This window comes from Leisingera sp. SA215, from assembly GCF_055902035.1.
In genome coordinates this window covers 55602-111808 of the sequence record NZ_JBVVXU010000009.1, presented here as the reverse complement: position 1 = coordinate 111808, position 56207 = coordinate 55602, and the positions used below count along the sequence as shown (strand labels likewise).

Sequence of the window (56207 nt, the reverse complement as noted above, 5' to 3'; positions counted from 1 at the left end):
GAGCTCGACAGTTTTGCTCATGGGGTGGGATACTACGAGGGCCTTCCACTGGAGATCCGGCTGGAGCAGCTGCAGCAATTCGTACGCCTCTGCGAGCAGCTCTACCCCCGGCTGCGGATCTATCTGTTTGATGCCAAACGGCTCTATTCCTCACCGATCACAATCTTCGGCCCGCTTCTGTGCGTGTTTTACGCAGGCACGCATTACCTCGCCTTCCGCGACAAGGAGCGGATCGCGACCTTTACCAGCCATTTCGACAATCTGGTGCGCGAGGCCGATATCACCGCACGGCAGCTGCCGGGGAGACTCAGAGCGTTGCGGGCGGCGATTTCGTAGGCAGCTCCTTACGGTATCCGCAAAACGCCGAGGGCTGCGCCCGGCCGAAAGGCCGGGGGCAGGTGTTCAGAAGATACGCCGGAAGGCGGGCTATTTGCCTGCCTTCCGGCGGCTTTAAACCTTCGGGTCCGGGTTCACCGTATGACCGTCCACCGCGATCACCTGCCCTGACACCAGCCGCGCCGCCTCCGAGCCCAGGAACACCGCCATATTGGCAATGTCGCGCGCCTCGACAAAGCAGCCCATCGAAGTGCCCGAAGCATAGCCCGCATAGACCTCGTCCCGGGTCATCCCCTTGGCCGCCGCCTCGCGCTCCAGCACGCCTTCCATCCGCGGGCCTTCCACCGCGCCGGGGCAGATTGCGTTGGCGCGGATGCCAAAGGGGCCCAGCTCCATCGCCAGCGTCTTCATCAGCCCGATGACAGCCCATTTCGCCGAACAATAGGGCGCCCGGTTCGGGTAGCCGTACTGGCCCGCAGTCGACGACGTCACGACAATCGACCCCGCCTTGGCCGCCTTCATCATCGGCGCCGCGTACTTAGCCGCCAGAAAACAGCCCTCCAGGTTGACGCTGACGCATTTGCGCCAGTCCTCCAACGCGATATCTTCGATCAGCGCGGTCGGCCCGGCGACGCCCGCATTGGCGCAGAGCACATCCAGCCCGCCCCAGTCCTCGGCGATCTCGGCAAACAGCGCCTTCATGCCTGCCTCATCGGTCGCATCCACCGCCGTTGTCCGCCAGCGGGCCGGCACATCCGCCAGCGCCACCGCGCTCACATCCGTCACCCAGACCGGATGCCCGGCGGCGGCAAAGCCTTCGGCCATCGCCCGGCCGATGCCGGAGCCGCCGGCAGTGATCAGAACCCGGCTCCCCTGTCCGGCTTTCATCTTGGCGCCCCGATCGCACGGCCCAGCCCGTCGGGCACCGGCAGCGCGGAATGCGCCTCGGCCAGCTTCAGCAGATTGGCCTCGATATGCGGCGCTGGCGGCGCCGAACGGCGGGTCTCAAGATCCACATGCAGCAGCATATGCTCCCCAGTCGCCAGCAGCCGTTCACCAGAGAACATCTCGTGCCACAGATGCATCTTCTTGCCCGCGCCCATGATCACCCGCGTCCGCACCTGGATCGGGTCGCCCGCATGCACCTCGTCGATGTGGCGGATATGGGTCTCGGCGGTGAAATAGCTGCCGCCGTTTGCGATATACTCTGCATCGCAGCCGATGATCATCATCAGCCGGTCGGTGGACTGGGCAAAGGCATCCAGGTACCGGCTCTCGGTCATGTGGCCGTTGTAGTCGGTCCAGTCCAGCGGCACGGTGCGGCTCTGGGTCAGCACCGGCTGGCTCAGGTCCGCCAGATCCGCGATCGCGCGCACCAGCCCGGCCTCGCCCTCACGGCCGTTGTCGTGGGCATTCTGCAGCGCACCGGCCCCCCAGTCATTATTGCCCAGCGCCCGCATCATGCCGACCAGGTTGTCATCCCGGATCTGCTCCATTTTTCGGATCGGCAAATGGCCGGACTGGGCATCCGACTGGCCTGCGATCAGATCAACCAGCTCGTCGTTGAATTCCGGCACATCCATCAGCTTGGTCCAGGGCCACGACAGACAGGGGCCGAACTGCGCCATGAAATGCTTCATGCCGGCCTCGCCGCCCGCCACCCGGTAGGTGTCGAACAACCCCATCTGCGCCCAGCGGATGCCAAAGCCGTAGCGGATCGCGTTGTCAATCTCCTCGGTGGTGGCAATGCCGTCCTTGACCAGCCACAGCGCCTCGCGCCAGACTGCTTCCAGGAAACGGTCCGCCACATGCGCGTCGATCTCTTTCTTCAGATGCAGCGGGTACATGCCCAGGCCCGAGATGATCTCCTTGGCCCGCTCGATTACACCTGCCGGGTTGGCCGCTGTCGTGACCAGCTCCACCAGCGGCAGCAGATAGACCGGGTTGAACGGGTGTGCCACCACGATCTGCCCTGGCGCCTCGCGCCCGTCCTGCAGCTGCGACGGCTTGAAGCCGGAGGTCGATGATCCGATCACCGCATCCGGCGCGCTATGGGCCTGCAGCTCGGCATAGACCTTCTGCTTCAGGTCCAATCGCTCCGGCACACTCTCCTGAATCCATTCGGCATCCTTCACGGCCCCGGCAATGGTGTCATGGAACGACAACTGCCCTTCTGCAGGCAGCGCCACATTGCCCAGACCGGGCAGCGAACGGCGGGCATTCGCCAGCACTTCGCCGATCTTGCGTTCGGCTTCCGGGTCCGGGTCGAACACCCGCACGTTCCAGCCGTTCAAAAGGAACCGCGCGGCCCAGCCGCCGCCGATGACCCCGCCGCCGATGATTGCTGCTGTTTTCATGATCTATCCTCTGATCGCCCTCCCTGCCACCAGCCGGTGCACAGGGGGTGTACAGGGGGTGCACCCATGGCACCCCCTGATTTCTGCTTAATGCGCCACCGGCGCACGCTTGGTCAGGCCCAGCTTCTCGCGCACTTCCTGCGGCCCGATCACCCGAGCTCCCAAGTTCTCGATGATGGCGCCGGCACGCTCCACCAGCTGCCAGTTTTCGGCCAGCTGGCCCTTTCCCAGCCACAGGTTGTCTTCCAGCCCGACCCGCACATTGCCGCCCGCCAGAACAGACGCCGCCACATAAGCCATCTGGTCCCGGCCCAGCGAGAACGCCGACCAATTCCAGTCCGACGGCACATTGTTGACCATCGCCATGAAGGTGTTCAGATCATTCGGCGCCCCCCACGGCACCCCCATGCACAGCTGCACCAACGCGTTCTGCTCCAGAATTCCCTCTTTTACCAACTGCTTGGCAAACCACAGATGGCCGGTGTCAAAGGCCTCGATCTCCGGCTTCACGCCCAGACCGGTCATCATTTGCCCCATCGCCCGCAGCATCCCCGGCGTGTTGGTCATCACGTAATCAGCCTCGGCAAAGTTCATGGTGCCGCAGTCCAGGGTGCAGATCTCAGGCAGGCATTCCGCCACATGCGCCATCCGCTCGGTCGCCCCGACCATGTCGGTGCCAGCCGGGTTCACCGGCAGCGGGTTTTCGGTATCGCCGAACACCATATCACCGCCCATGCCCGCAGTCAGGTTCAGCACCACATCGACCTCGGCGTCACGGATCCGGTCGGTGACTTCACGGTACAGCGCCAGATCGCGGCTCGGCGCGCCGGTTTCCGGATCGCGCACATGGCAATGCACCACCGCGGCGCCGGCCTTGGCCGCGGCAATGGCGCTATCGGCGATTTCCTTGGGCGAACGCGGCACATGCGGGCTGCGGTCCTGGGTGCCGCCGGAGCCGGTCACGGCACAGGTTATGAAGACGTCCCGGTTCATTTCCAGAGGCATTTTGATTTTCCCTTCAATGTACAGGGTTTTGCCTCGGGTTATCCCCAGGCTCTTCCCCAGATTCTGATTTGCGCTAAGGGCGACTCTGCCGCAGCCTTTTGCGGCACAGTTTACACCAGGCGAATCGAAGTTGATGAAATCCGCAAAAAACATCCTGCAGCCCGAGCACCAGCCGCTGAAAACCGCGGTGCTGGTGCTGGATGAATGCAACACCCTGTCCTTTGCGGCTGCGGTGGATCCGATGCGCGCCGCCAACCGGCTGGCCGGGCGGGCGGCCTTCGACTGGGATTACGTCAGCGCCACGCATGAGCCGCCGATGCTGACCAGCGGCCTCACCGTGCCCAGCGTTCCGCTGGCCCGGCTGCAGGGCTGCGAGCTGCTGATCGTCGCGGCCGGTTTCCAGCTGGCACGCCACGCCACCCCCAGCCTGCTGGCAGGCCTGCGCCGCATCGCGGCCACCGGCGCCACCATTGCAGGCATCGACGGCGGCCCCTGGCTGATGGCCGAAGCCGGGCTGCTGGACGGCCATCCGGCCACCACCCACTGGGAAGACCTGGAGAATTTCGCCGCCCGCTTCCCGGATGTGGACGCCCGCAACGACCGCTTCACGGTCTCGGAAGGCCGCCTGACCTCCGGCGGCGCAACGCCGGCGATCGAGATGCTGCTGCACATCATCAGCGCCCGCCACGGCGCCGGCTTTGCCGCCCGCGTCGCCGGGCTGTTCCTCTATGACGGCCCCGCCACCGAACCGCGCCCGCAAAGCCGCCTGGGCAGCCACAAACACAATGCGCTCACCGCCAAGGCCAACGCCCTGATGGAGGCCGCGCTGGACGAGCCGCTGCCGCTCAGCGCCATCGCCGAGACCCTGGGCACCAGCCCGCGCAGCCTGCAGCAGCAGTTCCGCCTCCGGCTCAACACCACGCCGCAGGACCACTACCTGCAACTGCGCCTGGCCGAAGCCCGCCGTCTGGTGACTGACACCGACCTGCCGCTGATGGAGGTTGCGATTGCCACCGGCTTCACCTCGCAATCCAGCTTCGCCCGCGCCTTCCGCACCGCGCACGGCACCTCTGCCCGCGACCTGCGCCAGGAACAGGCGCGGCCCACCGCGCATTAGCTGGCCGCTGAATTGGTCAGGCCAGCGGGACGCTGTTTTCCCAGATAGGATGATCCGTCATCGATCTTCCGGGGCACATTCTGGACCGCGGACCTGGAGGCAGGCCAGTAGCCGCCTCAAACTGCCGGCAACCGGGGCAGCCCGGCGGGATTTCCAGCGGCGAACACCCGGATGAAGCGGGACCGCAAGCGCCAGTATCTACGCAATTTTAGATCAGAGAGATATAGAATTCGCAGCGCTGAACTACGCGTCGGGAAACACCGGGCCGGCAAAGGTGCCAATTTTTGTTCGTGAGTGGCGGGGAGACAGGGATTCGAACCCTGGGAACGCTCTCACGTTCAACGGTTTTCAAGACCGCCGCATTCGACCACTCTGCCACCTCCCCGGTCCGTGCAGCGGTTTAGGACGCAAAACCGGGTGAGGCAAGGGGAAATCGGCCGCGCAGGAGAAAAGCCCGGGCCTGGGCCAGCCGCGCGGAATCATGCCACCTTTGCGGGTTTCCCTTGCGCCGCGGCCCGTCAGGGTTTTCATGGCCGGATGCGCAGGCTATCATGCCGCCAAATCAAGAAGACCGGTCATTCCGGCGGGGGCGCAAAAGCGCCGCGGGCACAGGCAAGGATGAGAGCATGAAAGACACCGTGTCGACAGCAAAGACAGCCCCGCGGGTTGCCGCGGCGGCCGTGGGACTGCTGTTGATGGCAGGCTGCGAAGGCGGGCCGACGCTGGCCTTTTTGCAGCCCAAAGCCGAGGCCGGCGGGGAGATTCAGGCCTCCAGCAGCACCAAGCTGGTCGAGCGCGACGTGGAAGCCCCCGAGGTGTTCCAAGTGACCGAAGCGGGGCTTTGGGACGGGCGTCCGTCGATCGGCGGGGTCTGGGTGGCGCATCCCGACACCAAGGACCCGGAGCGGGTGATCATCCGCAACAATGCGAATGGCCAGTTTGTGATCGGCGCCCTGTTCCGGCGCGAACGGGAAATTCCGGGCCCGCGGCTGCAGGTGTCCTCGGACGCCGCGGCGGCGCTGGGAATGCTGGCAGGTGCGCCGGCCGAGCTGAACGTCACCGCCCTGCGGCGTGAAGAGGTCAGCAATGAAATTCCTGCCGAAGATCAGACAGCCGAACGGCCTGCGGCGGAGGCTGAGGCTGCCCAAGTGATGGCCTCGGCGGCCGGGCAGGAAATCTCAGCAACGCCGCTGGATCCGATTGCCGGAGCTGCCGCCGCAATTGACGCCCCGGGCCCGGTCCCGGCCGCACGGGCCGTTCCGGCGCAATCAGCGCCTGCGCAGGCTGAGCCTGCGGCTGCCCCGGCAGCCAAAGCGCAGAAATCCGCGCTGGAGAAACCTTACATCCAGATCGGCATCTTCAGCGTTGAAGCCAATGCCAAGCGGACTGCCAATATGATGCGCAGCGCCGGCATGGTGCCGGTGGTGCGCGAGCAAGCCTTGAGCGGCAAGGCGTTCTGGCGGGTGCTGGTTGGCCCGGCGCAGAACAAGACTGAACGCAGCCAGTTGTTAAAAAGCGTAAAGGAAACCGGATTTGCGGATGCCTATGCTGTCACCTATTGATCCCGGCGCCACGCGCCTGGGGCGCACTCTGATCTCTTCGCTGCGGCTGGCCATGGCTGCAGGTCTGGCGGTCAGCCTGTCGGCGCTGTCTGCCGCGGCCTTTGATACCAAGGCCCGCGCCGCCTATGTGCTGGACGCAGGCACCGACACGGTGCTGCTGTCCAAGAACGCCGATGTGCCGCTGCCGCCGGCCTCGATGTCCAAGCTGATGACGCTCTATGTGGCGTTTGAGGCTTTGCGCGACGGCCGCCTGACCCTGGACGAGCGGCTGCCTGTCAGCGAGCACGCAATGAGCTACAAAGGCTCCACCATGTTCCTGGACACGCAGGACCGGGTGCGGGTCGAGGATCTGCTGCGCGGCATCATCGTGTTGTCCGGCAATGACGCCTGCGTGGTGATTGCCGAGGCGCTGAGCCCGGACGGAACCGAGGCCGGATTTGCCCGTTACATGACCAAACGCGGCCAGGATCTGGGCATGACCGCCTCGACCTTTGCCAATTCCAACGGCTGGCCTGCTGCCGGGCACCGGATGTCGCTGCATGATCTGGCGGTGCTGGCCGAGCGGTTAATCGAGGACTTCCCGGAATACTATCCTCTGTTTGCCGAAACCAAGTTCGAATTCGATGGCCGTGCGCCCTCGAACGTCCGCAACCGCAATCCGCTGCTGAAGCTGGGGATCGGCGCGGACGGGCTGAAGACCGGCCACACCGTAGAAGCGGGCTATGGGCTGGTCGGGTCGGCCCAGCAGGGTGACCGGCGGGTGATTTTCGTGGTGTCCGGCTTTGAAACAGAATCCGGCCGCGCCGAGGAGGCTGAAGCCCTGGTGAACTGGTCGTTTCGACAATTTGCCAAAAAGACCGTCGCCCAGGAAGGCGTTCCCATCGCCGAAGCCGAAATTTGGCGGGGGGCCGAGCAATCGGTAGGGCTGGTGCCCGCGGAGGATCTGGAAATCCTGCTGCCGTCGCTGGCAGGCGGCACCATCGAGGGGGAAGTTGTCTATGCCGGCCCCATCGAGGCCCCGGTCAGCAAAGGCCAGCGGCTGGCGGAACTGGTGCTGCAGCCCGATGAACTGCCGGAGGTGCGGCTGCCGCTGGTGGCGGAAAGCGATGTGCCCGCGGGCGGCTTTGCGGTGCGTGTGAAAACCGCGGCGGAAGTGCTGATCAAGCGCTTCCTGACCGGCCCCGAGGGGGCATTGTGACGGCGGGCGGAGCGCGCGGCCTGTTCATCACCTTCGAAGGCATCGACGGGTCCGGTAAATCAACGCAATGCCGCCTGCTGGCGGACGCCCTGCAGGCGGCGGGCCGTGATGCGGTGCTGACGCGGGAGCCCGGCGGCTCCCCCGGCGCCGAGGAAATCCGCCGTCTGGTGCTGGAGGGCGCTCCCGACCGCTGGTCGGCCGAGACCGAGCTGCTGTTGTTCATGGCGGCGCGGCGCGATCATTTGGAGCGCACCATCGAACCGGCCCTGGCCGCCGGCAAAGTGGTGATTTGCGACCGTTTTGCCGACAGCACACGGATGTATCAGGGGCTGTCCCGCGGCGACCTGCGCGCCGCCGTCGACCAGATGCACAAGCTGATGATCGGGCGTGAGCCGGACCTGACCCTGCTGATCGACATGGACCCGGCCACAGGTCTGGCCCGGGCCAAGGGGCGGCAGGGCCAGGAAGAACGGTTCGAGGATTTCGGCATCGGCCTGCAGGAAAAGATGCGCGCAGGCTTCCTGGCGCTGGCGCAGGAGTTTGCGGACCGCTTCCGCGTGGTCGATGGCGCCCGCCCGCTGGATGCCGTTGCCGCCGATGTGCGGCGGCTGGCGGATGAAGCCCTGGAAGGATCCAGGGCATGAGTCCTGATGACGACCTGCCGCGCGCAGACCAGGCCGAAGGCGCGCCGCATCCGCGCGAAACCCAGCGGCTGATCGGCCAGCAGGCCGCGGAACAGGATTTCCTGACCGCCTATAACTCAGACCGCCTGCACCACGGCTGGCTGCTGACCGGCCCGCAGGGCGTGGGCAAGGCAACACTGGCCTGGCGGATTGCCCGCTTTCTGCTGGCCACGCCCCCGGCGGAAGAGGGTCTTTTCGGCGCGCCGCCGCCGCCGGACACATTGGAGATCAGCCCGGAGCACCCGGTCTCGCACCGCATCCAGGCGCTGGCGGAACCCGGCCTGGCGCCGATCAGCCGCTCTTACGACGACAAGGGCAAGCTGCGCAGCCAGATTGTGGTGGACGATATCCGCAAGCTGAACCGGTTCTTTGGCCTTTCGGCCACCGATGGCGGGCGCCGCGTGGTGATCGTGGACGCCGCCGACGACATGAATATCAGCGCCGCAAATGCGCTCTTGAAAATGCTGGAAGAACCGCCTGCGCGCACCACCCTGCTGCTGCTCTCGCACCAGCCCTCGCGGCTGCTTCCGACCATCCGCTCGCGCTGCCGCACCCTGCGGCTGAGGCCGCTGTCCGCACCGGACATGGAGGCTGCATTGGCGCAATCCGGCGTGGAGCTGCCCGGCAATATGGAGAACCTTGCGGCCTTGGCGGGCGGCTCGGTCGGGGCGGCGCTGCGGCTGATCAATCTGGGCGGGCTGAAAATCTATGCCGAACTGGTGCAGATCCTCACAACGATGCCGCGGCTGGACCGCCAGCGCGCCATGGCGCTGGCCGAGGCGGCCGCCCAGCGTGGTGCCGCCGCACGGTTTGAACTGCTGCTGTCGCTGACCGAGATGGCGCTGGCCCGGCTCGCGCGCACTGGCGCAACCGGTGCCCCGCCAGCGCCGGAAGCGGCACCGCAGGAGGCCGCGATGCTGTCGCGGCTGTCGCCGGATCCGCGCAAAGCCCGCGCTTGGGCGGACCTGGCAGCAGAAGTGACCGCCCGTGCCCGCCATGGCCAGGCGGTGAACCTTGACCCCGCAGCACTTGTCCTAGATACGGTTTTCAAGATGCAGGAAACCGCGTCGCGCTGAGGCTTTTGAGGCCCCGCGGCACATCTGGCACCAGAGGATTCATGACCGAGACGACCCCCCAGATTACGGACAGCCATTGCCACCTGGACTTCCCCGATTTCGAAGGGCGGCTGGATGAGGTGATTGCCAGCGCAGCAGCGGCCGGCGTCACCCGGATGGTGACCATCTGCACCAAAATGAAGAACGAGCCGTCCGTCCGCGCGATTGCCGAGGCGCACACACCAGTGTTCTATGCCGCGGGCACCCACCCGATGAGTGCCGCGGACGAGCCGCTGGTATCTGTCGACGCACTGGTGGCGCTGGCAAAACACCCGAAGTTTGTCGGCATCGGCGAGACCGGTCTGGACTACCACTACACCGCCGGCAGCGCCGCCGTGCAGCAGGAGTCCTTGCGCATTCATATCGCTGCCGCCCGCGAGACCGGCCTGCCGCTGATCATCCATGCCCGTGCCGCCGATGACGACATGGCGCGCATCCTTGGCGAGGAGATGAAGAACGGCTCTTATACTTGCGTGATGCATTGTTTCTCCTCCTCGGCCGAGCTGGCAAGGGCCGCGCTGGACCTGGGGTTTTACCTGTCGATGTCCGGCATCGCCGCTTTTCCCAAAAGCCAGGAGCTGCGCGGTATCTTTGCCGCCGCCCCGGTGGAGCGCATTCTGGTCGAGACCGACGCCCCCTATCTGGCGCCGCCGCCCTATCGCGGCAAACGCAATGAACCGGCCTATACGGCCTTCACTGCCAAGGTGGGCGCGGAGGTGTTCGGCATCGGCTACGCCGATTTTGCCGCGCAGACACAGGCGAATTTCGACCGGCTGTTCTGGAAAGCCGCCGCATATGAGGCCGCCGCCTGATGGCTGAGATGCGCTTCACGATCCTCGGTTCGGGCTCTTCCGGCGGGGTGCCGCGGATTGGCGGCCATTGGGGCGATTGCGACCCGAAGAACCCCAGAAACCGGCGCCAGCGGTGCTCGCTGCTGGTGGAGCGCGACGGGCCTGAGGGCACCACATCGGTGCTGATCGACACCACGCCCGACATGCGCAGCCAGTTGCTGCAGGCAGAAGTCAGCCGGCTGGACGCGGTGGTTTACACCCATTCCCACGCCGATCACCTGCACGGAATCGACGATCTGCGCATGGTCTATTACAACATGCGCGAACGCATTCCGGTTTATGCAGACGGTCCAACCCAGAACGACCTGTTGAACCGCTTCGGCTATGCCTTTGCGCAGCCGGACGGCTCCCCCTATCCGCCGATCCTCGACCTGAGAACCATCAGCGGGCCTTTCACCATTGATGGCCCCGGCGGCGAAATCAGTTTCCGCCCGTTTGAAGTGAACCACGGCTCCATCGACGCGCTGGGATTCCGCATTGGCGGGCTGGCCTATCTTCCGGATGTGGCCCAAATCCCCGATGCCGCGCTGCCAGAGCTGGAAAACCTCGACATCTGGATCCTGGACGGGCTGCGCCGCACCCCGCACCCGACCCATTTCAGCTACGCCGAGGCGCTGGAATGGTTCGAGAAGATGGCGCCCAAGCGCGGCATTATCACCAACATGCATATCGACATGGATTATGCCACGATCGAGGCCGAGACCCCGGACCATATCACCCCCGCCTATGACGGTATGGTGATCCGGGTGGAACTATAGCGGAATGCACAGCTCTGCTGCAGCGCGCCCGGCTCCATTCGGCAGACCGCAGGCTTCTCCTTTGCTGACATACTCCCGCCGGAGGCATCCGCGGCCTGCGGCCGGACACTGCCCGCCGGCCGGCAGCAAGCCCCGGCCGCCAGGGACAGGCTGATGTTTCAGAGCCTGATCGACGTCATCCTGCCGGTGTTCCTGGTAGTCGGCGCGGGTTATGCCGCCACCGCGCGGGATGTGCTGACCCAGACACATATCGAAGGCGTGATGAAATTCGCGCAAGGCTTTGCCATCCCCTGCCTGCTGTTCAAGGCAATGGCGGAGCTGGACCTGTCATCCAGCTTTGACCCGCGGCTGCTGGCAAGTTTTTATACCGGCGCTTTCACCTGCTTCCTGATTGGCGTGTTCGGCGCGCGGATCCTGTTCAAGCGGGAGTGGGAGGACTGCATTGCCATCGGTTTCTGCTGCCTGTTTTCCAATTCGGTGCTGTTGGGCCTGCCCATCACCGAGCGCGCCTTTGGACCTGAGAACCTGACCGGCAACTATGCCATCATCGCCTTTCATTCGCCGTTCTGCTATGGCGTCGGCATCACCGTGATGGAGATCGTGCGCAATCGCGGCGCAGGCGGGATCAAGACCGTCTCGGCAGTGCTGAATGCGATGTTCCGAAATGTGCTGATTCTGGGCATCGCGCTGGGGTTTGCGGTGAATCTTTCAGGGCTGGCCATTCCGATGGTTGTGAGTGAAGCCCTGTCGCTGATCATCCGGGCCGCCCTGCCCTGCGCGCTGTTCGCGCTGGGCGGGGTGCTGGTAAAGTACCGCCCCGAGGGCGATCTGCGGGCGATCCTGTTTGTCTGCTTCACTTCGCTGATGATCCATCCGGCGATTGTCTGGGTGCTGGGTTCAGCCCTGGCATTGCCACAGGATCTGTTCCGCTCGGGCGTTTTGAACGCTGCGATGGCGATCGGGTTCAACGGCTATATCTTTGCCAATATGTACGGCCGGGCAAAACGGGTGGCGGCGTCTTCGGTGCTGATTGCCACCGGGGCGAGCATCTTAACCGTGTGGTTCTGGCTGCTGGTTCTGAGCTGAGCCGGGCTGAGAAAAAAGGTCAGAACTTCTGTCCAAATGTTTCGCGCGCGAAACATTTGGACAGCGATGCTGACCTTAAACTTAGGGTTTCATTAAGAAATTCCCACTGCACTCCGGCACGGCCTCACCAGCGCGGATCATCCAGCTCCAGCGGGAATCCCTTGGGCAAGAGGCCGGCCTGGAACCAGTTGATGAAAGAATAGATTGAAAACACCGGCAGGCCGGTAGCTTTGCGCACATCACGGGCATAGGGCACCATATTGGTGCATTCCAGCACGATGGCGCCAAGGTCCGGGATTTCCGCCACCATCGCCCGTGCGGCGTCGATCATGTCGAGGCGGCAGGCCTCGAAGTCGATCTCCGACGCGTCGCCGAGGATGTCGCGGGTAAAACAGCGCAGGCCGTCAGTGCCGGCAATGGGTGTGTCCAGCGGCACGCCTGCGGCCTGCAGATGCGCCGGTGTCAGCGTGGCCTTGGAAATCGTCAGAATACCGCAGCACTTGCCTGCGGGCAGCAGGGCCTGCACCATCGGCACCTGCATCAGCGAGGATGTCGCCACCGGCACCCCCAGCGCCTGTTTCACCTCGTCCTGAAGAAGCGCCAGGAAACCGCAATTGGTGGTGATGCCGTCGGCCCCCATGGCGACCAGATCGCGGCCGGCCTCGACAAACAGGTCCAGCAGCTCCTTGGGGTTGCCGCGCACCACGTTTTCGGGATTGGCGCCGCGCACCACCTTGTAGTGGACCGGGAAGTCCCAGGTCATCGCATTGCCCATATCGCCATGGATACGGGGAAACCGGGTCTCCAGCATCAGGATGCCAACTGCAGCGCCAAAGACTGTCTTGCCGCCGTGTTCCATGTGGCTCCCCTACTCGTCCGGAACGTAGAGCTGGGAAAAGGCGATGCGGACCGCTTCGGTCGCCTCTTCCCGGCGTTTTTCAATGTGGCTGCGCATCGCCGATACGGCGGCCTCGGCATTGCGGGCGGCAATGCCGTCGACGATCTGGCGGTGGGCCGAAATGTCTCCAGGCGCCTTGCCCCCTGCCCGGTCGCGCATGCGTTTGAGGTCGATCAGACGGATATAGCGGATCCGGCCATTCAGGTTGTTGAGGATCCTCTGCAGCTCGCTGTTGCCCGAAAGCTGCGCCAGCCGCGCGTGGAAGCTCTCGTCCATCGCCAAAAGCGCCCCGGGGTCGGTGGCGCTTTCATACTCGGGCTCCATCCGGTTCAGGTAATCCGCCAGCGCCGCGATGTCCTCGTGCGGGGCGCGGGTGCACGCCAGCCGGGCCGCCTCGCATTCCACCGCCACCCGGGACTCGTACAGGTCCATGATGTAGCTGGGCGTCAGCGGGCGGCAGAAAAAGCCGCGGTTGTTCTGGAAGGTCAGGAAGCCCTCGGCCACCAGCCGGTTCAGCGCCTCGCGCAGCGGTGTGCGGCTGGCGCCCAGCACCTCGGACAGGGCGCTTTCATTGATCCGCTGGTCGGGCTTGAAGGCAAAATCCGCCGCCATCCGCCGCAGCGCCTCATAAACCCGGTCCACATTGCTTTCGCGTTTAGCCATTATCCCGCCATCTGTTCAATCCGCGGTGCAGGTTACGGGAGCGCACGGCCTCGCGCAATATTGAATTCTAAACTGCATACAGTTTAAGGCAAATCAGGAAACTTCAACCGAATAGGGTGCCAGCTCCTTCTTCAGCAGCGCCAGAAACTCCTGCCCAACCGCCGACAGCGGCCTGGACTTGGAGGTGATCACCGCCATTTCCATCATGATCCGGGGCCGGAACGGACGCGAGACAAAGCCGCCGCCAGCTTCGAAATCCAGCACGAAAGGGTCGAGGATCGAGACCCCCATCCCCTCCTGCACAAAGCTGAGAAGGTTCTTGAACAGATGCGAATGCACCCGGGCTTTCAGCGGGATACCCGCCTGCTGAAACACCTCGCGGGTGCGGCGGTGGGTCATGTGCTCGGGCCCCATCACGATGAAGGGCACGCCTTCCAGAAGTTCGGGCGTCAGCACGCCGTGTTCCGCCAGCGGGTTGTCCGCGGGGATCGCCAGCCGGGTTTCGACGTTGATCGGATGCGCCTCCAGCCCGTCATGGATCAGCGGCATTTCGCAGACGCCGATCTCAAACAACCCCGAAATCACCCATTCCTGGATCTTCAACGAATACTGCGCCTGAAAGGAGATCGACAGGTCCGGCCGGGTGCGGGCAAAGCGGGCGATCAGCGCGGGCATGAAGCCAAAGGACATGGAATGCTGCGAGGCGACCTGCAGCTGGCCCGCCTGCTTGTTCTGCAGGTCAGTGACCGCCTGCGCCACGTGATCAAGGCCGCGCACCACGGTATCGACCTCTTGAAACAGCACCCCGGCTTCGGGCGTGGGGATCAGCCGGCCCTTGCTGCGCTCAAACAGTTTGAGGCGGGTCTGGCGTTCCAGCTGGTAGAGCAGATTGGAAATGCCGGGCTGAGAAATTCCCAGCTGTTCGGCCGCTCCGGTGACGGTGCCGGTTTCGACAATGGCGTGGAACGCCTGCAGCTGGCGGAAGCGGAAAGACATCGGCAGAACATCATTTTTTGTGATACCTTATTGAATTCTTTGTATTGGTAATGATGATCAAGTCAAGGCAGGGTTCCTTTCGCAGCTGGGAGGAAAACACGCGTGCTGGAAGAAAAGATTGCCGGGATGGATTTGTGGCATCTCGCACTGCCTGTATTGTCGCGCCGCGACCATGGGATCGGGTCGGTGGAAGGCTCTTGCGAGGTTGTGATTGTCCGGCTGCGCGGCGAGAGCGGCGCCGAAGGCTTTGGCGAGGCCTCCACTTGGTCGGTGTTCACCGGAACGCCGGAGGCCAGCCTGGCGGCGCTTGACCGTTACATCCGCCCGCTGGTGGAGGGCCGCCGGGTGGCGGACCGCGCGGCGATCATGGAGGACGCAGCCAGGGTGATCGCCCATTGCACCGAGGCCAAGGCGGCATTGGAGAGCGCTTTGCTGGATCTGACCGGACGGATCGCCGGTGTGCCGGTTTGGGCGCTGCTGGGCGGGAAATGCCGCGATACCATTCCGCTAAGCTGTTCGATCGCCGATCCGGACTTTGCCAAGGACATTGACCTTCTGCACCGGCTGCGCGCCGACAAGGTCGGGCTGATCAAGCTGAAGACCGGTTTCAGGGATCATGCCTTTGACATCATGCGGCTGGAGCGGATTGCCAAGGACTTTCCGGATTTCCGCGTGCGGGTGGACTATAACCAGGGCCTGAGCATAGAGGACGCACCCGCGCAGGTGCGTGATGTGGCGCAGTTCCGGCCGGACTTCATCGAGCAGCCGGTGCGGTTCCATCATTTCGGCATGATGGCCAAGCTGCGCGGGATGATCGACGTGCCGCTCTTGGCGGACGAAAGCGTATTCGGTCCCGAGGATATGGTACGGGCGGCGCGCGAAGGCATTTGCGACGGCGTCTCGGTCAAGATCATGAAATCCGGCGGCCTCACCCGCGGCCAGACAGTGGCGCGGATTGCGGCGGCCAATGGGCTGTCGGCTTATGGCGGCGACATGTTCGAGGCGGGGCTGGCGCATCTGGCGGGCACCCACATGATTGCCGCCACGCCCGAGATCAAGCTGGGCTGCGAGTTCTATCAGGCGCGCTACTTCCTGAAAGAGGACATTCTGGAGACCCCCTTCCAAGTCGTGGACGGCCAGGTGGTGGTTCCGGATGGGCCAGGGCTGGACATCAAACCGGATCTGGAAAAGCTGAACCGCTACGCAGTCTCCAAGAAGGTTGCGGCATGACCAACGCCAAGAAAACCGTTGCCATCATTGGCGCTGGCATTGTCGGCGTCTCAACCGCGATCGAGCTGCAGCGCGACGGGCATCAGGTCATCCTGATCGACGGCAAGGGGCCGGGTGAAGGCACCAGCCATGGCAACGGCGGCATTCTGGCCTCCTGCTCCATCGTTCCGGTGACGGGTCCTGGACTGTGGAAGAAAGCGCCGAAGATGCTGCTGGACCCTGAGCAGCCCTTGTTCCTGCGCTGGGAGTATCTGCCCAGGCTGGCCCCCTGGCTGATGAAATATATGGGCCATGCCAATGCCGAAGACACCGCCCGGATAGCCGCGGCACTGGCGCCGCTGGTCGGGGATTCGCTGGCGAACCATCAGGCACTGGCGGCAGGCACCGGGGCAGAACGCCACCTGAAACCCTCCGATTATCTGTTCCTCTACAATGACCGCGCGCATTTCGGCGAGGATGCATTCGGCTGGGGCCTGCGGAGGAAACACGGGTTCCAGTGGGATGAATTGGAGGGCGCGGAGGTCCGCGCTTATGACGGGATTTATGCTGAGGAATTCGGCTTTGCCGCGCGGCTGAAGGACCACGGTATCATTTCCGATCCGGGCCAATACGTGAAGGATCTCGCTGCACATGTCGCCGGCAACGGCGGCCGGATGATCCAGGCCTATGCCGAGGATGTGGCTCGCGAAAATGGACAAGTGACCGGCGTGCGCGCAGGCGGCGAGACCATCCCTTGCGACGCTGTCGTTATCGCCACCGGCGTCTGGTCCAAGCCGCTGGCAGAGAAACTGGGAATTTCCGTACCACTGGAAGCAGAACGCGGCTATCATCTTGAATTATGGGAACCTTCGGCAATGCCGAAAGCGCCTGTCATGGTGGCAGCAGCCAAATGCGTGGTGACCCCGATGCAGGGACGGATCCGGATTGCAGGCATTGTGGAATTCGGCGGGCTGGAGGCCGGGCCGTCGAAGGGGCCGCTTGAGCTGTTGCGCAAGAACGCCCGGCGCATTCTGCCCGGTGTGAGCTGGAAGCATGAAGAGGAATGGCTGGGCTACCGCCCGGCGCCTGCCGATTCGATCCCGGTGATTGGCGGGGTGCCGGACCTCAGCGGCGCCTTTGTCGGCTTTGGCCATCATCACATCGGCCTGACCGGCGGGCCGAAGACAGGCCGCCTGCTGGCGCAGATGATTTCGGGCCGCACTCCGAACATCGACATGAGCGCCTATGACCCGGCGCGCTATGCGAATTGAAACCAACCAGTGCCTCTTAAGGGGCCGAAACTGAAACAGGGAGAAGACCATGAAGAAATTGACCAGACTGCTTGCCGCCACCGCGCTGACGGCGGCTGCCGCCCTGCCCGCCGCGGCGGAAACCTGGGACATGCCAATGGCCTATTCGGCCTCCAACTTCCACTCGGCGACCGGCGCGGAGTTTGCTGAATGCGTGACCACCGGCACCGGCGGCGAGGTGGAGATCAAGACCCACCCGTCGGGATCGCTGTTCAAGGGCGCCGACATCAAACGCGCGGTGCAGACCGGCCAGGCGCCGATCGGCGAGCGGCTGCTGTCCGGACACCAGAACGAAAACGCGCTGTTCGGCTTTGACTCGATCCCCTTCCTGGCGACCTCGTTCGATGACAGCGACAAGCTGTGGCGCGCCGCCAAACCGTCGATTGAAAAGCTGCTGGCCGAGCAGAATCTGACCCTGCTATATGCCGTGCCGTGGCCGCCGCAGGGGTTGTATTTCAAGAATGAAGTGACCTCGGTTGCCGAGATGAAGGGCATCAAGTTCCGCTCCTACAACAACGCCACCTCGCGCCTGGCAGAGCTGACGGGGATGCTGCCGGTGACCATCGAGGCCGCTGAGATCAGCCAGGCCTTTGCCACTGGGGTTGCGGAAGCCATGATTTCCTCCGGCTCCACCGGCTATGACCGCAAGGTCTGGGAAAGCCTGGGTTATTTCTATGAAGTGGATGCCTGGCTGCCGCGCAACTATGTGTTTGTGAACACCGAAATCTGGAACGGCACCTCCGTGGCAAGCCGGGACGTGATCATGGGCTGCGCCAAGCTTGCGGAATATGCGGGCAACTGGCGGGCCAAGGAATACACCGGTTTCACACTGCAGGGACTGCGCGACGGCGGTATGAACGTCGGCCCGGCATCGGAGCAGATGACGGCCGAGCTGAAGGAAATCGGCGACACCATGACCAACGAATGGCTGGAAGCCGCAGGCGACGAGGGCAAGGCCATCGTCGATGCGTTCCGCGCAGAATAAACAGCGTGCAGGATACGGGCGGCGCAGAATGGGCCGCCCGTAATCTCATAATAGAATAAGCCGATGGGGATGATATGACTGTGCTCAGGGGGCTGCGCTCCGGACTGGATTTTCTTTACCTCGCCGCTGGGGTGCTGGCTGCCCTTTGCCTGATTGCGATACTGGGCCTGATCGTTGTTCAGATGCTTGCCCGCTGGACCGGTGAGGTGTTTCCCGGTGCGCCGGATTACGCGGGCTATGCGATGGCCGCCGCGTCGTTTTTGGCCTTTGCCAATGCGTTGAACCGGGGCAGCCATATCCGGGTGTCGATCCTGCTGAATGCCGTGCCCGAAGGCTTCCGCCGGGTGCTGGAGATCTGGTGCTTTGGCATCGGCACCGCGGTGATGTGGTATTTCACCTATTACGCCTACCGGTTTGTCTACTGGAGCTGGAAATTCAACGACGTCAGCCAGGGCCAGGACCGCACGCCCCTGTGGATACCGCAAAGCGTGATGCTGTTCGGCGGGGCCGTTCTGGCCGTCGCCCTGACCGATCATCTGATTCATGTGATCTTCCGCGGTGACCACCGCATCACCCGGGATCTGGACGACCAGAGCCACGCGGAGTAAGCCCCTTGGAAAATATCTCAGTTATCATTCTGTTTCTCTTCGTGCTGTTCGCCCTTCTAGGGTCCGGCGTCTGGGTTGGCCTGGCGCTGATGGGCGTGGCTTGGGTCGGCATGGAGCTGTTCACCGTCCGTCCTGTCGGCGACGTGATGCTGACCACGATCTGGTCGGCCTCTTCCAGCTGGACTCTGACGGCGCTGCCGATGTTCATCTGGATGGGGGAAATTCTGTACCGGACCCGGCTGTCCGAGGACATGTTCAAAGGGTTGGCACCTTGGATGGCGGCGCTGCCCGGCGGCCTGGTGCATACCAATATCGTCGGCTGCACGGTGTTTGCCGCGGTCTCCGGCTCCTCTGCCGCGACGCTGACCACCGTCGGCAAGATGTCGATCCCCGAACTGCGAAAGCGCAACTATCCCGAAACCATGGTGATCGGCACGCTGACCGGCGCGGCCACGCTGGGCCTGATGATCCCGCCGTCGCTGACGCTGATTGTCTATGGCGTCACCATCAATGAATCGATCACCAAGCTGTTCTTTGCCGGCATTCTGCCGGGGCTGGTGCTGGCGGCGATGTTCATGGGGTATGTGGCGATCTATTCCAAACTCGGCAAGGACTGGAACCCAACCCCCGAGGCCAGGCTGAGTTTTGCCCAGAAGGTGAAGAACTCCCGCTTTCTGGCGCCGGTGATTGCACTGATCATTGTGGTGATCGGCTCCATGTACCTTGGCATTGCCACCGCCACCGAGGCCGCAGCGTTTGGCGTCATCGGCTCGCTGCTGCTGGCATTGGGGCAAGGGTCTCTGAACTGGAAAACATTCACCGGCAGCCTGATGGGCGCCACCCGCACCAGTGCGATGATTGCGCTGATCCTGGCCGGTGCGGCCTTCTTGTCGCTGTCGATGGGCTTTACTGGCCTGCCGCGCGGGCTGGCAGATCTGATTGCCGGGTGGGAGCTCACGCGGCTGGAGCTTTTGATGGTGCTGCTGGTCTTTTACATCGTTCTGGGCTGTTTCCTGGATGGCATTTCCTCGGTGGTGCTGACCATGGCAGTGGTGGAGCCGATGATCCGCCAGGCGGGCATTGACCTGATCTGGTTCGGCATCTTCATCGTGGTGGTTGTCGAGATGGCGCAGATCACACCGCCGATCGGCTTTAACCTGTTTGTGATGCAGGGCATGACCCACCACGAGATGAGCTATATCGCCCGCGCCGCGGTGCCGATGTTCCTGATCATGGTGCTGATGGTGTTTGTGCTGATCGCCTTCCCGGAGCTGGCGACCTATCTGCCCGACAACCTGCGGCCAGGGCCCGTATAGACCTATGATGACAGCGCTCGCCTTTGCCGCCCGGCATGGGCGGGCTGCCTTGGTGCTTGGGCTGCTGGCCGGGCTGCTGCTGCCCGGCCTGGCCGCCGCGCTTAAGCGCTGGCTGCCGGAAATGGTGGCCGGGCTGTTGTTTTTGAATGCCTACCGGATCGGCTTGCGCAAGGCGGCGGGCGGTCTGGCGGACGGGATCGGCACGCTGAAGGCCATTGCGTTCCTGCAAGTGGCGCTGCCGCTGCTGGCGCTGGGGCTGGCGTCGCTGTTCGGTGTGGTGCAGACCCCTGCCGCAGTGGCGCTGATCCTGATGCTGAGCGCCCCTTCGGTGACCGGCAGCCCCAATATCACCGCACTGATGGGCCACGCGCCGGAGCCTGCCTTCCGCCTGCTGATCACCGGCACGGCTCTGATGCCGCTGACGGTAATCCCGGTGTTTCTTCTGGCACCCGGCCTTGGCGATCTTGGCGGCGTGTTGCGCGCCTCGGCGCGGCTGATCGGCGCCATCGGGGTAACGGTCCTGGCCGCCTTCCTGCTGCGGCGCCTGACACTGCCAAATCTGCGCGCAGAGCAGGCCAAGGCCATTGACGGGCTGACAGTGATTGCGCTGTCGGTGATCGTCGTCGGGCTGATGGCAGCCCTGGGGCCTGCGCTGCGCACGGACCCGCTGCTGGTGCTGCAATGGCTGGGCTTTGCCTTGGCCGCCAACCTCGGCCTGCAAGTGCTGACATTTGCAGTGATGCGCCGCCGCGCGGGCAGTGGCGCCGTGCCCAGTGCCGTTGTCGCCGGCAACCGGAACTTCGCTTTGTTTCTGATCGCCCTGCCCGCTGCCACCACCGAGCCGCTGCTGATCTTCCTGGGCTGCTATCAGATTCCGATGTATCTGACTGCTATCCTGATGAAGCCGCTTTACGGGCGCCCCATCCTCAGGACAGAAACGTGACGCCAGGCATCCGCCGGATCAGCTCGGCATCAGCAAAATAGCTTTCGCTCATGTCATCCACCAGCGCTTGCGACCAGCCCGGCAGATCGATTTCCTCTTCGATCGCCTCTTCTGAGTGGTAGTAGCTGAGGAACAGCGCGCGCACCCGTTCACGCTGGTCTTCCGACAGGCCGGGGCGGTTTTCCAGATAAGCCTCCAGCCGCTCGTATCCCGCCTCCGAAATAATGCCGCGGGTGATGTCTAATTCGCCGGCGAAACGGAAACCGTCACCCAGCCCCGTCACCTGCCCCAGAATGTTGGGCCAGATCACCGGCGTTTCCTCGTTGCACCAGACAGTGATGCGGCAGCCGGGGTTACTGTCCTGAATATCCGCAACCACGTCCGACCAGCGCAGATTGAGGAAATCCGTGCCTGCGGTAAACTGCTTCCAGCTTCTGCCGGATTGCGATTTGTAGACCGGGCCGATCAGCGTGGCGGGGTTGCGCAGGCCCAGGAAGAATTCACAGGGAGTGTCCGGAAACACTCCCCGCAGCGCCGCTGTATTGCTGCCCGCATTGCGATAAAGCCGCCCGCCGCTGAGCATCCAGCCCGGCATCCCGAGAAATCCGGAGTTGGTCAGGATGATCCGGGAAATGTCCTGATCCTTGACAATGCCGGCCAGCAGCGCCGCGCGTTCCTGAGCGGAGACAGAGTCCTGGGTCTGCTTGCGCAGCATTTGATTGAGCGCCGCCAAATAGGTGCCTGGACGGCGGATCATGACGCCCTGTTCCAGCAGCCGCTGCGCATCCTTGCGCAGCGACCAGGTCAGCTGGCCGTTATCGGTATTCGGCGCCCCGATATGGAAAGCAAGGGTAATGTCCCGCATGTCAGCCTTTGCCTGGTTCATCGTCCTGTCCGGCCTTTGCCCATTCCCTGATCCGCATAAGATACCGGCGTGCGGCCTGGCGGAAGTCACAGGTTGTAATTGCTTATAACCGCGCCTTCATCCTGCGGAAGAACCGGTCATCCCGCTGGCGCAAAATATACTCGCAGGCTTGTTTCGCAAGGCGCGGATGGCCGCGGTCCAGAGCCAAATTGGCCAGCTCCCGCTGAAACCGCGGGAATTCGTGGCGTTTGCGCAGCAGGCGGTGAAACCGGTGCGGTGTCAATTCGCCGGAAATGGCACCGCGGGCAATCTCCTGCAGGATGCCCATCTGCTGCAGCGAGGACCCCAGCCGGTGGCCCAGCAGCGGACAGCGCCAGAAAGTGACATTTGCCCCGGAAAAACGGGCCGCATGGGCCGCATCGGGCGCCACGTAGGGGTCGAACATGATATGCACGTCGCCCGCCGCCTGGCTGGCCAGGGATGCATCCCCGAAGGGCCCGGAAAAATCCCTGTCCCAAACCTTCTTGTAGCGCATTTCCCAAGGCACCAGCGTCTTGTCGAGAGTGGATTGCGGGCTGATCGCAAACACTGTCGATCCGGGCGCCGCTGCTGCATAGGCCGCGGCCGCATAGCCCCCCATTGACGCACCGTAAAAGACCACCCGGGAAAACTGCGCAAAGAAACCACTGTCGCGCAGCGCTTCGAACTTGGCGGACACCTCCTGGTGGCGGAACCAGGTCCAGCCGTTGGCCATTACCCCCAGCATCGACCAGCCCTGCGCCTCAATGAAGCCGAAGCCCCAGGGCCGCCGCTCCTCCCGCTTGGACATTGCAATATCAAGGTTGTCGAAAGTCACCACAAGTGTGCTGCCGCGCGGCAGGAACAGGAAGGAATGCTCTTCCAGTTCATCAAAGAAACCTTCCTTGCCGGCCAGTTGGCGGGCCACCTTGGTCCATTCGCCCGAGGGCGGCAGCACCTCCTGCGGTTCGGCGGAGAGGATCGCCAGACCATTCCTGCCGGCCTCAGGCGGCACCAGCGTATTGCAGCTGCCATAGGCCTTGAGGAACGGATAGCTGCCAGAACCTTTGCGGATTTCAATCACCAGGCGGCTGAGCGGATGCAGCGCCCGGTCCAGCACCGGTTTGAGGTGCTGCGGCTTATGCCCGGCGCCGAACCCGTTCAGGGAAATCAGAACGTCGTACTGGCCCAGTCTGCGCGGCCGGGTCACGATGCGGACCGCCTCAGGGTCCACCCCGCCCCGCTTCAGGTCTGCAAGATAGCTTTCCAACTGCTCATCGGGCAAAGACGCAAAGGCCCCCTTGCCGTCCAGGCAGACCACATCCACCGAACAACCATAACGCTGGTGCAGCAGTGCTGTCAGCTCAGGCGCCTGGCCGTTTACATCCGCAACATTGGCGACTTCATCCGCATCCAAGGCGGAAAGAACCGTTTTAAAGTCGAAACCGTCACCCAGCATATTGCTTTAACTGCCATCTTGGGATGCGCCGGAACAGAACTGATCCGCCGCGGCTGACCTGCTGATCGTAGCAAAAACCGCTCTGCGAAAGCGCATCAAAGCACTGCTTTATCCCGATTTTCTTAATTTTACGCGTATGGATCTCAAGAAAGATCTTATCGATACCTGTCAGATCCGCAGGCGCAAACAAATCCCGCTCTCCGCCTTCAATATCAATGATAAGCGTATTGGCACGGAAATCACGGATCAGCTGCGACAGACGGGTACCCGGCACTTCGATGGCTTTGACATAGGGGTCTTCGCCATCCAGGGAGGAGGACCAGAACTGCTCGCGGACAAAAAAGGACATTGGCCCTTCGGCGGTGGCGTCATTCAAGGCAACGCAGTTGCGCACCTGTGCGGCGGTAAGCCCGTTCAGAGCATGCACATTGCCGATGAAGTCGCACAAGGACGGATCTGCCTCGACGCACAGCACGTTCTCAACCCCGAGGTTCACACCCAGGAACGAAGAGATGAACCCGATCCCGGCGCCCAGCTCGATCACCCTGTCGTCTTTTTCGAGGAACTTGGGGGTGCCGGAGACCTCGTCCAGCTCATAGCGGTCCTTGCGGATCGCGCGTGCGATCTTTGAGGTGATGACATCCGGATTCAACGGGATTTTGACACCGTGGGTTTCCAGTATCTCGATCATGACTCCTGCTCCGCCCGGGTGATGACTGTTGAATATTTACCGTGCTTGGCCAGCACCTTGACGGTGCCGAAGCTTTTCATGGCGCCAATGCCGCCGGATCCCTTGCGAATGTCCAGAACAATACCGCCGCCGCTGCTGATCTGGTTGCTGAACAAATCCCGATAGGTGCCGACGGGATAGTGAAACCCGCAAGACGCCAGGCTGATCACCAAGTCGAAGGCGCCAAGCGGCGCAATGTCTTCGATTTTGGGATTAAGGGTGGTGATCTTTCCGGCCGGCACGCCGTTCTTTTCCAGAAACGCACGGGCGGTCTCGAGGCTGGTATAACCCGCGCCCTCGCCCTCAAATCCGAAGTGGCGGCCGTTGCCTTCTTCGATATCGATCAGGACGATTTCGCAGCCGTACCGGCGGTGCAGCAGCAGGCTGGCAAAAGCATATCCGCAGCCGATGTCCGCGGCGCGTTCGGGCGCAATGGGATCGGTGGCCTTCAGAAAGAATTCGCATTCCCGTTCCGCGATCCGGATCGATTCATGCAGGATGCGGTCCCGCTGCGACCGGGCGTCCGCCAGCAGCAGCTTACCATCACCCGCCATCCAGTCCTTGATGGTCTGTCCTGAACTTGCCAGTTCTGATCGCTGCAGCAGGATATTGGCGACGTCCTGATCGCTGAACATGGAATAATCCAGCGCCACCGGGTCGATCGCCTCCACGGGTTTGTCTTCCGGTTCCGGGGCCGGCTGCAGCAGGTGGCGGGTTTTTCCGGCATCGATCCCATGCTGGGCCAGCAGGTCGTGGACATAGCAGCCCTCGGCGGGCACCCCGCCGTATTTGGCCGCGATGTTGCGGAAGCGGCGGCCCCAGAAGTGGATCGACAGTGTATCGCTGCGGATATGGCCGCGCGCCTGGTTCGCGCGATTCGGGTTCAGCACCACTCCGGCCCGCTTGAACGGCACAGGGTAAATCACATGACCGGGCCGGGAATGTTTGACCTCGCCGGTTTCCTGCAGGAACCAAGTGAGCGCATCCGGCCCCCAGACACCCCAGGGCAAAAGCGAAACATGAACCCCCTGACCGCTGTCCTTGAACGCCTGCAATTCGGCCTGTTTTTCATCGCTGTACCAGGGCGGGACGGGATATTCATCGCTGGTAAAACGCAGCATCGCCGCAAGGGTCTTGGAGGTCTTGGGCAGCCGCAGAACCCCATTGTTGACCATCGGCTTGCCATCGGAGATCCAGCCATGGAAATGCTTGCCCTTGATATCCCACGGCTGGCAGCAATAGGCATCGGTATCGGCCCAGATGTAGTTGGTCTTGCGCAGCAAATGCAGGCGGAAGATATCGGCATGATAGGCCGGGCTGCCGGTGCGGGCGTGGCGGATGATGCGGTCAGCGGGCAAGATTTCATTGGCATCCGCCACTTTCACCCCGCCGGGCACGCCCTGGACTGGGTCATAAGTGAACAGCACTACCTCGTGGCCCTGATCCAGAAAGGACTGAAGGCAAAGCTGTTCCAGCCAGCTGAGTTCTGGGCCCACCCATAGTGACGCGATGGCCGGAAGTGCCATAAAGACTGCCCCTCAAAAAAACCAATTAATGCAGCTTCTTACCAGCTTTTTTTGTTGCCGGATTCTAACCCGCAGTCCGGAGTCCTGTCAATGTGAGGGCCGCGGGTGTCAATGGTTGGTTTCACCGCGTTCCACCGTGAACCAGAAATCGCTGCCGGGCTCGTTTTCAGCGATCTTGTCCGGGATCACGCCGGGGCCGCTGAGGAACACATTGGCACCAAAATGCGCGTGCATGCGCGACAGCTTGCGCAGTTTCTCGCCTGTCAGCTCCCGGAACAGCGCCAGCATGTCGTCCCGCCCCTTCAACTCCTCGATTTTCTCGCGGTGTTTGCGGCTGGCGTATTCATGCGCAGCAGCGATATCCGGGTCTGTCAGCAGCCGGGCCATTTCCGCCTCCAGCGCCGGGATCATGCGCTGGATCGAGCGCTCTTCCTCGGCGTTGTTGTTCATCCGGAACCAGTAGGACAGCCCCTGATCGCGATCCACATGGTTCACCCGGCCCCGGTCGCGCTTGACCAGAAAACTTTCGGCGCTTCGTACGGCGTAATGGTTGAGCTGCACCAGGTCATAGCCATAGGTGCTCGTCGAGGAGCGCCAGCCGTTGCGGAACATCTCACGCGGCATGTCCTGGCCGGAGCCGTTGACCCAGCGGATATCCTCCCACAGCTGCGGCTTCAGTCCCTTGGGCCGGTGAACCCCCAGCTTCTTGAAGATCCCGGTGTTGCGGAACAGGGTCTTGAAGCCCCAGGCCTGGTGCGGCTTGCGGGTCACCTCATAGGCGCAGCGAGTGAACTCCCGAGTGATCAGATCGCCGGTGAATTCGCGCACATCATTGTTGCCGAACAGCCGCCAGGTCATTGCGATCATGTTGGCATCGCCCACGGCCTGAAACAGGTCGGGCAACCGTCCCTTGCCGCATTTGATGTTGATGAACTCATCCACATCCATGCAGACCAGCCAGTCGGCCTCGCGGATCACCGGCTCCTCCTCTGCTGCCTGCAAAGCCGCGTGCTGCGGCTTCAGATCCGTGTTGCGGAACGGGTTTTCGCGGTGCTGGACAATCCCCTTGTCCTGCAGCAGCTGCAGCATCGTATCGGTGCCATCGGTGCAGTCGTTGGTGTAGACGAGAAAATCATCCACTCCGATCGCGCGGTGATAGGCCAGCCATTCCAGAATGAACGGCCCTTCGTTTTTCATCGTGGTGACAATGGCAGTCTTGGGAGTGCCGCCGGCCCGCTTGACGGCCCGCTCCCCGGGAATGCGCACGGGCTTGGCGTTGAAATAGCCCGTTGCCAGCGCCAGCAGCTCGGGCGTTTCCACCAGACTGGTTTTCGGCACGATCTTGGACACCGTGTCGGTGGGATGCCGCAGGGCCATGCAACGGTAGAACCGCCGATCGTCCGCGGGATCGGGCTCAGCCCCGACCACCCGGACAAGCCGCCAGATGCAGCTGTCCCCGGCTTTGGCCGGCGCCAGGCACCAGCGCGGCCGCAGCCCGGCGGCATCGAACTGCGTGCAGATGTGATCCGCAAAACACGCCTGCGCCCCCTTGCGCACCCGCCAGGGGTAGGCCTGCACCCCGCCGAGACGCAGGCAGCCCGCCGGCGCGGCGACGGTCTGGTCAAAGATATTCGGCCCGTCACAGGGCGCTAAAAGATCAAACAGGTCGATATTGGCCACTGCCCGCGCGCGGCCAAGGAAGCGGGCGCGCAGGATTTCGTAAATCAGGAATTCGCCCAGCGGCGCCTGCCAGGGATCCGCTGGCGGGATGTCCATCCGGTCCTTGCCCGGTGCGCCCGGCACATTAAAGGGATGCGCCTCTTCTGGCAGGCCATCCTTGCCCAAGGGCAGTTTGGAATGCACCACCACGACCTGCTTCAGCCCGGTGAAGGACGCTGCAAGCGCTTGCAGCTCCCCTATAAAGCGGCGGCTGTTCTGCGGTTGCGCCCGGTCAAGAATGACAGCCCCCTGCAGCCCATGCTGGGTTACATGGAACTGCAGCCATTCGGCAGTGGATCGGGCTGTTTCGCCATTACGGACCGCGGCCACCACGTTGAGCCCTGCAAACAGCTCCGTCTCCTCTGGATGGAGCGGCACATTGTAAAGCGCGCCTTGTGCGGAGACGGTAACCGCGCCGGGGGCTTCTGCAATCTCGGCTTCCAGAACCGGGGCGCCGCCATAATTGTGCAGCACTGTCCGCTCTGCCGGGGACGCAATGCTGAGGCCCGCCCGCGAGGTTCCGGATTTAAAGAACAGGCGGGCAATCCGCCCGCTGGGCGCAGGCAGTTCCACGGCGTCCAGCAGGTTATTTCCTGCCAGGGACAACGCACTGAATTCGCGTTCAAGGATCTTGCCGTCGCAATTCCCGGGATCTGAACTGGGCATACTGCTGCATCACGTTATGGCGTTTTTGGCTCCAGATGCGAGGCACAGGGAACGGGGCCGGTTATAGCCGGCCAGCCGGCCTGCCGGAACCGGGAAACGCCGCCAGCACCGGCCAAAGGCCCGGGCAGCTGATATTCCCGCAACAGACCGGCGCGCGTATACCGCTGACGCACAGGGCATCGGCATTTTGACAAATTTGCAGATAAAAGTTGGTGCGGTCGAGAAGACTCGAACTTCCACTCCGGTTAAGGAACAGCGACCTCAACGCTGCGCGTCTACCAATTCCGCCACGACCGCACTGTCTTAGGCTTGGTGTCGAGGCGTATAGACCAGCCCGGATGCGATGTGAAGCTGAAAATTATCTTTTTTGAACAGAATGCGCGCCCCCGCGGGCCACCCCGCTTAAGCGCCGGAAAACAGCCGGGTATCCCAACAGTCTCCGGTTTCAAAAGGCTCCCTGGAAACAGTCTCAGTTGCCCTGGGCCGCCAACTGGCGCCGCAGCACCATTTCGCCCGACATCTGGTCGTAATAGGCCGGGAACTGATCGTGGTTCACGGTGGCTGCCAGATCCTGAACATCCCGGCGCACCTGCTTGGCCAGCTGGTGCAGCGTCATGCCCGGCTGATTCAGGCGCGTCAGCAGCGCGCGGGTGAACACCGAATTCGGATTGGCATCATTGTCCGACAGCCGGTCCAGGGCAGTTTGGCCTGTGCCGGCGGAATACAGGATAAAGGCGCCCTCCGGCGGCTCCATCCGCACCAAACCGCGGGTGCCGCCGACCGACCGCTGGCCCTCCCTGGGGAAGGGATTGTTGCGGCATGCGTCCAGGATCATGATGGTTGAGCGCGCACCCTTGCGCTGGAAAGTGCCAAGCACCCGGTCGGCGGCAATGCTTTCCCCGGTCAGGAAGCTTTCATCGCCGAAATTTACCATCGGCACATCGGAGGGCAGCAGATAATTGCGCCCGTCGACCTCAACCCCGTGGCCCGCGAAGTAGAACAGGACTTCATCCCCCGGCTTGATCTGGTTGGCAAAGGTCGAGACCGCGCTGTTGATGTCGCGGCGCCCCGCGTCATAAAGCGTGGTCACCTCAAAGCCGAGCGCCCCGAGCGTATTGCTGACCGCCAGGGCATCGTTGCGCGCCTTTTGCAAGGCGGCGAGGTTCTGGTAGCCGTCGACGCCGATCACCAACGCGCGGCGGCTGATCAGCGGTGCGGCAATATCATTCTGCTGCAACATGACCGGTGTTGCCGCGGTGCCGCTGCCCTGAACTACCGCGCCGTTCTGGATCGGCGCCTGTCCCTGCGCGGCCGCCATCACCTGCCCCTGCTGCACGAACTGACTCTGTTGCTGCAGCTGGTCTTGAGGCACAAATTGGCCCGGCACCTGCGATTGCGGCACGAATTGCCCTTGCTGGCCCTGCAACTGGGGCTGCTGCGGAATGCCGTATGCCTGGGTGGTGGCCGCAAACCCCATCTGCTGCTGGCCGTATTGCTGCTGTGCACTCTGCCCGTATTGCTGCGGCACACCATAGGTGCCGGTGCTGCTCCCGGCCATGACGGCCTGTGGCAGGCCATAGGGCTGCTGAGGCTGCGGCTGCGGCGACAGCCGCTCGGCCAGGTAGATCTTCAGCAGCCCGCGCGGCCCGTCGGGATGCGCCATCGCCTGCTGGCTGGCGAGATAGCCGCTGGCTTGCGCCCGTTGGAAGGAACTGAGCAGCAGGTCTTTCTCGAAATCGTTCAGCTGCCCTGTGACCGGATAGCCCAGGTAAGCCTGATAGGCGGAAACCGCCTCGCGTGTTTTACGGCCCAGCTGCCCGTCGACCGCACCCGCAGGGAAACTGAAGTAGTTCAGCGATTCCTGAATCTGGCGGCCTTCCTGAGTGGACGGCAGCCGGGAACGCCGGGGCGCCTTGGTTCCCGAGCGCCGCTGGTTCTTGGACAGGGCGCCGCCGATGATGCCGCCGATGATGGCACCGGCAGCAAAGTCGCCCGCATCGGCAGAAACATGTTCGGCCGGCGTCAGTGCCAGCGCAGAACAGATAATGAATGTGGAAAGCAGCTTGAACCGCATAAACACCCCCCTAAGACAACGCACTTTTTAATTGCACAAGTTGCATTCAAGGCCGCAGGGTGTCAAAGGTTGAAATCCAGCATTTAAAGTAAAAACCCGGCCACAAACGGCAGAAAGCCGCGGGGTTTCGGGGGCACCGGAACTCAGCATAAAAAAAATGACCGGCAGTTCTGCCGGCCATTTACAGCATACAGCTGAAAAGATCAGCGATCAGTCAGAGGAGAACGACGGCAATGCCGCAGCGCCGGAGGCCTGCACCGGCTGAACCCGGCCGCCGGCCAGCTTGGCCGAGGCTGTCTTGATCAGCTCTGCCCGCTCGGGCTGCCCAGGGGCAAAGACAGGTGCAGCGCCGCCCTCCAGCGAAATCACGGCCATGCCGTACCAATCCTGCGCCCTTTCTGCGGTGACCGGCGCGCCAAAGCCCAACGCCAGATGGTGGCCGATCAGCTCGGCATAGGGGCGCTGGCCGGCACCGGTCAGAATCAGCGCGGCACCCAGCGCCACCTCCATGTCATCACGGCGGTAACCGGAGAACAGACAAATCCCGGCGGTATTGGCCAGCTGTTCCAGCGACATACCGGACTGCAGCACGAACTTCTGCACATCACCCATTACTTCGCCGCTGCCCGCAGTTCCGAGCTTGGCCAGGAATGGCTGCACAGCCGGGCCGAACGCATCGCATTGGGTGTCGATCTGCGCTTGCGAAACAGCCTGAACCTTGCCGGCTTGGGTCTCGCCCGCGTTGATGGCATAGGTGCGAGCGAGGCAGAACTGCTCGCCCAGCGCCAGTTCCGGGTCAGTCATGCTTGCCGCTGTCATAAAGCCGCCGTTCGAGCTGGTCAGCAGGCTTACCTTACTGCAATAGCTGGTAAGCGAGGCACTTGGCGCCGGCTGGTCAAACAGGGTGATGCCGCCCAGCGAGGCGCTTTCCTGGCCGACAAAGGCTGTCACCGTGCTGCGGTTCTGCTGGGCGGCCTGAACCGGGGCATCGCTGCCCGTATCCGCCATGCGGCAGGTGCCCTGATGGCAGGCAAAGCTGGCGGGTGTCACGCCGCGCGCCAGGAAGTCATTGCGCTGATAGCCCTGCGGCGTGGAGGCAAAGACCATCACCGAGCAATTCGACGCGCCGCACCAGAAGGAACTGCCGGACACCGACGTATCGAGCACATAGTCGTTGCGGCCATCGCCATTCAGATCCGCCAGCTGCATGAAGCCGGTGCGCTGCAGCAGCTGCTCTCCGCTCGGTTCGGAGCTGGCGGCGATCTCATCCACCGCCTGGCTGACTTCGGAGGGCAACCCGCCGTAGCCGCCGTAACTGCTCCCTGCTGTTCTGACACCCGCGGCCTCATCCCGCCAGGCATGTAGCAATCCGCGCACCCCGTTTGGGCCTTGCATCGCTTTGATGACCGGCGGGCCACCGATTTGCGCACGGCTGTAGGAACTGACCAGGAAATTGCGTTCATACGGGGCCAGATAGCCCGTGGCCGGATAGCCCATGTGGACCTGATACTGGGAAATGGCGGCGCGGGACCGCCTGCCCAGCACCCCATCCGGCGTGCCGGAGTGGAAGCCGAAATAATTCAGTGCCACCTGGGTTTCACGGTTCTGCGCCCGGGTGGCAGAGCTTGCCGGAGCGCGGTGGTAGGTGGTGGCACGGCGCTGGCGCTGTTTATTTTTGTGAACTTCATTGACGATAACCCCGCCAATCACCCCTCCGACAATTGCGGCGCCCAAATCGCTCGCAGTCGCAGGGCTGGTGACCGATGTCGCCAGAAACGCGGCGGTCAATGCCGGCTTAAGCGGCTTGGAAAGCATGATACTCGCCCCCTATGGATACTAACAATGGAATCAGGATACTCCACAGTCAGGGCTGCTACCTAGGGATTTTACGATCACTTTACTGGCGGGGCCGAAGGGATGACGGAAAAGGACAGCAAGAGCCATGGTTGAATGGATCGCATCGGACGGCCTTGTTGAATATGTTCAAGCAGTTGCCTTCATGGAAGAGCGAGCGGCGGCGATCGCCGCGGGCACTGCGGAAGAATGCATCTGGTTGGTCGAACATCCGCCGCTTTACACCGCCGGCACCTCGGCCAAGCGCGAAGACCTGACTGACCCGGACCGTTTCCCGGTCTATGACAGCAAACGCGGCGGCCAATATACCTATCACGGGCCGGGCCAGCGGGTGGTTTATGTGATGCTGAACGTGGGCCAGCGCGGCCACGACGTGCGCCGGTTCGTGCAGCAGCTGGAAAGCTGGGTAATCGCCGCGTTGGACGATTTCAATATCAAGGGCCATATCCGCGACGGCCGTGTCGGCGTCTGGGTCGAACGCCCGGACAAGCCGCAGACCGCAACCGGCGGCACGGCCGAGGACAAGATCGCCGCCATCGGCATCCGCCTGCGCAAATGGGTCAGCTTCCATGGCATCTCGATCAATGTGGAGCCGGAGCTGGAGCATTTCACCGGCATCGTGCCCTGCGGCATTACCGAATACGGGGTGACCAGCCTGGTCGATCTGGGATTGCCCGTCACCATGGCGGATGTAGACGTCGCCCTGAAGCGCAGCTTTGAGCACGTTTTTGGCGGCTAGGCCTTGCCTTGTGCCGCCGAAGCGCAGTCCTGCAGCGCCGTCAGCACCAGTTCCGGAAAGGTGTAAAACAGCAGCGCTCCCGCTTCCTGACTGACGCAAAGCTGAGCGTTCTGCTGGCTGCCGAAGATATCGCGGATACCGGACAGCGGCGCGACGCGGTCCTCGCCGCCATGCACAAAAACCGCCCGCGTGTGCCGTGTCAGCGCTATCTTCCGGCTCCCCTGCCGCATCATCTGCACATCCGCCAGGAATCCGGCGCCGCCCTGCTGCCGGAACAGCAGCTGGCTTTGCTTCAGCAGCGGCAGCAGGTCCATCTGATCCAGCATCACCTTTTCGCGGCTGTTGCGCGCAGTCTGGGCCGTCAGCAGCGCCTTATGCCCGTACCAGTGCTGAGCGCCTGACCAGGCTTTCATCAACCAGGGCAGCATCCAGCGGGCACGGGTGGCGGCAAAGGCCACCAGCCAGGCATAGCCGCTGAGCCCGGAAAACTGCTGCGGCGTGGCAATCGAACAATTTGAGGCCACCGCCACCAGCCCGGCGATCCGGCTGTGCAGCCGGTTGGCCGCCGCGCAGCCGTACAATGCGCCGCCCCGGTGGCTGAGCAATACCGGCCGCTGCAGGTTTTTGCGTGTGATCAGTGCATCCAGCTGCTGAACAAAGGCATCCGCCGGATCCAGCCCGCGCGGCAGCGGCACCGAGCCGCCATAGCCCGCACGCATCGGCGCATAGACCCGGAACCCCAGGGTTCTAAGCTGCGGCTGCAGACGCTGCAGCGGCGCGATCCCGTCCAGCATCCCGTGCACATAGATCACCGGCTGTCCGGTTTCGGCGCCGAACCGGAAAAACTGACTGCGCCGCCCGCTTCTGTCCTCAACCTCTTCCGAAGGTGGCAGCAGCTCGCCCCGGGCAATTTTCAAATCCCGTATATGTTCGTTGAACAGGAAGGCGGCCAGCCGGATCAGCTCAGCCGTTCCCGGCGCTCCTGCCCTGGCTGCAATCTGTTCCAGTTCTGCCTCCACCTGGCCGCCGGTGCCGTTCATCACTGCCTTCAGCGGGTCGATTTCGGACCTCTGCAGTCCGAAGGCCGCGGCCACTGGTCCTGCGGCCTCTTCGCTCCATTCGCAGTCCAGCCGTTCCGCCATGACGGCTGCGACAGGTCTGCCTGCCCCATCCAGCCGGACAGGGCGGCACAGAAACCGCTCCCCCGGGCGGCAAGTGCCGAGAAGCAGAACCTCCTGCCAGAAAAACTCCCCCTCGCGCACCTGCTCCATAAGAATACGCCACCGGTCTGCAGCGGCCTGTGTCAGCCCCATGGCCGCAGGAAGATCTCCGCCGCTGGCTAGCTGCCGGGCGGCGGGTTGCGACGCATTCAACAGGCGCCCCCCGGGTCCGGCGCTGGCCAGCAGCCAGAACCGGGGGCAATCGCCTGAACATTCACCGGGATCCGGCCGCCCTGCACGCTCCCACTGCTGTTCCTGGATCTGCATTGCGCGCGAGAAATGCGCCCTGAGCACGGGCACGGCCCTGGGCCGCCCAACCGCCCCCCAGCGGCCAAGGCCGTCCCCGCCGCCCGGCGGACCAGCGGAAAACCGGTCGAATTGCTCTGGCCGGATAATCGTTTCGTAAATGGCAGCAACAACCTGGTCCTGCGACAAGGCCTGCGCACGGTACAAGAGAGTCACACCGCTCCCTCCAATAATGCTTTTCGCGTCAATGCGGCGGCACGCCTTGCAAGCATACGTTCAGGCACGGGCGCGTTTGCCCGCTTGTTTCAGACAGTCAGCCTGTCAACTGAAAATTACCGGCTGATGCCGCCCTAAACCGGGCTGGCATACCGTGCCAGACCACCCAATTCTTGGGTTCCTATACGCTTAGGCGCGAGCGCCTTCTTTGACCTACAACCAATTTGCGAAACAGCTATGGTCAAATTCAACTAAAGATCAACATTTATTTCGAATGCACGAATTCGCATTGAAACCGCCCCGGTTATTCAGGCGGCGGTTTCAATACAGCAATGGTCCGCCTGAATGGCCGGCCTCAGCCTGCGGCAAGTGCAGCGCGGATCTGTTCCGCCTGCGCCTGGATCAGCGCCTGATCCCCCATCGTTCCCGGCGGGCGCAGCCGGTCGCCCTCCTTGCGCGGCAGCACATGCATATGCAGGTGAAAGACTTCCTGCCCGCCCGCAGCTTCGTTGAACTGCTGCACGGTCACCCCGTCCGCGCCAAAGGCCCTGATCACAGCCTGCGACAGTTTCTGCACCGTCTGCATCACCGCTGTCATCTGCGCAGGGCTGGCGTCCAGCAGGTTGCGGCACGGGGTTTTCGGGATCACCAAAAGATGCCCGTCCGCACGCGGCATGATATCCATGAAGGCCAAGGTATCGTCATCTTCATAAACACGGGCCGATGGAATCTCGCCGCGCAAGAGCTTGGCGAAGATATTGTCGGAATCATAAGCGGGCATGCGTCTGGCCTCCTGATTTTGAAATCGGTCCGGTTTTGCGCGCACCTTGCGGCCAGGTCAAGCGTCCCGGCGCGATGTGCCTTGCATGGCATTCAAGACCCCTGCGGCAATAAATCTTGATCCAGATCAAACTCCGCCATTGAAGGCCCCGGCACGCCATTCTAATACACAAAAGGAATCCAGGCCGCCCGGAGTCCGTCTCCGGGGGCCTTTCGTTATGCAGCAGGAGGCACATAATGGCAGACGCAGCCATTCATGGTCACGGCCACGAGGACGAGCGGGGCTTTTTTACCCGCTGGTTCATGAGCACGAACCATAAAGACATCGGCATTCTCTACCTCATCGTTTCGGCGTTCGCAGGTCTCATCTCTGTCATCTTCACCGTCTACATGCGGCTTGAGCTGATGGATCCCGGCGTTCAGTACATGTGCCTGGAGGGTGCGCGCATGTTCGCAGACGCCTCTGCGGAATGCACCCCGAACGGCCACCTCTGGAACGTGATGATCACCGCCCACGGCATCCTGATGATGTTCTTCGTGGTGATTCCGGCGCTGTTCGGCGGTTTCGGCAACTATTTCATGCCTCTGCAGATCGGCGCGCCGGACATGGCGTTCCCGCGGATGAACAACCTGTCGTTCTGGATGTATGTCGCAGGCACCGCGCTGGCGGTTCTTTCAGTTGTCTCGCCGGGCGGCAATGACCAGCTGGGTTCTGGTGTCGGCTGGGTTCTGTACCCGCCGCTGTCGGTGAACGAAGGCGGCTACTCGATGGACCTGGCGATCTTTGCCGTACACGTCTCGGGCGCGTCTTCGATCCTGGGTGCAATCAACATGATCACCACCTTCCTGAACATGCGCGCGCCGGGCATGACCCTGTTCAAGGTGCCGCTGTTCTCCTGGTCGATCTTCGTCACCTCCTGGCTGATCCTGCTGTCTCTGCCGGTGCTGGCCGGCGCCATCACCATGCTGCTGATGGACCGCAACTTCGGCTTCACCTTCTTTGATGCGGCCGGCGGCGGCGATCCGATCCTGTACCAGCACATCCTGTGGTTCTTCGGCCACCCGGAAGTGTACATCGTGATCCTGCCCGGCTTCGGCATCATCTCCCACGTGATCGCAACCTTCGCACGCAAGCCGGTGTTCGGCTATCTGCCGATGGTCTGGGCGATCATCGCCATTGGCGTGCTGGGCTTTGTCGTCTGGGCGCACCACATGTACACCGTCGGCATGTCGCTGAACCAGCAGGCCTACTTCATGCTGGCCACCATGGTGATCGCGGTGCCCACGGGCGTGAAGGTTTTCTCCTGGATCGCCACCATGTGGGGCGGCTCGATCGAGTTCAAGGCCCCGATGATGTTCGCCTTCGGCTTCCTGTTCCTGTTCACCGTCGGCGGTGTGACCGGCGTGGTGCTGTCGCAGGCCGCCGTGGATCGTGCATATCATGACACCTACTATGTGGTTGCACACTTCCACTACGTGATGTCGCTGGGCGCTGTCTTTGCGATCTTCTCGGGCGTCTACTTCTACTTCGGCAAGATGACCGGCCGTCAGTACAATGAGCTGGGCGCCCAGATCCACTTCTGGATGTTCTTCATCGGTGCCAACCTGACATTCTTCCCGCAGCACTTCCTGGGCCGCCAGGGCATGCCGCGCCGTTACATCGATTATCCGGAAGGCTTTGCCTACTGGAACAAGATCTCGTCCTACGGCGCGTTCCTGTCCTTTGCGTCCTTCCTGCTGTTCTTTGGCGTGGTGATCTATTCGCTGCTGCGCGGCGCCCGTGTCACCCAGAACAACTACTGGAACGAATATGCCGACACGCTGGAGTGGACCCTGCCCTCTCCGCCGCCCGAGCATACCTTTGAAATCCTGCCCAAGCAGGAAGACTGGGACCGCTCGCATTCGCACTAAGCGGTTGAGATCCTGAAGTCAAAAAAAGGTCCCGGAGCAGATGCACCGGGGCCTTTTTCTTATCTGCGCACCGCCGTAAAAACCGAGTGGAAATCCGGACTTTCCGGTACATTATCCAATAAGACCCATCATTGCTCAGCAGGCGTTGAACACATGCCCTATAACTGGACCCGTCCGCAGCAAGACGCCGAACGCGAGCTGCACCTCTGGCCGCATCAATCACTGCCAGCGCAGGGCTATGTGCGCTTCCTTGGACTGACTGCAGTGCTGATCTGCGTGCCGCTGATCCCGGTTCTGGGTTCTTTTCTGCTGTGGGGGCTGCTGCCGTTCCTGCTACTGGCCCTGTTCGGCATGAAATGGGCATTGGACCGCAGCCGCCGCGACCATCAGATCCTGGAAGTGCTGACCATCGGCAAGGAAGACGCCCGTCTGGAGCGGATCAACTCTGATGGCAAGCGGCAAAGCTGGCACTGCAACCGCTACTGGACCCGCGTCGAAATGCACGACCGCGACGGACCGGTTCCGCATTATGTCACCCTGCAGGGCGGCGGCCGCGAAGTGGAAATCGGCGCCTTCCTGTCGGAACAGGAACGGGTCGCGCTTTACGGCGACCTGAAATCCGCCTTTTCCCGCTGAGAGGCACAAAAAAGGCCCGCGATGCAGGCCCCTCTTCTTCTTTGTCAAAAAATACTCGCACCGCAGGCACCGCGCCAGCGCGGTATCATCCCGGGCAGCCGAGGATCAGCAATCGCCCTTGCTGCAAAGCTGGTCCTTGACCAAGGGCCCGGCTTTGCCGAAATCCATCTGGCCGGTGTATTTCGCCTTCAGCGCACCCATCACCTTGCCCATGTCGCGAATCGATTCGGCACCGGTTTCTGCCACCGCCGCAGTGATGGCCTCGCCGACCTCCTCGTCGCTCAGCTGCTGCGGCAGGAACTCCTCAATAATAGCGATTTCGCCCAGTTCCCGCTCCGCCAGATCCAGCCGCCCGCCTTCCTCATAGGCACGGGCGCTTTCATTGCGTTGCTTGGTCATCTTGCCCAGGATGGCAAGGATTTCTCCCTCGTCGATGCCGCCCTCCTCGCCATCGGCGCGGGCGGCGATTTCCCGGTCCTTGATCGCCGCATTGATCAGCCGCAGCGTGCACAGCCGCTCCGCTGCCTTGTCTTTCATCGCTTGCTTCAAGGCCTGATTGACCTGTGTGCGCGTATCCATCGTAATAAGCATCCCATGGTTGCCGGACACTGATGGTTATCCATTCTGCCGCTGCTGTGCAAGTTTACTATCTGCTGGCACCGGGACGGCTGCCGCGCCGGCCTGCCCGCTGGTGCAGGCTTGACCCGCTGGGGCGCTCCCCTTACAAGCCCATGAATTTCACCGCATGGAGACTCGCGCAATGGCCGCTTCCGCCCCGTCCAAGCCCACCGCATGCCTGGCGCTCGCAGATGGCACCGTCTTTTTCGGCACCGGTTTCGGCGCCACTGGCGACACGGTGGCGGAGCTCTGCTTCAACACCGCGATGACCGGCTATCAGGAGATCATGACCGACCCCTCCTATGCCGGCCAGATCGTCACATTTACCTTCCCCCATATCGGCAACACCGGCGTGACGCCCGAGGATGACGAGACCGTCGCCCCCGTCGCCGCAGGCATGGTGGTGAAATGGGATCCGACGCTGGCCTCCAACTGGCGCGCCACCGAGGAGCTGAAGGACTGGCTCACCCGCACCGGGCGCATCGCCATCGGCGGCATCGACACCCGCCGCCTGACCCGCGCGATCCGCCAGCAAGGCGCACCGCATGCGGCCCTGGCCCACGACCCGGAGGGCAACTTCGACGTTGAGGCGCTGGTTGCCAAGGCGCGGGAATGGCCCGGGCTGGAAGGCATGGATCTGGCCAAAGACGTGTCCTGCGCCCAAAGCTACCGCTGGGACGAAATGCGCTGGGCCTGGCCGGACGGCTATGACCGCCAGGAAGCGCCTGCGCATAAGGTCGTGGCCGTCGACTATGGCGCCAAGCGCAATATCCTGCGTTGCCTGGCGTCGGCCGGATGCGACGTCACTGTGCTGCCTGCCACCGCCACCGCCGAAGAGGTTCTGGCCCATAAGCCAGACGGGGTATTCCTATCCAACGGGCCCGGCGACCCTGCCGCCACCGGTGAATACGCGGTGCCGATGATTCAGGACGTCCTGAAAACCGATCTGCCGGTTTTCGGCATTTGCCTCGGCCACCAGATGCTGGCGCTGGCTCTGGGCGCCAAGACCGTCAAAATGAACCACGGCCATCACGGCGCCAACCACCCGGTCAAGGAGCATTCCACCGGCAAGGTCGAGATCACCTCGATGAACCATGGCTTTGCCGTGGATGCTCAGACCCTGCCGGAAGGGGTTGAAGAGACCCATGTTTCGCTGTTTGACGGCTCCAACTGCGGTATCCGCATTTCCGGCCGCCCGGTCTACTCGGTACAGCACCACCCCGAGGCCAGCCCCGGCCCGCAGGACAGCTTTTACCTGTTCGAACGCTTTGCCGAAGCCATGGCCGCGCGCAAATCTTCGTAAAAAACCTGTTAACCACGCTTTAGAACAGCATGGTTAACGCCGCATTTACCAATTCTTAAGCCCCCGCCACCAGCCTGAAGCCCTCAATGTTTTTGTTAAGGGGTGGCGATGGTTTTTTTATCTCAGCCGCTGCGGCAGTTCCGCCCGCCGCGGCCCGCCGGGGAGGGGTCTCCGGGGCTGCCGCCACCAGTGGATGGCCGCAGCATGATGAAGGCGCTGGTGCTGCGCCAGCACCAGAAAGCTGCCCTTGGGCGGGTGCTGGTGGCCGAGGGTCTGGCCAGCGAAGACCAGGTTCAGGACACGCTGGCCCGGCAATTCCGGATGCAGCGCGCCGACCTGACCGGCCAGGTCCCCAATTCCCGGTTGCTGGCCCGCAAACCCGCTCAGTTCTGGTTGCGCCACGCTGCGCTTCCATGGCTGCAATTCGGCCAGACCGTTACCGTTGCCATCGCCCACCCGGACCGGTTCGAGACGCTGCGCGGTGAGTTGCAGGACCGTTTTGACCGCATCACCCCGGTGCTGGCCTGCGAAGCGCAGATCACCGCTCTGCTGACCGCACATTTCAGCCCCGCCCTGGTGCGCCAGGCCAGCTGCAGCGTGGTCCCGCGGCAAAGCTGCCGCACACTGCAGCCTGCAAAGGGCCGCGCACTGCTTTCAGCCTGTGCCTTGCCCGCGTTTTATCTTGGCTGGACCGCCCCGGCGGCGGTCTTCACTGCTCTCAGCCTGCTGGCACTGCTGTCGGTGCTGCTGTTCACGATGCTGAAGCTTTGCGGGCTTTCTGCCTATTGGTCCGGCCGCCCCCCCCGGCAGTCCCCGCCGCAAAAGCCCGTCCCCTGTCAAACCGGCTTGGGCAACCGGCCCGGCATTTCAATCCTGGTGCCGCTGTACCAAGAGGCCGAGATCAGCCGGGCCCTGCTTACCCGCATCCGCAAGCTCAGCTACCCGCGGGCCTTGACCGATGTGATCCTGGTGCTCGAGGAACATGACACCGTTACCCGGGCTGCCCTTGCGGGCGCCCGCCTGCCGCCTTGGATCCGGGTGGTCGAGGTTCCGGCTTTTGGCGGGCTGACGACAAAGCCGCGGGCGATGAACTATGCGCTGAACTTTTGCCGCGGCGACATCATCGGCGTCTGGGACGCCGAGGACGCGCCGCAGACGGACCAGCTGGACAAAGTGGCGCAGGCCTTTGCCCGCGCGGACAGGAAAACCGTCTGCTTTCAGGGTGTATTGGACTACTACAATCCTGGCACCAATTGGATTTCCCGCTGTTTCACGCTGGAATATGCCAGCTGGTTCCGCATCGTTCTGCACGGTATTTCCCGGTTTGGCCTGGTGGTGCCGTTGGGTGGTACGACAATGTTCATCCGCCGCAAGGTGCTAGAAGAGTTGGGCGGCTGGGATGCACACAACGTCACCGAAGATGCGGATCTGGGTGTCAGGCTCTACCGCGCCGGCTACCGCACCGGAATGCTGCCCAGCACCACATTCGAGGAGGCGAACTGCCGCCCCTGGCCCTGGGTCAAACAGCGCTCGCGCTGGCTGAAAGGGTTCATGGTGACCTATTTGGTGCATATGCGCGAGCCGCTGCGGCTGCGGGGTGAGCTTGGCTGGAAACGCTTCCTGGGCTTTCAGGCCTTCTTCCTGGGCACAATCGGGCAGTTCCTGTTTGCGCCGCTGTTGTGGTCGTTCTGGCTGATCACGCTTGGCCTGCCGCACCCCAGCGCAGGCACGGCTTCGCCGCTGCTGCTGTCCCTGGCAGCGGCGGCGCTGGTGTTCTTTGAACTTCTGGGTCTGATCATCAGCATCACTGCTGCTTTTGCCATGGGACGGCCCTGGCTGGCAGCCTGGGCCCCAGCAATGATCCTGTATTTTCCGATGGGGGCCGTCGCCATCGCCAAGGCCACGCATGAACTGCTCGTCCGCCCCTTTTTCTGGGACAAGACGGCGCACTGCATCAAACCCGGCGCCACCCCCCGCCGCTGGCGCTTGCCGCGGCTCCGGCGGTTCATCCCCGCCCGCTGGCGTCCTGCTTCAGCCGGGTCATGAAAGCGATCGAGATATGTTCCTTCAGCGCTTCGCCCGCTGCTGCCTCGTCGCGGCGGCCGATTGCATCAACGATCCCCTTGTGCTCGGACTGGGCAATCTCGCTGCGGCCCTCGGCGGCCAGCGAGGTCGTTGCCATCAGCGCCATAGTCCGGTGCACCAGGTCCAGCTGCTGCACCAGATAGCGGTTGTGCGACGCCAAGTGGATCTGTTCATGGAACCGGCGGTTGGCCTTGGACAGCGCCGACGGATCTCCGACCAGCTGGTTATCGGCCTCGACCATTTCCTTCAGCACCTTGATCTCTTCTTCGGTGGCATGACGCGCCGCCAGCTGAGCTGCCAGTCCCTCCAGCTCACGCCGCACCACATACAGCTCGGCCATCTGGTTGTGGTCCAGCGAGGCGACAATCAGCGACCGTCCGTCACGCTCCAGAAGTGATTGCGTCTCCAGCCGCTGCAGCGCCTCTCGGATCGGGGTGCGCGACACGCCAAAACGCTCGGCCAGATCGCTTTCCACCAGCCGGTCGCCGGGTTTGTAAACGCCGACGTCGATCGCCTCTAGGATCAGCGCATAGGCATCTTTCTGGTTGCTGCGGCTCTGGCTCATGGGTCTTCCTGTCATTTCCGGTTTGCCAATCTCTACAGCGCATAGGGCAGCAATCAACCCTGATGGCGCCAATGTGCCGAAAACCCGCAGTCTAAATGCGCTTTTGATTGCAATGCCAGTCTTCGCCCCCTAATCCGGCCCTATGCCCAAGCACGCTTTTTCCCATGTCACCCAATGGGTGTTCGACCTCGACAACACCCTCTATCCGCCCTCGGCCCGCCTGTTTGACCAGATCGAGGTCAAGATGACGGCCTTTGTGATGGAGGCCCTGGGGGTGGACAAGGCCAAGGCCGACCATCTGCGCAGCTATTACTGGCGCGAACATGGCACCACGCTGGCCGGGCTGATGCGCGAACACGATCTGGATCCGGCCCCCTATCTGGTGGCAGTGCATGACATTTCGATGGAGCATCTGGAAAAGGATGCGGTGCTGGCTGCCAACATTAACAATCTGCCTGGCAAAAAATTCGTCTACACCAATGGCACGGCCCCTTATGCTGAACGGGTGCTGGCCGCCCGCGGGCTGTCGGGGCTGTTTGACGGCGTTTATGGCGTCGAACACGCGGATTACCACCCCAAACCGGAACGCCGCGCCTTTGACCGGGTTTTTGCCCGCGCTGGCGTGAACCCGGAACAGGCGGCAATGTTCGAGGATGACGCCCGCAACCTCGCTGCTCCGCACCAGATGGGAATGCGCACGGTGCATGTGGCGCCGGAGCCGGTCAGAGCCGCGCACATCCACCATCATTCGGACGATCTGGCTGGCTTTCTGGCCGCTCTGACCTGAACTCCGGCCGCTGCCGACGGCGCGATAGGACGCCGTTCGCCGCATGGCTGAATGTGCACAACCGCATGCCGGCAATTCTGCGCACCTGCGGCAAAATATACCTGTTTGCTGCAAGCTATCGTCCTTATATGCGCCGCAGAGACGATCTTCTGGAGCCCGACCGATGAGCGCATATGTCCTTCCCGAACGCCTGACCCTGATGCAACGCATACTTTTTTCCGTGCCGCTGCTGGGGCGGATGATCAAGGAGGTCGCCTACGGCCCGGAAGAAAACCTGTATTACGCGATTGCGACCCTGATCAGCCTTTGGGGCTGTTCGATCCTGTTGTTCGGCATTCCCGGGCTTTATATTCCGGCGGTCTGCATGGTGCCGGTGGTGTTCACGCTGCTGATTACCATTACCCGCGGCTAAGCGCCCTTTCTGCCGGTACCGGCTTGTCTTACTCTGCCGTCAGGGCCTATCTCTGGCCCCAGAACGGAGGGCTGACGAGATGGCCGATACCTGCGATATTCTGATTTCCGGAGGCGGCATTGCGGGTCTGACCGCAGCCGCCGCTTTTGCGTCCAGCGGTTTTTCCGTGATCTGCACCGATCCCGCACCGCCAGTGACAGAGCGCGACGCCGCAGGCTCTGACCTGCGCACCACCGCCTTCCTGCAGCCCGCGCAGGCGCTGCTGGAACGTTGCGCGATCTGGCCGCGGCTGGCGGATCACGCCACACCCCTACAGATCATGCGCATTGTCGATGCCGGCGGCACCCGCCCCGAGCCGCGGGTGGTCAAGGATTTCAACGCCGCCGATATCTCCGGCCAACCGTTCGGCTGGAACCTGCCCAACTGGCTGTTGCGGCGCGAGCTGATTGCCCGGCTGGACGGCATGTCCAATGTCGATTTGCGTTTCGGCACCGGCACCACCGGGCTGTTCACCCGTACCGATAGTGCCCGCGTCACCCTTAGCGACGGCAGCCAGGTCACGGCCAAACTGGTGGTGGCCTGCGACGGGCGCACTTCACCAATGCGCGAGGCGGCGGGCATTCCGGTAAAGACCACCCGTTACGGTCAAAAGGCGCTGGCCTTCGCGGTCACCCACACGGTGCCGCACGAAAATGTCTCTACTGAGATCCATCGCTCCGGCGGGCCGTTCACTTTGGTGCCGCTGCCCGATCACCTGGGCCAGCCGTCCTCTGCGATTGTCTGGATGGAGCGGGGTCCCCGAGCGCAGGAGCTGCTGAACCTCGAACCAGCCGCCTTTGAGGCGGCCATGACGGACCGCAGCTGCGGTTTGTTCGGCGACCTGAAGCTGGCGTCGCGCCGCACCATCTGGCCGATCATCAGCCAGTCGGCGGAGCGGCTCAACGGCGAGCGGTTGGCGCTGATGGCCGAGGCCGCCCATGTGGTGCCGCCAATCGGCGCGCAGGGACTGAATATGTCGCTGGGCGATTTGCGCAGCCTACTAGAACTGGCCGCCGCCCGCCCCGAAGGCCTTGGCGATGCGCAGATGCTGGCCGCCTACCATAAGGCGCGCCACAACGAGATCCTGCTGCGGGTGAAGGGCATCGACCTGCTCAACCGCACCTCGATGCTGGCGCCGCGCCCGCTGCGCGACCTGCGCGCCTTTGGTCTCAATGCGCTTTACTCGCTGGCGCCCGTGCGCAAGACGCTGATGCAGATGGGATTGGGCGTTAAGTAGGGACTACCGGCTTTCCCGAAGGGGAAAGCCGGTGCCTCCGGCGGGAGTAATTTCCGGAAAGATGAAAGACCGGTGCCTTTACAGCACCTGATCGGCGACGGTTTTCAGCCGTGCGATCGTGGCATCCACATCATACAGCTTGTCGAGACCGAACAGACCCAAGCGGAAAGTGCGGAAATCCGCGGGCTCGTCGCACTGCAGCGGCACGCCAGCCGCGATCTGCGTGCCCAGAGCGAGGAACTTCTTGCCGTTCTGCACGTCCGGGTCGCCGGTGTAGCTCACCACCACGCCCGGCGCGCCAAAGCCCTCTGCGGCAACCGAGGTGATACCCTTGTCCTTCAGCATCGCCCGCACGCCTTTGCCCAGCGCCCATTGTGCGTCGCGCAGCTTCTCAAAGCCGTACTCCCGGGTCTCCAGCATGGTGTCGCGGAACGCCTTCAGCGCATCGGTCGGCATAGTGGCATGATAGGCGTGACCGCCGTCCTCATAGGCCTTCATGATCGTGCGCCACTGTTTCAGATTGATGGCAAAGCTATCCGAGACGGTCTCTTCAAGACGCGCCAGCGCCCGTTCCGAGAACATGACCAGACCAGCGGAGGGCGAGGCGCTCCAGCCCTTTTGCGGTGCGGAGATCAGCACATCGACGCCGGTCGCCTTCATGTCTATCCAGGCACAGCCCGAGGCGATGCAATCAAGCACCACCAGCGCGCCGACTTCATGCGCAGCGGCCGCCATTGCGGTCACGTAATCGTCGGGCAGGATCACCCCCGCTGCGGTTTCCACATGCGGGGCAAAGACGATATCCGGTTTCTGCTCCTTGATTGCGGCCACCACGTCACCAATCGGCGCGGGCTCAAACGGCGAGGCCGATTCATTGCCGGTGCGGCGTGCCTTCATCACGGTCGAAGACGCGGTAAAGCTGCCGGCCTCAAATATCTGGCTCCAACGGTAGGAGAACCAGCCATTGCGCACCACCAGTGCATTTGCGCCGCGGGCGAACTGCCGTGCCACCGCCTCCATCGCGAAGGTTCCACCGCCCGGCACCAGCGCCACGGCTTCGGCGTTATAGACCTCTTTCAGCATCGCATTAATGTCCAGCATCACGCCTTGGAAGGTCTTGGACATATGGTTGAGCGAACGGTCGGTGAAAACCACCGAAAATTCATCCAGACCCTGCGGGTCAACGGTATTGAGCAATGCCATCTTGGCCTCCGTGAAAATTCTCTTGAAACGGCTAGCCGGTGCCGCCGGGTTTGGCAAAGCCTACTTTGGCATACAACTGGGCAACCGCCTTCCGAAGGGAGATATTGACGGCAGCCCGCCAAAAAGACAGCCCAGCCACGACAGAAACCCCGCGTATTTGCGCCAAGCCGGTTTCACATCGGCAACAAAGTTGCGGGTTCAGCCCAGCGGCCCCGGCCTGCGCTCCTCGCTCAAGAGCACATTGGCATCGACACTGCCGACTCCCGGCAGCGTCATCACCCGGCGGCGCAACACGCGTTCGAAATCGGAAATATCGCGCGCCGTCACCCGCAGGCGGTAATCATACATGCCCAACACATGCTCCACCGTCTGAACTTCGGGGATGGCCGAGACAGCGCGTTCGAAATCCTCCAAACTGACCCGGCCCTTGGTGGCAAGCTTTACACCCAGAAACACCGTCACGCCAAAGCCCAGCTTTTCCGTGTCGAGATCCAGCCTGCGGCCTGCGATGATGCCCGCCTCCTGCAGGCGTTTTATGCGCCGCCAGGTGGCGGGCTGGCTGAGGCCCAGCTTTCGCCCCAGCGCCCCCGCAGAGCGGCTGGCATCCTCGGCCAAGGCCCGCAGCAGGCCAAAATCAATCTCATCCAAGGCGGTCATACCGGCAATACCTCATCCGATTTGATCCGCGACACGTGCATCAGCGCCTCGATGTCGGCGATATGCGGCAGGTTCAGGATGGCGGCCCGGTAAATCTGCTGATAATGCGGCATATCGCGTGCGATCACAGAAAGCCGCACGTCGACCTGGCCGAGAAAAGTCTGGATTTCCAGCACCTCCGGGATCTTGCGCGCAGCGCCGATGAATTCGTCAAAGGCACGCGGGTTGGTCTTCTCCAGCGTCACCCGCAGCGAGACTTCCACCTCATATCCCAGCGCGCGCCAGTCGATTATCGCCCGCTGGCCCAGGATCACGCCCGTCTCGCGTAGCTTCTCCAGCCGCCGCGACAGGCGCGAGGCAGTCATACCCAGCCGTTCAGCCAAATCCGGAATCGGTTGCCCCGGCTCGCTTTGCAGATGGCGGAGAATGCGCCGGTCGAGATCATCAAGCATGAACTTATCACTATCACGGGAAAATACGAATAACTACCGCAAAAAATCCGACTATTTCATGCGGAACGGCAATCGTCTTCCCGGCCCACTTCCCTATGATACCCTCAAACACCAATGGAAAGGACGTGGATCATGCGCGTTTATTACGACCGCGATTGCGATGTGAACCTGATCAAGGACAAGAAAGTGGCCATCCTGGGCTATGGCTCCCAGGGCCACGCGCACGCGCTGAACCTGCGCGACTCCGGCGCCAAGAACCTTGTCGTCGCCCTGCGCGAAGGCTCCCCCTCGGCCAAGAAAGCCGAAGGCGAAGGCCTGAAGGTCATGGGCATCGCTGAAGCCGCAGCCTGGTGCGACGTGATCATGTTTACCATGCCCGACGAACTGCAGGCAGATACCTATAAAAAATACGTCCACGACAACATCCGCCCGGGCGCAGCGATTGCATTCGCCCACGGCCTGAACGTCCACTTCGGCCTGATCGAGCCGAAAGAAGGCGTCGACGTCATCATGATGGCCCCCAAGGGCCCGGGTCACACCGTGCGCGGTGAATACACCAAAGGCGGCGGCGTGCCCTGCCTGGTCGCGGTTCACAACGACGCCACCGGAAAAGCGCTGGAAACCGGCCTGTCTTACTGCTCCGCCATCGGCGGCGGCCGCTCGGGCATCATTGAGACCAACTTCCGCGAAGAATGCGAAACCGATCTGTTCGGCGAGCAGGCAGTTCTGTGCGGCGGCCTGGTTGAGCTGATCCGCTGCGGCTTTGAGACCCTGGTCGAAGCCGGTTACGCGCCGGAAATGGCCTATTTCGAATGCCTGCACGAAGTGAAGCTGATCGTGGACCTGATCTATGAAGGCGGCATCGCCAACATGGACTACTCGATCTCCAACACCGCCGAGTACGGCCAGTATGTCACCGGCCCGCGGATCCTGAAGTACGACGAAACCAAAGCCCGGATGAAAGAGGTGCTGAACGACATTCAGCAGGGAAAATTCGTCCGCGACTTCATGCTGGAAAACGCGGTTGGCCAGCCGACCATCAAAGCGTCTCGCCGTGCCAACGACGAGCACGCGATCGAGGCGACCGGCGCCAAGCTGCGCGGCATGATGCCTTGGATCTCGGCCGGCAAGATGGTCGACAAAGAGAAGAACTAAGGCGCCCGCGGATATTTTCGCAGCCTAATTCCTCTGCAGGGCGCTCCACATCGGGGCGCCCTTTTTCATTCAAGGCTCATTGAGACGTCTCCATGCCAGACTCCCCCGGCTCCGCCAATTGGGCCAAACTTCTGTTCCTCGGAGTAATCTGGGGCGCCTCTTTCATGGCTGTGTCATTGGCGCTACGGGGCCTGCCACCGATGACCATTGCCGCGCTGCGGATTTCAATCGGCGCGCTCAGCCTTTTGGGGGTGCTCTTTGCCATGGGCCTACGCCTGCCCTCCCTGCGGTCGCGCGAGGGCCGCATTATCTGGGTCTGCGCGCTTGGAATGGGGGCCTTTTCCAATGCCCTGCCCTTTTCACTGCTCAGCTGGGGGCAGACCCATGTGGCCAGCGGTTTTGCCGGGGTTTGCATGGCGGTGGTGCCGCTGTTCGTGCTGCCGCTAGCGCATCTGCTGGTGCCGGGCGAGCATATGACCCTGCGCCGTGCCGTCAGCTTCTTCATCGGCTTTGCCGGAGTGGTGGTACTGATCGGGCTTGATGCCTTCCGCTCCGCCGGCACTGATTATGAATCGCTTGCCCGCCTGGCCTGTCTGGGCGCCTCGCTGTGTTATGCCATCGGCTCGATTATCACCCGGCTCTGCCCGCAGGTGAACATGCTGTCCCTCTCGGCCGCCGCCCTCCTGTGCGGTGCCGCCATGATGATCCCGGCAGCGCTCTGGGCCGAAGGTGTGCCGGAACTGCCTGCCGTCCTGCCGCTGGGTGCAGTGATCTACCTTGGACTGCTTCCCACTGCGCTGGCCCAGGTGCTGCTGGTCCAGGTTGCCCGCAGCGCCGGTCCGGCGTTCCTGTCGGCCGTGAATTACCAAGTGCCGGTCTGGTCGGTGATCTTCGGGGCCGCACTGCTGGGCGAGACCCTGCCGCCGCAGTTGTTTGCAGCCCTGGCGCTGATCCTGGGCGGGCTGCTGCTAAGCCAGTTCGGCAAGCTGAGCCGCCTGTTCGGCAAAGGGGGCTGAGCGCCCCCGCCGGGTTACTCCGCCACCGCGGCCTCGACCGCAGCCACCACGCTGTCGACCGCCAGCGCCATTAACCCGGCGTCCTCGCATTCCGCCATCACCCGCACCAGCGGTTCGGTGCCCGACTTGCGGATCAACAGGCGCCCTTGCCCGTTCAGCATCTTCTCGGCAGCCGCAATCGCCTCCTGCACCTGCGCATCTTCCAACGGCGCCTGGCCAGTCTGAAAGCGCACATTGCGCAGCCGCTGCGGCACGGTCTGGAACTGATGCGCCAGCTCAGACGCCTTCTTGCCGGTCTGCACCATCTCGGCCAAGAAATGCAGCCCCGCCATCAGCCCGTCGCCGGTGGTGGCGTAATCGCTCATCACGATATGGCCCGACTGCTCTCCACCCAGGTTGAAGCCGCCTTCGCGCATCCGCTCAACCACATAGCGGTCGCCAACAGCAGTGCGCTCCATACCCAGCCCCTTGCTTTCCAGGTGCCGCTCCAGCCCGAGATTCGACATCACCGTCGCCACCAGCGCGCCGCCTGACAGCTGGCCCTGCTCCGCCCAACGGCTGGCCAGCAGCGCCATCAGCTGGTCGCCATCGGCCACGGTGCCGGTTTCATCGATAACGATCACCCGGTCGGCATCGCCATCCAGGCAAATACCGGCATGGGCACCATGCGCGACGACCGCTTCTGCCGCGGCTTTAGGCTGGGTTGAACCGCAGCCGCGGTTGATGTTCAAGCCATCCGGAGACACCCCCACCGGGATCACTTCGGCGCCCAGTTCCCACAGGACCTCAGGCGCCGCCCGGTGGGCCGCACCATTGGCACAGTCAATCACCACTTTCAGACCGTTAAAGCCAAGATTGCGCGGCAGCGAGCTTTTAACCCGTTCGCCGTAACGGAACCGGGCATCGTCGATCCGCTTGGCGCGGCCGATATTGGCAGCCTGCGCCGGTTCGACGCCGGCATCGATGAGGCCTTCGATCTCCAACTCGGCACTGTCCGACAGTTTAAACCCGTCGGGGCCGAAGAACTTGATGCCATTATCCTCGGAGGGGTTGTGGCTGGCCGAAATCATCACCCCCAGGTCGGCTCGCATCGAGCGGGTCATAAGCCCCACCGCGGGCGTCGGCACCGGTCCCAGCAGCAACACATTCATGCCGGTCGAGGTCAGCCCCGCCGTCAAAGCGTTTTCAAACATGTAGCCGGACAGCCGGGTATCCTTGCCAATCACCACCCGATGCACGCCTGACCCATCACGCCGGAAATACCGTCCGACAGCGGCGCCGATGCGCAGCGCCATCTCGGCGGTCATCGGATGGGAATTAGCCGTGCCGCGCACGCCATCCGTGCCAAAAAGTTTACGCATTATGCTTTTCCTGCCAAAAGCCTCAGCGGACGGCCTGCCAAAGTCGCAGTGCCTGAACCGTCTCAGCAACGTCATGCACCCGCAGGAATTGCACGCCTTGCCCCAAGGCCGCAAGCCCTACGGCAATCGAGCCCGGCGCGCGGGCATCAGCGCGCGGCTCCTTGCCGATCTTTCCGATGAAACCCTTACGGGACACGCCCAGCAAGATAGGGCAGCCGAGCCCGTGGAACAGGCTGAGATTGCGCAGCAGAGTCAGATTATGCGCCTGCGACTTGCCAAAGCCGATGCCCGGGTCAATTACGATCTGCTCGCGGATCACCCCGGTCGCTTCCAGCCGGTCGATCTGCTGTTCGAGGAAGTCATAGACGTCGAGCAGAACATTGGCGTAAGTTGGCTGGTCCTGCATGGTAGCAGGATCCCCCTGCGCATGCATGATGCAGACCGGCACGCTTGCCTGGGCCGCCAACGGCGCCAGCGCCGGATCGAAGGTGAATCCCGAGACGTCGTTCAGCAGGTTGGCCCCCGCCTCCAGCGCTTCCATGCCCACGGTGGCCTTGCGGGTATCGATAGAGACCGGCACCGGGCTGGCTGCGCGGATTGCAGCGATCACTGGCGCTGTGCGCTTTATCTCTTCGGCCTCGGAAACCTCTTCGGCGCCCGGGCGGGTGGATTCGCCCCCCACGTCGATGATCGTGGCACCATCAGCCACCATCTGCAGCGCTGCCGCTTTTCCGGTTTCGACACCGGAATGCCGACCGCCGTCCGAAAAACTGTCCGGCGTCACATTGAGAATGCCCATGATCTGCGGCTGGGTCATGTCCAGCCCGGCAATAGAGGCCCGGCGCGCGCTCAGGCGCCGGCGTTCTGCTTCGGGCACAAACCCGGCCGGAGCAACTCGCGGCGGCCCTTCACGGTTCAGGATTTCAACCTCGGTGAACCACAACGAACTTCCTGCCAGCGGAACCGCACCTTCGGGGCGCGCCTCGCCGTGCTGAACCAATGGCCGGTAATATGTCACAGTTGTGTTTGCTCCACGCTGACGGCCCGCAAGGGGACTCCGGGATTATCAGGCAAATCCCCGCCAAGCACAATCATTTCACCCGCTGCAAAGGTCGCTGCGAACCACGCCGCCAAAGCAACCGAGTTCGACGGCGGCGCCGAGGGTCCGTCCACCGCGTCCAGAACGATCTTTGAAGGGGCCCAGACGCAGATCTGGCGGTTCTTCATCGCCCAGTCCAGCTCAGTCCGGGTCGAGACCACAACGCAACGGTCATCTTTGGCCGCCAGGCGCCAGGCATTCTGTTCGATTGCTAGCAGATCAATCCGGCGCTGGGTCCACTTGTGGCCTGTGGTGGGAACCTCCAGCAGGTGAGTCCCGACGCACAGGATCAGCGGCCGCTGGCGGCATTCCATCTGGTCGATCCAGGCGGTCAGGTTGCCGCTGTCGATGGCGTCGTTGGACAAATACATCAGCCGCGGATGCGGGCGCTCCTCCTCATCCACCAGATGGGTAATCTGATCCTTGGAGCGAACCACCTCGACACCCAGCGCTCCGGGGCCCCTGTCCAGCTTCTCGATCCGCACAAAAGCGCGCACGGCCTGATGCTCCAGCAGGATCCGCTCAGCCACACGTTCGGCCAGGGTTTCCAGCAAATTCAGCCGCTCGGCCGCAAGCTCATGCGCAATGGCCTCCGATACCTTGTCATAAGACAGGATCCGGTCGACATCATCATCCAGATCCTTCGGCAGCGGCGAGATTTCCACCACCACATTGAAACATATCCGCTGGGTGGTGCCGCGCTCTGCCTGAAACGCGCCGATCTCCACCTCGACAATATGGTCCCGCAAGGAAATGCGGTCCAGTGGCCCGGGCGCAGCAGTGGCCACGGAACGCTCAGACGGGTGCGCAAAGGCAAGGCGGATTTCAGAGGGCATGGGAAAACGGGCCTTTGGCTGGCTGTGTCAAGTGATGGGACACAACAATAGTATTTCGAGGGCTTCATAACAGTCCCGCAAACGCCACGCCAGTGGCCGAAAGCGGCACTGACGTGCCGCCTTCAGGCGGTCAGTTGCTCAGCGCCGTCCGGTAACGTTCGTCACGGTAGAACAGATGCACACCGATGCGCGTGGTGTTTGTAAAAGTGCGGCTCCAGCGCGGCCGAACCGCCGTGGTATGATAGTAGGTCGCACCGCCGGTCAGCTCTGACTTCAGCCCGTCCAGCGCTGCACGTGCCACCTTGGCCACGCGCTGATACGCCTTCTTCTCGTTGATCACTTCTTTGTGGCCATCACAGGTGTAGGTGAACTGGCACTGGTACTTGCGCCCGGTACCCTGCTTGATCACACCGCAAAGCGAATTCGGGAATTGCGCGCTCTTGACCCGGTTCAGGATCACTTCGGCAACTGCGAACTGTCCTTTGACGGTTTCGCCGCGGGCCTCGAAATACAGCGCTTCGGCGAGACAGGCGAATTGCTCGCCGCCGGCAGCTTTTGGCTGGGCGTCCAGCCAGGCCTTGCTGTATTCAACCTGCGGCCGCGCCTTGCGGGTCTTGAACGGATTGTTGCGGATTCCGAAAAATCCGTTGAACTTCCGCTCAGGCACCGCGCTCAGACTGGCTTGTTCACGCTCGATCAGCGTACCCAGGCCGGTTTCGGCGGCAACACTTTTACCAATCGCGATGGTGGCAGCCATCACGGCAATCATAGTCAACAATTTCATTCAGGGTTCCCCCGTCCTAGCAGCTTGTGCCCGGTTTCCCCAGCACATGCGGTCGCATCCCTTAAGGGAAAAGGCCCGAAACGTCCAGCGTTCGGGGGGCAACCACAGTCACGGGGAACACACTCACACCGCCGGTCTTACATCGGCGGCTGCTGGATGGCCCAGGTTTACTTAATATTTTGTGTATGTTGGCGCCGTCTGACCGGTCTTTGCGGAAATTGCCAGCTGGGCTGCGGCTAAACGCGCAACTGGCACCCGGAACGGGGAACAGGAGACATAGTCAAAGCCCGCATCACGGCAAAAGGCAATCGATTCGGGGTTGCCGCCGTGCTCGCCGCAGATCGACAGGGTGATCTCCCCGTTCTCCGCCCGGCCGCGCTGCACACCCAGTTTCAACAGCTCCCCCACTCCGTCGGTGTCCAGCACATGAAATGGATCTTCGGGAAAGACGCCCTGGTTCACATAATCCGACATGAACCGCCCCGCATCGTCGCGCGACAGCCCATAGGTCATCTGGGTAAGGTCATTGGTCCCAAAGCTAAGGAACGCGGTGTGCGGTGAAATTTCGCCTGCCCTGAGCGCCGCGCGCGGCGTTTCCACCATGACCCCCAGACGGTAAGTGAAATCCTCGCCGCGTTCTGCCTTGACTGCCGCAGCCACTGCATCGATGCGGGCCTTGACCAGTTCCACCTCGCGCTTGGCCGAAACCAGCGGGATCATGATCTCAGGCACCACAGGCTCACCCCATTTCGAGGCTTCCAGTGTTGCCTCAAAAATCGCCCGTGCCTGCATGTCATAGATTTCCGGCACGGTAACGCCCAGCCGCACGCCGCGCAGGCCCAGCATTGGGTTGTATTCGCCCATTTCCTCGACCCGGCGGGTGACATCGCTGACCGGGATGCCCAGTGCTTCGGACAGTTCCCGCTGGCCGGTCCTGGTCGCAGGCAGGAATTCATGCAGCGGCGGGTCGAACAGGCGGATGCAAACCGGCATTCCCTCCATGATCCGGAACAGTTCGCGGAAGTCGTCGCGCTGCATCGGCAGCAGCCGTTCCAGCACCGCCTCGCGGCCCGACGGCGTTTCGGCAAAGATCATCTCCCGCATCACCGTCAGGCGTCCGGGTTCAAAAAACATATGCTCCGTCCGGCAGAGGCCAATGCCCTGCGCATTGAATTTCCTTGCTGTTTCAGCATCTTCCGGCGTGTCTGCATTGGCCCGGATGCCAATGTCGCGGGCATCATCCGCCCAGGCCAGCAAAGTTTGCAGCGCCCCGTCCTGGGCCGCCTCAAGCATTGCCGGCTGCCCCGCCAGCACCTGGCCGCTGCTGCCGTCGATGGTGATGATGTCCCCAGCCCGGAATACCCGGCCATCCGCGGACTCCAGCATCTTGCGCTTACTGTGGAACTTCATGTTCGACGCCCCGACAATGCACGGCAGCCCCAGCCCGCGGCCGATCACCGCAGCGTGGCTGGTCATGCCGCCCTTCTCAGTCAGCACCCCGGCAGCGGCATGCATCCCGCGCACGTCTTCGGGAGAGGTTTCCCGGCGCACCAGAATACAAGGCTCCCCGCGCGACGCGCTGGCTTGCGCCCCGGCCGCGGTAAAGACCAGCTTGCCGGTCGCCGCCCCCGGACTGGCGGCAATGCCGCGGCCAATGACATCCCGCCTCGCATCCGGCGCCACCTGGCGGTGCAGCATTTCATTCAGGATATGCGCATCCACCCGCATCAGCGCCTCTTCCTGAGGAATGATCCCGTCTTCGGCCAGCGCCACAGCGATCCGCACCGCCGCCTGTGCCGAACGCCCCACCCGCACCCCGTCAAGGATATGCACGCGGCCGTTCTCAATCACGAATTCCAGCTGCATTTCCTCACGCAGCTTCTTACGCATCAGCGCAGCATGGGATTGCAGGTCCGCAAAGGCCTCCGGCGCCAGTTCCTGCAGCGACAGCCCGCGTGTATCCCTGGCCAGATACAGCGCTTTGGCCCCCGGCCCCAGCGCATCGCGCCCCTGGCTCTGGCTCAGATAGCGGCCGGTCAGCTGCGGGCTGCCGGTGGTCGAATTCACCAGTTGCAGCACACCTGAGCCGCATTCGCCCTGGCCGACACCGGGGATCATTTCCTGCACCACCAGCCCCAGCCCGGCATCAGCAGGTGCGCCCTTGGCCTGACGCAACAGCCGCGCCGAGGTGCCCTCCCACGCCCGCGCCATCGAGCGCAGGACAGCCGCCAGCTGCTCGCCCGGGTCCTGCGGGAAAGGTTCGTCGGTTTCCGCCTCATAGGCGTGCAGGATTTCGCTCAGCGCATCAGGGCCGCCATCCTCGACATCATCGAACACATCGGGGTCCAGCCGCGCCACATGCACCGCATAAGATTGCACAAAGCGCAGGTACAACGCTGCCGCCGCGTCGCGTCCCAGGCTGTCGCAGAGGTCGACATAACGCGCATCGTTCATGCCGATGTTCAGGATCGCGCCCGGGCCGCCCCAATCCGGATCCTCGGAAGACGGGCGCACGCAAAGCAGCGCCTCGGGGTCGAATTCTGCCAGCACTGCAGTCAGATCCGGCGTCCGCCCCTCGGCAATCGAATGCACCGCATCGAAAGACAGCGCCACCGTGCGCGGCACCGGCAGCTTCAGCCGTTCCAGCCGCTGCAGGCATTTCGCCCGCCCGCCATGGGTGGCGGTGGCAATCGGCGCAGTCGGAGTGATCAGCGAGGCCGGCGGGGTCTGTTCAAAATCTTTCTGCACTGCAGCACGTCTCCTTTGAAAGTCACCATAAGGGGAAGACGCGATGGCGCAAGGGTCTTGTCACCGCCCGCCGGCAACTGAGGGCGGTTCTGCAAAAGAAAACCGGCCTTCCCTTGCGGAAAGGCCGGTGCCCCCGGCGGGGAGTATTTTCAAGCAGAAAGAAGCAGCGGGTGTGCCGCTTAGCCTTCGACCTTG

General features: G+C 62.9%; 51 protein-coding genes and 2 tRNA genes (2 of these 53 cut by a window edge). 25 read left to right on the top strand and 28 right to left on the bottom strand.

Going from position 1 to position 56207, the window contains the following annotated elements:
• Positions 1 to 336 carry the 3' end of a helix-turn-helix domain-containing protein gene (locus AC0KW6_RS11845; protein ID WP_323775578.1) on the top strand. 525 nt of this gene lie to the left of the window's left edge, so 336 of the gene's 861 nt are visible here — the last part of the coding sequence; its start codon lies off the left edge, out of view; it ends in the stop codon at positions 334 to 336.
• Between the two features lie 114 nt (positions 337 to 450).
• Here the strand turns inward: AC0KW6_RS11845 and AC0KW6_RS11840 are convergent, their stop codons facing one another.
• The 3 genes from AC0KW6_RS11840 to bcoG all read right to left on the bottom strand — a co-directional run bounded on the left by AC0KW6_RS11840 (position 451) and on the right by bcoG (position 3698).
• A complete protein-coding gene (locus AC0KW6_RS11840; protein ID WP_323775579.1) occupies positions 451 to 1224 on the bottom strand; it encodes an SDR family oxidoreductase in 774 nt (257 codons plus the stop codon).
• Positions 1221 to 2696: a carnitine 3-dehydrogenase gene (locus tag AC0KW6_RS11835; RefSeq protein ID WP_474035005.1), complete on the bottom strand. Its 1476-nt coding sequence runs from the start codon at positions 2694 to 2696 to the stop codon at positions 1221 to 1223. Before AC0KW6_RS11835 ends, AC0KW6_RS11840 begins: the two co-directional genes overlap by 4 nt.
• Positions 2697 to 2780: 84 nt before the next feature.
• Entirely contained in the window at positions 2781 to 3698 is a 918-nt protein-coding gene (gene bcoG / locus AC0KW6_RS11830) for a 3-dehydrocarnitine:acetyl-CoA trimethylamine transferase BcoG (protein ID WP_323775580.1), read from the bottom strand.
• A gap of 133 nt (positions 3699 to 3831) precedes the next feature.
• Here bcoG and AC0KW6_RS11825 point away from each other — a divergent pair, with 133 nt between their 5' ends.
• Complete coding sequence (locus AC0KW6_RS11825) at positions 3832 to 4815, top strand: GlxA family transcriptional regulator (protein ID WP_323775581.1); 984 nt, start codon at positions 3832 to 3834, stop codon at positions 4813 to 4815.
• Positions 4816 to 5110: 295 nt separating this feature from the next.
• Here the strand turns inward: AC0KW6_RS11825 and AC0KW6_RS11820 are convergent.
• Positions 5111 to 5200: transfer RNA gene (locus tag AC0KW6_RS11820), tRNA-Ser, on the bottom strand.
• A gap of 241 nt (positions 5201 to 5441) precedes the next feature.
• Between AC0KW6_RS11820 and AC0KW6_RS11815 the strand changes: the two genes are divergently transcribed.
• The 7 genes from AC0KW6_RS11815 (at position 5442) to AC0KW6_RS11785 (ending at position 12068) form a co-directional block, all read left to right on the top strand.
• Positions 5442 to 6377, top strand: a complete 936-nt coding sequence (locus AC0KW6_RS11815; RefSeq protein WP_323775582.1) for an SPOR domain-containing protein — start codon at positions 5442 to 5444, stop codon at positions 6375 to 6377.
• Between the two features lie 52 nt (positions 6378 to 6429).
• Positions 6430 to 7575 carry a D-alanyl-D-alanine carboxypeptidase family protein gene (locus AC0KW6_RS11810; RefSeq protein WP_416361467.1) on the top strand — a complete coding sequence of 382 codons (1146 nt, stop codon included), beginning with the start codon at positions 6430 to 6432 and terminating at the stop codon, positions 7573 to 7575.
• Entirely contained in the window at positions 7572 to 8219 is a 648-nt protein-coding gene (tmk, locus tag AC0KW6_RS11805; RefSeq protein ID WP_474034966.1) for a dTMP kinase, read from the top strand. The genes AC0KW6_RS11810 and tmk overlap by 4 nt, the downstream gene beginning before the upstream one ends.
• Positions 8216 to 9334, top strand: coding sequence for a DNA polymerase III subunit delta' (locus tag AC0KW6_RS11800; RefSeq protein ID WP_474034965.1), 1119 nt, complete (start codon positions 8216 to 8218; stop codon positions 9332 to 9334). The genes tmk and AC0KW6_RS11800 overlap by 4 nt, the downstream gene beginning before the upstream one ends.
• 41 nt (positions 9335 to 9375) lie before the next feature.
• The gene (locus tag AC0KW6_RS11795; RefSeq protein ID WP_474034964.1) at positions 9376 to 10185 is read left to right on the top strand and encodes a TatD family hydrolase; all 810 of its coding nucleotides are present in this window, start codon (positions 9376 to 9378) and stop codon (positions 10183 to 10185) included.
• On the top strand, positions 10185 to 10982 hold the full coding sequence (locus AC0KW6_RS11790; protein WP_323775587.1) for an MBL fold metallo-hydrolase: 798 nt from the start codon (positions 10185 to 10187) through the stop codon (positions 10980 to 10982). Before AC0KW6_RS11795 ends, AC0KW6_RS11790 begins: the two co-directional genes overlap by 1 nt.
• Positions 10983 to 11135: 153 nt before the next feature.
• Positions 11136 to 12068: an AEC family transporter gene (locus tag AC0KW6_RS11785; RefSeq protein ID WP_474034963.1), complete on the top strand. Its 933-nt coding sequence runs from the start codon at positions 11136 to 11138 to the stop codon at positions 12066 to 12068.
• Between the two features lie 124 nt (positions 12069 to 12192).
• On the opposite strand, the gene AC0KW6_RS11780 is transcribed toward AC0KW6_RS11785, so the two are convergent.
• The 3 genes from AC0KW6_RS11780 to AC0KW6_RS11770 all read right to left on the bottom strand — a co-directional run bounded on the left by AC0KW6_RS11780 (position 12193) and on the right by AC0KW6_RS11770 (position 14625).
• Positions 12193 to 12927, bottom strand: a complete 735-nt coding sequence (locus AC0KW6_RS11780) for an aspartate/glutamate racemase family protein (protein WP_323775589.1) — start codon at positions 12925 to 12927, stop codon at positions 12193 to 12195.
• Positions 12928 to 12936: 9 nt separating this feature from the next.
• Positions 12937 to 13629, bottom strand: a complete 693-nt coding sequence (locus tag AC0KW6_RS11775) for a GntR family transcriptional regulator (RefSeq protein WP_323775590.1) — start codon at positions 13627 to 13629, stop codon at positions 12937 to 12939.
• A 93-nt stretch (positions 13630 to 13722) separates the two neighbouring features.
• The gene (locus tag AC0KW6_RS11770) at positions 13723 to 14625 is read right to left on the bottom strand and encodes a LysR family transcriptional regulator (protein ID WP_474034962.1); all 903 of its coding nucleotides are present in this window, start codon (positions 14623 to 14625) and stop codon (positions 13723 to 13725) included.
• A gap of 102 nt (positions 14626 to 14727) precedes the next feature.
• Between AC0KW6_RS11770 and AC0KW6_RS11765 the strand changes: the two genes are divergently transcribed.
• From AC0KW6_RS11765 to AC0KW6_RS11740, 6 genes are all read left to right on the top strand, one after another.
• Positions 14728 to 15855: an enolase C-terminal domain-like protein gene (locus AC0KW6_RS11765; RefSeq protein WP_474034961.1), complete on the top strand. Its 1128-nt coding sequence runs from the start codon at positions 14728 to 14730 to the stop codon at positions 15853 to 15855.
• A complete protein-coding gene (locus tag AC0KW6_RS11760) occupies positions 15852 to 17105 on the top strand; it encodes an NAD(P)/FAD-dependent oxidoreductase (RefSeq protein ID WP_474034960.1) in 1254 nt (417 codons plus the stop codon). Before AC0KW6_RS11765 ends, AC0KW6_RS11760 begins: the two co-directional genes overlap by 4 nt.
• Positions 17106 to 17154: 49 nt before the next feature.
• Positions 17155 to 18129 (top strand): TRAP transporter substrate-binding protein, encoded by a 975-nt coding sequence (locus tag AC0KW6_RS11755; RefSeq protein WP_474034959.1) that lies wholly within the window; start codon positions 17155 to 17157, stop codon positions 18127 to 18129.
• A 74-nt stretch (positions 18130 to 18203) separates the two neighbouring features.
• On the top strand, positions 18204 to 18737 hold the full coding sequence (locus tag AC0KW6_RS11750) for a TRAP transporter small permease (protein WP_024090900.1): 534 nt from the start codon (positions 18204 to 18206) through the stop codon (positions 18735 to 18737).
• A 5-nt stretch (positions 18738 to 18742) separates the two neighbouring features.
• Positions 18743 to 20053 (top strand): TRAP transporter large permease, encoded by a 1311-nt coding sequence (locus tag AC0KW6_RS11745; RefSeq protein ID WP_474034958.1) that lies wholly within the window; start codon positions 18743 to 18745, stop codon positions 20051 to 20053.
• A 4-nt stretch (positions 20054 to 20057) separates the two neighbouring features.
• A complete protein-coding gene (locus AC0KW6_RS11740) occupies positions 20058 to 20996 on the top strand; it encodes a hypothetical protein (protein ID WP_474034957.1) in 939 nt (312 codons plus the stop codon).
• On the opposite strand, the gene AC0KW6_RS11735 is transcribed toward AC0KW6_RS11740, so the two are convergent.
• From AC0KW6_RS11735 to AC0KW6_RS11700, 8 genes are all read right to left on the bottom strand, one after another.
• Positions 20980 to 21882, bottom strand: a complete 903-nt coding sequence (locus AC0KW6_RS11735) for a hypothetical protein (RefSeq protein WP_323775596.1) — start codon at positions 21880 to 21882, stop codon at positions 20980 to 20982. The two genes, AC0KW6_RS11740 and AC0KW6_RS11735, sit on opposite strands and share 17 nt — an antisense overlap.
• A gap of 82 nt (positions 21883 to 21964) precedes the next feature.
• Complete coding sequence (locus AC0KW6_RS11730) at positions 21965 to 23338, bottom strand: hypothetical protein (RefSeq protein WP_474034956.1); 1374 nt, start codon at positions 23336 to 23338, stop codon at positions 21965 to 21967.
• Entirely contained in the window at positions 23328 to 24029 is a 702-nt protein-coding gene (locus AC0KW6_RS11725) for an FkbM family methyltransferase (RefSeq protein WP_323775598.1), read from the bottom strand. The genes AC0KW6_RS11730 and AC0KW6_RS11725 overlap by 11 nt, the downstream gene beginning before the upstream one ends.
• Positions 24026 to 25594 carry a class I SAM-dependent methyltransferase gene (locus AC0KW6_RS11720; protein WP_474034955.1) on the bottom strand — a complete coding sequence of 523 codons (1569 nt, stop codon included), beginning with the start codon at positions 25592 to 25594 and terminating at the stop codon, positions 24026 to 24028. Before AC0KW6_RS11720 ends, AC0KW6_RS11725 begins: the two co-directional genes overlap by 4 nt.
• A gap of 108 nt (positions 25595 to 25702) precedes the next feature.
• The gene (locus AC0KW6_RS11715) at positions 25703 to 27979 is read right to left on the bottom strand and encodes a glycosyltransferase family 2 protein (RefSeq protein ID WP_474034954.1); all 2277 of its coding nucleotides are present in this window, start codon (positions 27977 to 27979) and stop codon (positions 25703 to 25705) included.
• A gap of 210 nt (positions 27980 to 28189) precedes the next feature.
• Positions 28190 to 28276 (bottom strand) — tRNA-Leu (locus AC0KW6_RS11710).
• Between the two features lie 172 nt (positions 28277 to 28448).
• Positions 28449 to 30053 (bottom strand): caspase family protein, encoded by a 1605-nt coding sequence (locus AC0KW6_RS11705; protein WP_474034953.1) that lies wholly within the window; start codon positions 30051 to 30053, stop codon positions 28449 to 28451.
• Positions 30054 to 30263: 210 nt separating this feature from the next.
• Entirely contained in the window at positions 30264 to 31868 is a 1605-nt protein-coding gene (locus AC0KW6_RS11700) for a peptidoglycan-binding domain-containing protein (RefSeq protein ID WP_474034952.1), read from the bottom strand.
• 127 nt (positions 31869 to 31995) lie between these two features.
• On the opposite strand from AC0KW6_RS11700, the gene lipB reads away from it, so the two are divergent.
• Positions 31996 to 32646: a lipoyl(octanoyl) transferase LipB gene (lipB, locus tag AC0KW6_RS11695; protein WP_474034951.1), complete on the top strand. Its 651-nt coding sequence runs from the start codon at positions 31996 to 31998 to the stop codon at positions 32644 to 32646.
• Here the strand turns inward: lipB and AC0KW6_RS11690 are convergent.
• Together AC0KW6_RS11690 and AC0KW6_RS11685 are read right to left on the bottom strand one after the other, a co-directional pair.
• The gene (locus AC0KW6_RS11690) at positions 32643 to 33959 is read right to left on the bottom strand and encodes an alpha/beta hydrolase (RefSeq protein WP_474034950.1); all 1317 of its coding nucleotides are present in this window, start codon (positions 33957 to 33959) and stop codon (positions 32643 to 32645) included. The genes lipB and AC0KW6_RS11690 overlap by 4 nt on opposite strands.
• Positions 33960 to 34683: 724 nt before the next feature.
• Positions 34684 to 35109, bottom strand: a complete 426-nt coding sequence (locus tag AC0KW6_RS11685; protein WP_474034949.1) for an HIT family protein — start codon at positions 35107 to 35109, stop codon at positions 34684 to 34686.
• A 236-nt stretch (positions 35110 to 35345) separates the two neighbouring features.
• On the opposite strand from AC0KW6_RS11685, the gene AC0KW6_RS11680 reads away from it, so the two are divergent.
• A complete protein-coding gene (locus tag AC0KW6_RS11680) occupies positions 35346 to 37019 on the top strand; it encodes a cytochrome c oxidase subunit I (protein WP_024090912.1) in 1674 nt (557 codons plus the stop codon).
• A 153-nt stretch (positions 37020 to 37172) separates the two neighbouring features.
• Complete coding sequence (locus AC0KW6_RS11675; protein ID WP_474034948.1) at positions 37173 to 37655, top strand: DUF2244 domain-containing protein; 483 nt, start codon at positions 37173 to 37175, stop codon at positions 37653 to 37655.
• A gap of 105 nt (positions 37656 to 37760) precedes the next feature.
• Here the strand turns inward: AC0KW6_RS11675 and AC0KW6_RS11670 are convergent, their stop codons facing one another.
• Positions 37761 to 38234, bottom strand: a complete 474-nt coding sequence (locus AC0KW6_RS11670) for a GatB/YqeY domain-containing protein (protein WP_024090914.1) — start codon at positions 38232 to 38234, stop codon at positions 37761 to 37763.
• A 181-nt stretch (positions 38235 to 38415) separates the two neighbouring features.
• Between AC0KW6_RS11670 and carA the strand changes: the two genes are divergently transcribed.
• Both carA and AC0KW6_RS11660 read left to right on the top strand, forming a co-directional pair.
• The gene (carA, locus tag AC0KW6_RS11665; RefSeq protein ID WP_474034947.1) at positions 38416 to 39576 is read left to right on the top strand and encodes a glutamine-hydrolyzing carbamoyl-phosphate synthase small subunit; all 1161 of its coding nucleotides are present in this window, start codon (positions 38416 to 38418) and stop codon (positions 39574 to 39576) included.
• A gap of 108 nt (positions 39577 to 39684) precedes the next feature.
• A complete protein-coding gene (locus AC0KW6_RS11660; RefSeq protein ID WP_474034946.1) occupies positions 39685 to 41622 on the top strand; it encodes a glycosyltransferase in 1938 nt (645 codons plus the stop codon).
• Here the strand turns inward: AC0KW6_RS11660 and AC0KW6_RS11655 are convergent.
• Positions 41582 to 42226, bottom strand: coding sequence for a GntR family transcriptional regulator (locus tag AC0KW6_RS11655; protein WP_024090917.1), 645 nt, complete (start codon positions 42224 to 42226; stop codon positions 41582 to 41584). The genes AC0KW6_RS11660 and AC0KW6_RS11655 overlap by 41 nt on opposite strands.
• 142 nt (positions 42227 to 42368) lie before the next feature.
• Between AC0KW6_RS11655 and AC0KW6_RS11650 the strand changes: the two genes are divergently transcribed.
• The 3 genes from AC0KW6_RS11650 (at position 42369) to AC0KW6_RS11640 (ending at position 44701) form a co-directional block, all read left to right on the top strand.
• Positions 42369 to 43013 carry a pyrimidine 5'-nucleotidase gene (locus AC0KW6_RS11650; protein WP_323782219.1) on the top strand — a complete coding sequence of 215 codons (645 nt, stop codon included), beginning with the start codon at positions 42369 to 42371 and terminating at the stop codon, positions 43011 to 43013.
• Between the two features lie 163 nt (positions 43014 to 43176).
• Positions 43177 to 43425, top strand: coding sequence for a hypothetical protein (locus tag AC0KW6_RS11645; RefSeq protein ID WP_323782216.1), 249 nt, complete (start codon positions 43177 to 43179; stop codon positions 43423 to 43425).
• A 79-nt stretch (positions 43426 to 43504) separates the two neighbouring features.
• On the top strand, positions 43505 to 44701 hold the full coding sequence (locus AC0KW6_RS11640; protein ID WP_323782212.1) for a UbiH/UbiF family hydroxylase: 1197 nt from the start codon (positions 43505 to 43507) through the stop codon (positions 44699 to 44701).
• Positions 44702 to 44779: 78 nt separating this feature from the next.
• On the opposite strand, the gene AC0KW6_RS11635 is transcribed toward AC0KW6_RS11640, so the two are convergent.
• The 3 genes from AC0KW6_RS11635 to AC0KW6_RS11625 all read right to left on the bottom strand — a co-directional run bounded on the left by AC0KW6_RS11635 (position 44780) and on the right by AC0KW6_RS11625 (position 47013).
• A complete protein-coding gene (locus AC0KW6_RS11635) occupies positions 44780 to 45904 on the bottom strand; it encodes an aminotransferase class V-fold PLP-dependent enzyme (protein ID WP_323782209.1) in 1125 nt (374 codons plus the stop codon).
• A gap of 198 nt (positions 45905 to 46102) precedes the next feature.
• Positions 46103 to 46561: an Lrp/AsnC family transcriptional regulator gene (locus AC0KW6_RS11630; RefSeq protein WP_323782206.1), complete on the bottom strand. Its 459-nt coding sequence runs from the start codon at positions 46559 to 46561 to the stop codon at positions 46103 to 46105.
• Positions 46558 to 47013 carry an Lrp/AsnC family transcriptional regulator gene (locus AC0KW6_RS11625; protein WP_323782203.1) on the bottom strand — a complete coding sequence of 152 codons (456 nt, stop codon included), beginning with the start codon at positions 47011 to 47013 and terminating at the stop codon, positions 46558 to 46560. Before AC0KW6_RS11625 ends, AC0KW6_RS11630 begins: the two co-directional genes overlap by 4 nt.
• Before the next feature lie 132 nt (positions 47014 to 47145).
• Here AC0KW6_RS11625 and ilvC point away from each other — a divergent pair, with 132 nt between their 5' ends.
• Together ilvC and AC0KW6_RS11615 are read left to right on the top strand one after the other, a co-directional pair.
• On the top strand, positions 47146 to 48168 hold the full coding sequence (gene ilvC, locus AC0KW6_RS11620; RefSeq protein ID WP_474034945.1) for a ketol-acid reductoisomerase: 1023 nt from the start codon (positions 47146 to 47148) through the stop codon (positions 48166 to 48168).
• A gap of 92 nt (positions 48169 to 48260) precedes the next feature.
• Entirely contained in the window at positions 48261 to 49184 is a 924-nt protein-coding gene (locus AC0KW6_RS11615; RefSeq protein WP_323779938.1) for a DMT family transporter, read from the top strand.
• Between the two features lie 14 nt (positions 49185 to 49198).
• On the opposite strand, the gene glmM is transcribed toward AC0KW6_RS11615, so the two are convergent.
• The 6 genes from glmM to glyS all read right to left on the bottom strand — a co-directional run.
• The gene (glmM, locus tag AC0KW6_RS11610) at positions 49199 to 50545 is read right to left on the bottom strand and encodes a phosphoglucosamine mutase (protein ID WP_323779941.1); all 1347 of its coding nucleotides are present in this window, start codon (positions 50543 to 50545) and stop codon (positions 49199 to 49201) included.
• A gap of 22 nt (positions 50546 to 50567) precedes the next feature.
• The gene (gene folP / locus AC0KW6_RS11605; RefSeq protein WP_474034944.1) at positions 50568 to 51563 is read right to left on the bottom strand and encodes a dihydropteroate synthase; all 996 of its coding nucleotides are present in this window, start codon (positions 51561 to 51563) and stop codon (positions 50568 to 50570) included.
• A complete protein-coding gene (locus tag AC0KW6_RS11600; RefSeq protein WP_323779946.1) occupies positions 51560 to 52480 on the bottom strand; it encodes a dihydroneopterin aldolase in 921 nt (306 codons plus the stop codon). Before AC0KW6_RS11600 ends, folP begins: the two co-directional genes overlap by 4 nt.
• A gap of 130 nt (positions 52481 to 52610) precedes the next feature.
• A complete protein-coding gene (locus AC0KW6_RS11595; protein WP_323779948.1) occupies positions 52611 to 53264 on the bottom strand; it encodes a cell wall hydrolase in 654 nt (217 codons plus the stop codon).
• A gap of 171 nt (positions 53265 to 53435) precedes the next feature.
• The gene (locus AC0KW6_RS11590) at positions 53436 to 56012 is read right to left on the bottom strand and encodes a putative PEP-binding protein (protein ID WP_323779951.1); all 2577 of its coding nucleotides are present in this window, start codon (positions 56010 to 56012) and stop codon (positions 53436 to 53438) included.
• Between the two features lie 179 nt (positions 56013 to 56191).
• Positions 56192 to 56207 carry the 3' end of a glycine--tRNA ligase subunit beta gene (gene glyS / locus AC0KW6_RS11585; protein WP_323779954.1) on the bottom strand. It continues 2222 nt past the right edge of the window, so 16 of the gene's 2238 nt are visible here — the last part of the coding sequence; its start codon lies beyond the right edge, outside the window — the gene reads right to left on this strand; its stop codon occupies positions 56192 to 56194.

Excerpts from the sequence above, each read along its gene's own strand:
- AC0KW6_RS11840 (WP_323775579.1), bottom strand. The coding sequence starts at position 1,224 with ATGAAAGCCGGACAGGGGAGCCGGGTTCTGATCACTGCCGGCGGCTCC.
- bcoG (WP_323775580.1), bottom strand. The coding sequence starts at position 3,698 with ATGCCTCTGGAAATGAACCGGGACGTCTTCATAACCTGTGCCGTGACC.
- AC0KW6_RS11825 (WP_323775581.1), top strand. The coding sequence starts at position 3,832 with ATGAAATCCGCAAAAAACATCCTGCAGCCCGAGCACCAGCCGCTGAAA.
- AC0KW6_RS11815 (WP_323775582.1), top strand. The coding sequence starts at position 5,442 with ATGAAAGACACCGTGTCGACAGCAAAGACAGCCCCGCGGGTTGCCGCG.
- AC0KW6_RS11810 (WP_416361467.1), top strand. The coding sequence starts at position 6,430 with ATGGCTGCAGGTCTGGCGGTCAGCCTGTCGGCGCTGTCTGCCGCGGCC.
- AC0KW6_RS11800 (WP_474034965.1), top strand. The coding sequence starts at position 8,216 with ATGAGTCCTGATGACGACCTGCCGCGCGCAGACCAGGCCGAAGGCGCG.
- AC0KW6_RS11795 (WP_474034964.1), top strand. The coding sequence starts at position 9,376 with ATGACCGAGACGACCCCCCAGATTACGGACAGCCATTGCCACCTGGAC.
- AC0KW6_RS11790 (WP_323775587.1), top strand. The coding sequence starts at position 10,185 with ATGGCTGAGATGCGCTTCACGATCCTCGGTTCGGGCTCTTCCGGCGGG.
- AC0KW6_RS11785 (WP_474034963.1), top strand. The coding sequence starts at position 11,136 with ATGTTTCAGAGCCTGATCGACGTCATCCTGCCGGTGTTCCTGGTAGTC.
- AC0KW6_RS11780 (WP_323775589.1), bottom strand. The coding sequence starts at position 12,927 with ATGGAACACGGCGGCAAGACAGTCTTTGGCGCTGCAGTTGGCATCCTG.
- AC0KW6_RS11775 (WP_323775590.1), bottom strand. The coding sequence starts at position 13,629 with ATGGCTAAACGCGAAAGCAATGTGGACCGGGTTTATGAGGCGCTGCGG.
- AC0KW6_RS11770 (WP_474034962.1), bottom strand. The coding sequence starts at position 14,625 with ATGTCTTTCCGCTTCCGCCAGCTGCAGGCGTTCCACGCCATTGTCGAA.
- AC0KW6_RS11760 (WP_474034960.1), top strand. The coding sequence starts at position 15,852 with ATGACCAACGCCAAGAAAACCGTTGCCATCATTGGCGCTGGCATTGTC.
- AC0KW6_RS11755 (WP_474034959.1), top strand. The coding sequence starts at position 17,155 with ATGAAGAAATTGACCAGACTGCTTGCCGCCACCGCGCTGACGGCGGCT.
- AC0KW6_RS11750 (WP_024090900.1), top strand. The coding sequence starts at position 18,204 with ATGACTGTGCTCAGGGGGCTGCGCTCCGGACTGGATTTTCTTTACCTC.
- AC0KW6_RS11740 (WP_474034957.1), top strand. The coding sequence starts at position 20,058 with ATGATGACAGCGCTCGCCTTTGCCGCCCGGCATGGGCGGGCTGCCTTG.
- AC0KW6_RS11735 (WP_323775596.1), bottom strand. The coding sequence starts at position 21,882 with ATGAACCAGGCAAAGGCTGACATGCGGGACATTACCCTTGCTTTCCAT.
- AC0KW6_RS11730 (WP_474034956.1), bottom strand. The coding sequence starts at position 23,338 with ATGCTGGGTGACGGTTTCGACTTTAAAACGGTTCTTTCCGCCTTGGAT.
- AC0KW6_RS11725 (WP_323775598.1), bottom strand. The coding sequence starts at position 24,029 with ATGATCGAGATACTGGAAACCCACGGTGTCAAAATCCCGTTGAATCCG.
- AC0KW6_RS11720 (WP_474034955.1), bottom strand. The coding sequence starts at position 25,594 with ATGGCACTTCCGGCCATCGCGTCACTATGGGTGGGCCCAGAACTCAGC.
- AC0KW6_RS11715 (WP_474034954.1), bottom strand. The coding sequence starts at position 27,979 with ATGCCCAGTTCAGATCCCGGGAATTGCGACGGCAAGATCCTTGAACGC.
- AC0KW6_RS11705 (WP_474034953.1), bottom strand. The coding sequence starts at position 30,053 with ATGCGGTTCAAGCTGCTTTCCACATTCATTATCTGTTCTGCGCTGGCA.
- AC0KW6_RS11700 (WP_474034952.1), bottom strand. The coding sequence starts at position 31,868 with ATGCTTTCCAAGCCGCTTAAGCCGGCATTGACCGCCGCGTTTCTGGCG.
- lipB (WP_474034951.1), top strand. The coding sequence starts at position 31,996 with ATGGTTGAATGGATCGCATCGGACGGCCTTGTTGAATATGTTCAAGCA.
- AC0KW6_RS11690 (WP_474034950.1), bottom strand. The coding sequence starts at position 33,959 with ATGGGGCTGACACAGGCCGCTGCAGACCGGTGGCGTATTCTTATGGAG.
- AC0KW6_RS11685 (WP_474034949.1), bottom strand. The coding sequence starts at position 35,109 with ATGCCCGCTTATGATTCCGACAATATCTTCGCCAAGCTCTTGCGCGGC.
- AC0KW6_RS11680 (WP_024090912.1), top strand. The coding sequence starts at position 35,346 with ATGGCAGACGCAGCCATTCATGGTCACGGCCACGAGGACGAGCGGGGC.
- AC0KW6_RS11675 (WP_474034948.1), top strand. The coding sequence starts at position 37,173 with ATGCCCTATAACTGGACCCGTCCGCAGCAAGACGCCGAACGCGAGCTG.
- AC0KW6_RS11670 (WP_024090914.1), bottom strand. The coding sequence starts at position 38,234 with ATGGATACGCGCACACAGGTCAATCAGGCCTTGAAGCAAGCGATGAAA.
- carA (WP_474034947.1), top strand. The coding sequence starts at position 38,416 with ATGGCCGCTTCCGCCCCGTCCAAGCCCACCGCATGCCTGGCGCTCGCA.
- AC0KW6_RS11660 (WP_474034946.1), top strand. The coding sequence starts at position 39,685 with ATGGTTTTTTTATCTCAGCCGCTGCGGCAGTTCCGCCCGCCGCGGCCC.
- AC0KW6_RS11655 (WP_024090917.1), bottom strand. The coding sequence starts at position 42,226 with ATGAGCCAGAGCCGCAGCAACCAGAAAGATGCCTATGCGCTGATCCTA.
- AC0KW6_RS11650 (WP_323782219.1), top strand. The coding sequence starts at position 42,369 with ATGCCCAAGCACGCTTTTTCCCATGTCACCCAATGGGTGTTCGACCTC.
- AC0KW6_RS11645 (WP_323782216.1), top strand. The coding sequence starts at position 43,177 with ATGAGCGCATATGTCCTTCCCGAACGCCTGACCCTGATGCAACGCATA.
- AC0KW6_RS11640 (WP_323782212.1), top strand. The coding sequence starts at position 43,505 with ATGGCCGATACCTGCGATATTCTGATTTCCGGAGGCGGCATTGCGGGT.
- AC0KW6_RS11635 (WP_323782209.1), bottom strand. The coding sequence starts at position 45,904 with ATGGCATTGCTCAATACCGTTGACCCGCAGGGTCTGGATGAATTTTCG.
- AC0KW6_RS11630 (WP_323782206.1), bottom strand. The coding sequence starts at position 46,561 with ATGACCGCCTTGGATGAGATTGATTTTGGCCTGCTGCGGGCCTTGGCC.
- AC0KW6_RS11625 (WP_323782203.1), bottom strand. The coding sequence starts at position 47,013 with ATGCTTGATGATCTCGACCGGCGCATTCTCCGCCATCTGCAAAGCGAG.
- ilvC (WP_474034945.1), top strand. The coding sequence starts at position 47,146 with ATGCGCGTTTATTACGACCGCGATTGCGATGTGAACCTGATCAAGGAC.
- AC0KW6_RS11615 (WP_323779938.1), top strand. The coding sequence starts at position 48,261 with ATGCCAGACTCCCCCGGCTCCGCCAATTGGGCCAAACTTCTGTTCCTC.
- glmM (WP_323779941.1), bottom strand. The coding sequence starts at position 50,545 with ATGCGTAAACTTTTTGGCACGGATGGCGTGCGCGGCACGGCTAATTCC.
- AC0KW6_RS11600 (WP_323779946.1), bottom strand. The coding sequence starts at position 52,480 with ATGCCCTCTGAAATCCGCCTTGCCTTTGCGCACCCGTCTGAGCGTTCC.
- AC0KW6_RS11595 (WP_323779948.1), bottom strand. The coding sequence starts at position 53,264 with ATGAAATTGTTGACTATGATTGCCGTGATGGCTGCCACCATCGCGATT.